The sequence below is a fragment of the Bacteroidetes bacterium GWF2_43_63 genome (assembly GCA_001769275.1).
Taxonomy (GTDB): domain Bacteria; phylum Bacteroidota; class Bacteroidia; order Bacteroidales; family DTU049; genus GWF2-43-63.
The window spans coordinates 57672-104583 of sequence record MEOQ01000020.1 but is presented as its reverse complement, the minus strand read 5'-3'; the positions used below and the strand labels follow the sequence as shown (position 1 = coordinate 104583).

Sequence of the window (46912 nt, the reverse complement as noted above, 5' to 3'; positions counted from 1 at the left end):
GAAAAAAAATTCAAAGCTGCTATGATTAAGGGTCTAGAGAAAAAAGCTAAAAACATTGGTTATCAGCTTATTCCGGTAGGTGTTCATTAGCAGTTTCGCTACAGAAGCTATTTTTGGCGAATTAGCTTCGAAGTATCGAAGGAGACAGCGAAAATCAACAAAAAAAAGGTCTGGCGTATAGTATGAGATCCCGGCTTCCACTGGCAGAGCTTGTGGACACGCGGCGACCGGGAATTATGTACGACTTCTTTTGTTGATTTTCAGAGTTTTAAGCATGAGTGTCATTAGCAGTGTTTTTCGAAGCGAAGCGAAGAAAAGTATCGAAGAGTCGACAGCAGGATAAACCCCGTCAAAGGGCCTGAATCACAAATCAAAAATCTCATATCGTATATCTTATATCTCTCAAGGCTGTTTCGCCAACTGCATGTAATATGCCGAACTGTCTTTCTTCCCAAGCCCGCTATAGGAGGTGCCCAGATTATTCAGGATTTGTTTGTTTTCCGGACTTTTTGCGTGGGCTTTTAAAAGAAACTGAACTGAGCGATCAAACCGTTTCATGATGCCATACAAGACGCCGAGATTTTCAAGAACCGAAGCATTGTTTGGGTCAATGGAAAATGATTTCAGTAAATATTTTTCAGAGGTTGCAAAATCATTGCGGACTCTGCCAAACAGCTCTCCGCCTTTGTTCCAGGCCGGGGCATACATGCTGTCAACGGAAAGCGCGGAGTCAATGCTTTGAAAACTTTCATTCACCATCCCGAGTTGATCGTATACAATTGCGATCTGGAGCCAGTTTCTGGCTGAGTCTGGTTCAAATGGTATCAGAAATCGAAATGCTTCAATGGCTACGGTAAAATCATTGTTTTTGATTGCTCCGAGCCCGACAAGATAAATATTGTTGAAGATGGTCTTTTTTGTATTGTCGAGCTTAACGCATGTTTGATAATCGGTGAGTGAGGCTTTGAAATTGCCAGTGATGAAATTTGCTTTGCCGCGTAAATCATACACGCCGAAATAGGCCGGATGAATTTTCCCAGCACGGTTGAGGTAAGTCAACGCCTCTGTTGCCAATGCTTGTCGCTTCGGCATATTTTTTTCAACATCGGCTTCCTGCAGCAACACTTCGGCTGCAGATACGTTTACTTTCGCGCTTTTCGACGACGTTTTTACATCCGTAAGAAAAAGCGTCTTGTTGTTTTTCCAAACCAAACTGCGCGAAATTGTTTTAACCGAATATAATCCAATGACTACCCAAAATGCGATGCAGAGCCATTTTACACGCGGATAAAATTTGCCAAAGTAATATCCCGCAATGATGGCTATCCCAAGCAGCGGAACAAACATAAAACGTTCGTTCATGAAAGTACCGATGTTGAAAAGCAGATTGGATGCGATGGAGAAAGTTGCCCAGAAAATCAGAATTCCCAGAGAAACCGGTGATTTCTTTTTTAATCCGCGCAGGAAAACAACAATTGAAAAAATCACAATCGCAATAGTGAGCCAAACAATCGGATCGCTGAAATCTGTGATGGCTATTTGCTTTGGATAGTAGTCATGCGTTAGCGGATGCGGGAAAATAATCAGCTTGATGTAAATGAGCCAGGTGAATATTACCGTAGCTATTTCCTGTGATTTTGTGGAATAAATAAATGGATTGTTCAGTAGTTCAGGTGCTATATCTGTTTCAAGAATGCCGCCGACCACTTGTGTCCGGATGAACATAAATAGCGCTGCAGGAACCAGGAGCACACTCATTGTAGTGAAATAATCTTTCTTTTTTGCGTCGCTGAAAAACCACAATATAAAAGGAAACACTGCAATCCAGGTTATAGCATTTTCTTTCGAAAGAAGTGCAATAAAATATAGAATGAATGCTGCAATCAGGCGCCAAATCTTTGGTTTAGACACGTAATCGAATAATAAAATCATTGTTGCGATGGCGCAGAGCATGGTGACTATTTCATCGCAACCCTTAATGTTTGCTACTGCTTCAGTATGCAGAGGATGGGCGGCAAATAAAAGTGTAGTTACAAATGGAACTGATAGAAATTTTTGATTAATTCCGGGCGGAGCAGGGAACAGCCGCCGCAGAAATGAAAATAGTACAAGGAGCAAAGTGATATAAACAATAACATTAAAAAGGTGGCCAACAAAAGGACTGAAGCCAAATAATTCAACTTCAACTGCAAACAGAAAATGCGTAAATGGACGGTATCGTCCGCCCGCAACCTGGCCTTTGCCGCCAAAGAAACCTTCGAAGGCATCGGTAGTAAAAATATCCGGAATCCCTTCAAATCCTTTCTGAGTGTATTTGTTTCCGGTGATCATCAGCGTGTCGTCGAGCGCATAATCGAAGGTGAGCGTCCAGCCATACAATAACAGCCCAAGCAGTGCGACAAAAAGCATTTGCTTGTTTAAAACACTTTTGCTGTCAGAGAGAGCTGATGGCGCGGACTTCGATGTAGTTTGTTTTTGCTTTGCCATTTATTCAAAGTCTTCGTATAACAGATATTTTTTTCTGATTTGCTTGTATTTTTCAAGATCGGATTGCCACGATTTTCGGATATCCATTGAGTTCTTTCCTTCCGAAATCTGCTTTCTGAGCTGACTTCCACCAGCCAGCCGGTCAAAAGTTCTGTTGGTAAAGAAACCTCCGGATTGCGGATTGTTGTCCAGCTCGCAGTATAATTCAATGATCCATTCAAGAACAATGGTCCCGCGGTACTTTAAATATTCTGCTGCAAATGATTTCAGGTCATAGCCATAACAGATTTTCCCATCGAGCGGCGGTTTTTCCGACATGCCTGAGATTGGCCTTGGTACAAACGAAAACGATGTGTCTTTTATCAGCGGATGGCCGATTATTTCGAATGCACGCATGGTGCCGCGCCCCACACTGATAATGGTCCCTTCGAATAATCCAAGCGAAGGATATAAATAGACTGATTCCATGGAAACCAGATTGGGAGAAGGCATAACTGGTAGCTGATATAATTTTTTATGATTCCAGTTTTCACATGGAATGATTGTAAGGTCGCAGTGGAGGCTGTTTTTGAGCCAACCCTCCCCATTGATCATAAGCGCAAGTTCACCAATGGTAAGCCCATGAACAATTGGAATGGTGTGCATACCGACGAAACTGCGGAATTCGGGATCGAGCACGGGGCCTTCGATGTAATGACCATTTGGATTGGGTCTGTCAAAAACAACCAAAGGAATATTGTTTTCAGCACAGGCTTCCATGATATAATGCATCGTTGAAATATAGGTGTAGAAACGGACGCCTACATCCTGTATATCGAAAATAATAACATCAACATTTTCAAGCTCTTTTTTTGTTGGTTTGAATGAGCTTCCGAAAAGAGAAACGACATTAATTCCGGTGAGGCTGTCGCGGTAACTATGCACATGAGCGCCGTCGGCCATATTGCCTCTGAACCCATGTTCAGGCGCGAAAATAGTGGTGATATTTACACCGAGTGACGAAAGAGAATCAGCTTCATGTCGTGAATCGATCATCGATGTGTGATTTACAACCATGGCCACCCGTTTGTTTTTCAGCAGATGTAAATAATCGCTTGTCCTTTCTGCACCATTGATAACGGTTGAATCAGTGACTGTTTCAAATGCGTTATCAGTCTGCTGAGCAAACAGTGAGTAGAACGAAACCAGGCATAAAAACAGGAAAATTAATCTGAACATAGGAGAACGAAATTAAAAAAAAAGAATGAATCGTTGAAAAATTTTCAACAATATGTAGGAGCAATGAAATATATTATATTTTTGTGGTGTTACAATTAATTAAATTGTATCATTTAATCAATCGTTATTGGAGCACTATGAAGGTTTTTAAAATAAAAATTACCGAGTCACTTTCAAGAATAGTTGAAATTGAGGCCGGTACATCGACAGATGCAGTCGAAAAAGTGAAGGGACTATATAAAAATGCTGTAATTACGCTCGATTCGTCGGATTACACTGAAGTGAATATTTGTGAGGTGGAGGATGCAGAGCTGATTGAAAAAATGTCAGGCAAAAACGTGAAATCACTGAACTGATCATAAGAAAAACTTCTTCCGGGCAAATTTCGTTGCAGGGTTTTTAGTACATTTGCAGAAACAGAACTGCTTGAATTATTCAGGTTTTATTGCACGTCGTCTGACGGCTGGAAGATCGAAAAGTGTTACCGGACCCGTAATCCGCGTATCTGTTTTTAGTATTGCGCTAAGTATTGCCGTCATGCTTATTGCTTTTGCGATCGTTCGCGGGTTTCAGCACGAGGTGCGCGAAAAAATAATCGGCTTTGGCGCTCATATTCAAATACGGCCTTTTGATACCAATGAGTCTTTGGAACAGTCGCCGGTCTCAACCGGACGCGAAGATATTGATGTCTTGAATTCATTGGATGGAGTCAAAACTGTTTTTCCCTTTGTTGAAAAAGGCGGTCTCATAAAGACTGACAGCAACCTGCATGGCGTGGTGATGAAAGGAGTGAATGCGGATTTTGACTTTACTTTTCTTCAGAAAAACATAGTTGAGGGTCGGCTGCCCGACTTTTCCGACTCGCTTTCGAATGATGTGCTCATATCGCAGAAAGTCGCATCAATGCTCGATTTGCATACTGGTAGCCCGCTGCGCGTTTATTTTATTTTGCAGAATGAAGTTCAGCCGCGTGGTAGAAAATTTAATGTGTGCGGGATTTTCAATACCGGCATGGCCGAGTTCGATAAAATTTACTCGGTCTGTGATATGCGTCATCTGCAGAAACTCAATGGCTGGGGCGATTCGCTGGTGAGCGGATATGAAATCCTTCTCGATAATTTCGATGACCTTCCGCAGGTGATGACCGACGTGAATAATACAATTTATTACGACCTCGATGCTTCGGATATTATTTCGCGACAGGCACAGTTCTTCGACTGGCTTGCATTGCTCGACTCCAACGTTCTCATTATTCTTATTCTGATGACCATTGTTGCAATCATAAATATCATTTCCATAATCCTGATTCTCATCCTGGAACGAATTCCGTTTATTGGTCTCTTTAAGGCTTTGGGAGCTGGAAACAGATTGATTCGCGATGTGTTTATGAAAATTTCAGTGCGGCTTCTGTTGCGTGGAATCCTTATCGGAAATGCATTTGGCCTTGGTTTAATTACACTGCAGCATTTCACTCATGTTTTCCCGCTTAATCAGGAAATGTATTATCTTGATCATATTCCTGTTCTGATGCAGTTCGATTATATCCTGGGTGTAAATATTGGAGTATTTGCCATTTCATTGCTGGCTGTCTCGCTGCCTGCGCTAATCATCCGTCGCATCAATCCTTCCGCTGCATTGCAGCATAAATAACGATTGAAGTTCATGCATCTTTTTGTTACCATCCCTGCTATCAATGAACTGGAGTTTATTCCTGGAGTCCTTGCTGATCTTGCAAAACAGGAACTTTCTCATTTCACCTTGATGGTTTGCGTCAATCAGCCCGATGTGTGGTGGAATGATGAATCGAAACGTGATATTTGTAAAAACAATGTGGCTACGCTGGATTATGTGAAGTCGTTTTGTGAAATGCACAATATTTCCTTGATTCTGCAGGATAAATGCACTCCCGGAAACGGATGGGAAGAGCGGCAGGGCGGAGTTGGCTGGGCCCGTAAAACACTGATGGATGCCGTGGCTGAAATGGCAGATGATGAAGATGTGATTGTTTCGCTCGATGCCGATACACGCGTCGAAGCCAATTACCTGGCGGAAATAGCAAAGCAATTTACAATTTTCGAGAAAGCTTCGGCGATGGCATTGCCTTATTTTCACAGGCTTCAGGGCGATGATGATCATGAAAAATCAATGCTTCGATACGAGATTTATCTGCGTAGCTATGCAATAAATTTACTTCGTATTGATCATCCATTTGCCTACACTCCCATCGGTAGCGCAATGGCCGCGCGCGTTTCAGCGTATCGCAAAATACGCGGACTTACTGCGACTTCTTCAGGCGAAGATTTTTATTTCATGATGAAACTTCGTAAAGTCGGCATTATTATTCCGTTTTGCAACACCAAGGTATATCCTTCTGCCCGAAAGTCGCATAGGGTGATTTTTGGAACAGGTCCTACGGTGGCTCTGGGAGCGCCCGGACAAATAGAACGCTATCCTGTTTATCATCCTTCATTATTCAACGAAATCGATGATGCCTGTCGCGCATTTGGCGAAATATTTATTACGGAAAATCCTGCAGCTGTTGAACGTGCTCTGAAAGTCTTTCCCGATCTGGAACATGAAAAACTTTTAAAGAATCATCCGCAACTGATTCGCTTTATTCATGCGTGTTTCATGAAGGCCGACGCCTTTGCCATTTACAAATATGTGCGCTCGCATCAGCCTTCCGGAGTGAGCGATGTGGAGAGTATTTCGGAGTTGATGAATATACTTCAGCTATCATTGGATTTTCTATCCTTCGACGGACCTTCTGATACTGTTCACATTTCGACTCCGCTCAATGTGACAAATGGCGGGGCTCAGGATAACAATTCCGGCCGTATGCATCATAACGAATTGCATGATCTGAGCGTTGATGAATTAAAATCCCTACGCACGCTTCTGATGGAAACTGAAGAAAAAATGTTGAAGAAAAAATATAATGACTACTTTGCATTGCAAAACGACTTAAAACACCCCATATGGAAATTCATGAGCTGATGGTAATTCTCGGTCCTACCGCAACCGGCAAAACTGCGCTTGCAGTGAAGGCTGCAAGAACTATGAATGCGGAAATTGTAAGCGCTGATAGTCGCCAGATTTATCGCGGACTTGACATCGGAACCGGCAAAGACTTATCGGAATACAGCGAGGGTGGTACTGCAATCCCTTATCACCTGATCGACTTTCTGAATCCCGGAGAATCATACAATACATTTCAGTTTAAAGCAGATGCAACTGGAGTAATCTCTGAAATTGAAAGTCGCGGTAAACTACCATTGGTTTGCGGAGGAACAGGTTTGTACATTGAGTCGTTATTGCTCGATTATCATTTTAGCACAGCCACCCGTCAGGAAGATTTTCGCCGCGAAGCTGAGCATATGGAGAACAGCGTCCTTGCGCGGCAGATCGAAGTTTTGGGAGGAGAACTGTCGAAAGAAGACAAAGGGAATCGGCATCGCCTGGTGCGAAAGCTTGAAGTGATGCTGTTTTCGGAAGAGAAGAAAGAAATTCGCGAGTCTTTGAAAATTGAAAAGCTGCATGTATTTGGAATTGATTTACCGCGCGAAATCATTCGCAAACGAATAACAGATCGACTGATTTTTCGTCTTGAAAATGGCATGGTCGAAGAAGTAAAAGCATTACTTGATGCCGGTGTGTCACCAAAATGGCTTGATGCACTTGGTCTTGAATACCGCTTTGTGAGCCGTTATCTGAAAAAACAGATGTCGTATCAGGAAATGTTTATGCAACTCGAAACCGCCATTCATCAGTTTGCAAAACGTCAGAGCACCTGGTTCCGGCGCATGGAAAAAAGAGGAATTAAAATAAACTGGATCGATGGTCAGGCTGATGATTCAGAAAAAATGGAATTCATTATGGAAACCGTTGATTTCAATTTGTAATTCAGTTTTTGATTCATTCCACAACAAATTTCAATTCTATGAAAACAGTTATTGTCTTCTTATTGTTTTGTCTTGTTGGTCTCATTATCAACGCACAGCCATCTTTATCATGGCAAAAAACATACGGTGGAAGCGATCATGAATACGCAATAAATTCCATTCCGTTGAGTGATGGTGGTTTTGTTTTTGTCGGACATTCCGACTCTGGTGATGGTGACCTGCCCGATAATGGCGGCATGACTGACTTGTGGGTGGCTCGCGCCAATGCTGCAGGAACTCTTGTCTGGTCTTATTCTTACGGCGGCACACTCGATGATGAAGGCGCTGATGTGGTGCAGGCGGCTGACGGAACTTTTTTCGTGGCCGGCTGGTCCGATTCGAATGATGGTGATGTAAGCGGCAATCACGATGAATACAGTTCCGATTTTTGGATTCTTCACCTGAATTCGTCCGGACTTATCATGAATAAGAAGTGTTTTGGCGGTACCTACGACGATGATGCAGCAGCCATCGACATTACTCCGGATGGTCACATTCTTGTCGCTGGAATCACGTATTCGTACGATGGCGATGTTGTAGGAAACCATGGTTCATACGAAACAGATGTGTGGGTAATCAAGCTGGACACTGCATTGAATCTGCTTTCACAAAAATGTGTTGGTGGATCTGATACTGAAGAAGGAATAAATTTAGTTGCAACAAACGACAATGGCTGTGTGGTTGTTGGTCGCTCATTTTCATCTGATGGTGATGTTACCGGATACCATGCAGGATCGGATATGCTTGTTGCCAAGCTAACTTCAACACTTACGATCGAGTGGGCAAAGTGTTTTGGTGGCAGTGAAACCGAAGAAGGAAATGCCGTTGTTCAGCTCAGCGATGGTAGTTACACCGTTCTCGGATACACATCGACACACAACAATGGCGATGTTACCGGGCATTACGGTTCTTCAGGCATGGATGATTTCTGGCTTCTGAAGCTGACTTCAACGGGTGTGATGGAATGGGCAAAATGCTATGGTGGCAGTGGCGATGATCAGGCCAACGGACTCACGAAAACAGCGGACGGCGGATATGTGATGTGTGGTTTGACCAATAGCTCAGATGAACAGGTGAGCGGCTTTCACACCGGATTTTTTGCTCCCGATGTCTGGGTTGCAAAAGTTTTCTCCGACGGATCTTTTATGTGGCAGCGATGCTGCGGCGGAACAGATCAGGACGAAAGTTTCAATGTATATGAAGAAAGCGCAAACGTGTATGTCGTTACAGGTTTTACATACTCCTCCAACTATGATGTCACTATAAATCATGGCAGCGCTGATGGCTGGATTCTAAAAATCACAGCGGTACTTGGAGAAGATGAATTATCTGCCGGCGAACTAAAAGTTTTTCCAAATCCGGCCAGAGATTATATCAGCTTTGAATCTGGATTCAAAGGCACAATCAGCATCACAGATATGCAAGGACGAATTGTTTTTCAAACCAAGGATATTGAATCCGGCATTATTGTTCTTCCAACTCTGTCACCGGGTGTATATGAATTCCGGCTCTCAGCGCAGGATTGCGTTAAATACAATACGATTCTGATTTATTGATTTTCTTCGAAATATTACCTGAGGCGGAGGCGCATCTTAACGAGCTTTGCATCTTCTTTTGACGCCTTTGGCAACTCAACCTTAACCTCAATCTTGACCTCAATCTTGACCTTGTCCTAACTCCAACCGACCTGTCACCCTGAGCGGAGTCGAAGGGCACCTCTCACTACTGAAAAAATCCTTCCTGCCACAAAGCCGCCATGTCCATGGTGATGGCTACGCTGTAGTGAAGAAAAACACCGAGCGCGATACTGCGGCTTTTTAAGCTCATCATGCCGAGCGCAAGTCCTGCAAAAATGGCTGCAAATGTTTCTCCCATAGGTTTTCCAAAGTGAATCATGCAGTAGGGGACCGTCATTATTATTATTGAATAAACACCGACATATTTTTTCAAACCATGAACTAAAAATCCGCGGAAGAAAAACTCAAGCGCAAAAAACTGACAGAAATAAATCATTTGCCAGATCCAGAAATTTGGCCACAATGATTCTTCGGGTTGGGGTGTATAAAAGGGATAGCGGGCCTGAAAGCTGGGATTTCTGCTGGCAAAATAAACAAGTGGAAGCATGATGCCAAGCATGACCAGATAGATCCATGAATCTTTCAGAAAGGTTCCCCATTGCAAACCATAGTCGCGGAGCCGCTCGCGGAAGCCAAACTTAATGACAAGTGCTGGCACAATAAAATAGCAAACAAAAATGATGGCAGCCCAGTATGCCAGATTGTACAAGCGGTAGTTTTCAGAGTGTTCAAGGTTTTTTTCAAGAAACGCAGCAAAGCTGTCCAATCCAATCCCTCGCGATATCTGCTGCAATAAATAATGCCCCGGACTTTTTCCGATGTATTCAATTACGATGAGCGAGCAGCATGCAACAACCAAAACAACAAATGGGCGCAGACTGGCTTTGCTTCCTGTCTCACGTTCAGACTGAACATTTGCAATGGTTGTTTGTATGGTTTTGAAAAATTTCCGCACGCAGGTTTAAATTGAAGAATGCAAAAATACAATTAATGCATTATCAATGCTTGTTTTGGCGAATAATAGTTATGGCGTTAAAATCAATTCTGAATAAACACTTCCAGAATCTCTGCGCCGATTTTTGTCGAAATCAGTAATTCATCCATTGCTGCGGGAACAAGAATGCATTCTCCTGTGCGAAGGGGCTCTTCTTTGTCGTCCCATTCATAAACGGCATCGCCGCTGACAACGAGAAGGATGACAAAAGAGTCGAGTGTGATATATTCGCGACGCACTTTCTGTGCGGGCTTCAGCGTAATCCGGTTGGTTGTAAACTGTGCGCAATTCACAAGTGTGTCAATGGTATTTCCCAGGCGAACAGGTTCAGTTTTTCCGGTAGAAACATCGTCATAATCCAATGCGTCAAGTCCTTTTTCAATATGCAATTCGCGTGGATTACCGTCTTTGTCAATACGGTCCCAGTCATACAGCCTGTATGTAAAGTCGCTTGTCTGCTGGATTTCAGCGAGCGTGAGTCCCGGCCCGACCGCATGAATTTTCCCGGCTGGAGTAAAATAAACGTCTTTGGGTGCGGGTTTCACCATGTTTACCATCTGTGATAGCGTGCCGTTTTCAATGGCTTTTCTGATTTGATTTTTATCTGATTTTGTTTTGAATCCATTAATCAAACCCGCATCTTCACTGGCATTGAGAATATACCACATTTCTGTTTTTCCAAATGGTACCTGATGCAGTTTCATGGCCAGCTCATTGTCGGGGTGCACTTGTACGGAGAGCCATTCGGTGGTGTCAAGAAACTTTATCAGTATTGGAAAGACTTCGCCGTATTCATTGAAAATCGTCTCCCCGACAAGGTCTTCCATATAAACTTCCACCAACTCATTCAACTCATTTCCTTCCAGAAATCCGTTGGAAACAATACTCTGTTTGCCTTCGACACCAGACAAAAGCCAGGCCTCGCCGCATTTTTCGGCAGGTGCATCTTTGAGAAAATCAATTTTTGAAAGATTATTGCCACCCCATGGTTTTGTGAAAAACTGAGGAGTAAATTTGAGCGGATACAATTCGTTCATAAATGAATAAATTATTTTTCAGGGAAGCTGTCGTCAGGATCCCTTGCTGATTTCAGGAGAAAATTGAATTAAAAAATATTTGGAAAAACAATGCCGAGTTTGTTGAGCGTTTTTTCCAGAAATACCTTGGCATTGGCATTATCGCCTTCTTCGGGAGCCCATTCTGCGAAAATTTTGTCGTCTTTTGGATCATAAGGCCCATCCTTTACTTCCAGGGCAACAGAGCTAACTTTTAGGGCAATAACCGTGTGGTAAACAGCCGGGTCAATCTCCACGGCAAAGTTACCGGTATTGTGGCTGAGGACAAACGAATCTGTCACATTGCCTGCATCGTCGAATTCCATGACAAGAAACTCTCCACGGACTACGGCAAAAAGCTCGCGTTTGTGAGGCATTTCATGCTTGTGAGGACGAATGTAGGTGCCCGGTTCCATGGCATTAAGGAAACGCTGCATTACATCATCTTCGGTTTTGTGAATATTCAGATTCATGCGTCTGCGGTCCGAAGCTTTCGCTTTTTGTGACAGATCATTGATCGTTGTTGTATCTATTTTGTACATAGTTTTATTTTTGGACGGATAAAGGTACAAAAATAATTGTAATTATGTACAGAACAGCTAATTTTGTGCAATCGACACTGAAATGATGGACGAAATTGAATTCCAGTTGCTGAAACGTATTGCTGGTGGCGAAAACCAGATTCTTGACTTTAAGTTCGCTGTGAACGACAGTCGCAAGATCGCCCGAAGCATCTCGGCATTTGCCAATACCAATGGCGGGTCATTGCTGATTGGAGTAAAAGACAATGGCAAGCTGGCCGGCATCCGAAGCGACGAAGAGATTTATATGGCCGAAGCGGCCGCGAATATGTTCTGCTCACCTGAAGTCTCTTTTAGCAGCATTCTTTATAAAATTCAAAACAAGGAAATTCTGGAGATCGAAATTCCGGCGCTGCCTGATGTACTCACGCTGGCACCCGATGAAAATGAAAAGCTGGTAGCTTACCTGAGATTCCGCGACGCAAACTATGTTGCCGGTAGTATTTATGAACGGGTCTGGAACAGGCGGCATCATGGTGAGGGCACCCATTTGAGGGTTGATGAATATCACAAAGCCGTCCTGGAGTTGATGGAAATCAAAGGAGTCGTTTCGCTGGATCAGGTTGTCCGCGATCTGGGATTGAAGCGTGGATTTGCTGCATCAGCCATTGAGCGCCTCATACTCCTTGATGCAGCCGATTTTAAGCTTACCGAAAACGGAATGTTTTATTGTCTGAAAGAGATTGAATGACTTTGGGCTGCGTTTTTTGACGCGTTGCTGAACCAACTGAATAGGTGCTTCGCTTTTTTTTTGCTCCCAGGACTCCGCCCGGGCTGATATCTGTCGCGCCTTCACGTAAAACGTGACAAGTCCGCGCTATTTGTGCTTCGCAGCTTTTTTCATGCCTTCAGCGCCTCGACCTTAACCTCGACCTTAACCTCAACCTTGACCTTAACCTTGACCTTAACCTTGACCTTAACCTCTGCCTTGACCTCAATCTCGACCTCGATCTCACTGACTACTCTAAATACGCCATTCACCGGTCACAGCCCGTAACTCACCGCTTTCCGTTCATCACTCATTGCTAATTTTGTATCTTTGCACCATGCTTACAACGATTCTTCTCGTCATATTAGGATTGTATCTTTTTTCCCAGGTTATGGTGCGCTGGGTCATGCCATGGTTGCTGCACCGATACATCAGACGCATGCAGGAGCGCATGAATCCTGACTCGGGGCAAGAAACAACACGAAAAGAAGGAACGGATGTTCACATCCCGAGAAAACAGAAATCCAAGTCCAATCGCACTTACAGTAATGCGGAATATGTCGATTACGAAGACGTGGACGACGGGAAATAAACGCAATACTTTTTTGTTTGATAAAAAGCTTGTATTACTAATACATAAAAGTATGTATTGCAAAAACAAATAATTATGGATTTTATTTTTCATACAATTTGTTTGAAACAATTTGTATGAAACAAAATGTATAACACAATTTGCGTGATACAATTTGCGTCATTTAATAATTCTCATATCTTTTGGAAAAGCTGCTTTCGATGGCTCTCAGCCGAACGTCAGTCCTGAATCAGCTCCACAAACTTCTCATACACCAGCCGCTTCACTTTTTCCATATCCTGCGGGGCGCCGAGTTCTTTTTCCATCGAGGTCACATCTTTGTCGGTGAATCCGCATGGATTGATGTGCTTGAAATACGACAGGTCTGAATTGATATTCAGCGCAAATCCGTGCATGGTCACAAAGCGTGAAACGCGCACTCCGATGGCGCAGATTTTACGCGCTTTGCCTGGAGTAAGCGAATCGATCCACACGCCGGTAGCGCCTTCGAGACGTTCAGTCCGGATGCCATATTCAGCCAGCGCGAGAATAATGGCTTCTTCCATTAAATAAATATAGCGTCTGACTGAAAGATTCAGCTTGTCGAGATCGATTATTGGGTAGCCAACCATCTGGCCGGGTCCGTGATAGGTAATGTCGCCGCCACGATTGGTGTGAATGAACTGCGCATGGTTCGCCTGAAGCTGAATGTAGTTGAGTAGCAGATTTTGTTCGTCGCCGCTTTTGCCAAGGGTGTACACATGCGGATGCTCAACGGCCAGAAACCAGCCGGCAAAAGGGTTTGATGAATAATCCGGATTTTTTCGCATGTCAATCAGTTCGTCCATGCGGGCTTGCTGAAAATCCCATGCGGCCTGATATTCCATGTGGCCGATATCGTTGTAGTCGATTTGCATAAAATAAAAAAAGCTGCATGTGCAACTTCATTGAGCCACTAATGGGACTCGAACCCACGACCTGCTCATTACGAATGAGCTGCTCTACCAACTGAGCTAAAGTGGCGAGAAAGTCGGGATGACTGGACTCGAACCAGCGGCCTCTTCGTCCCGAACGAAGCACGCTACCAACTGCGCTACATCCCGATAGGAGTGCAAAGGTACAACTTATTTTGAATAATGAACACGGAATAATGAACCAGGAAGTAAGAAATTAATTGCAAGGATGTTTAGAAGTTCAACCTCTCAGCGTCGCATAGCGACCTGAGTGCGTTGAACCGGATGGCAGAAATAGCACCGTGTTTGGAGTTTATCACAGTGAAGGCGGGTCTTTGTGCGATTATCTCCAAGCCCAAATAGTCCCATTGAAAACGGACAAATGAATCAAAATTTATCAACCAGACTTCACTCAATAAAAAATTTATCAGAACATTTGTTAACTTTGCCGGAAATACTAAATTTTCATAAATGAAGTTGTTATTCCTGACAAAGTCGGCCATTTTGCTTGCAACAGTTTGTTTTACCCAGATTGCAGCAGCACAGAGTTTTAATCCGGAAACGAAGAAACTTCCGGAAGGTTTGAAATATCGGATTTATTTCGGGTCTCAAATTTCGTTTGTTGATATTGATGGGGATGGTGATCTGGATAAATTTGGGGAGGGTGAAGTGTTTGCCACGGTTGGAAAATTGTCTTTACAGCTTAACAGTGGGACAGCAAGTCAACCTTTATTTGATAAATCGGTTATCGATCCCTATGAATTGGGAAAATGCATAAACCCAACTTTTGCAGACATTGACGGTGATGATGATTTTGATATTATTGTATTTAATTTTATTGGGATTGATAAAAAACAGTGTCAGATTTCCATAAATTCCGGAAGTACTTCTGTGCCAAAATTCGAAGCTTTTAAACCGTTTGAGTGTGGTATAGATGACAATTTGATTTCTGCTTTTTTTGTTGATATTGATGGTGATGGTGATTTGGATATGTTTGGTCCAGTGAAAGTTTACGATGGGGAAAAATATAAGGGTAACAGAATCGCTTTTCAGGAAAACATTGGAACGCCTCAGGAACCGGAATTTGCCCGTGCTGAATTTGCCGTTTTTGGTCTGGCAGACTTAATTTATAGTGGTGTTGATGCACAAACTCAGTATTTTACTTTCGCTGACATTGATAACGATGGCGATTTTGATGTATGCTATCGGGGGCTTTATACAAATTCAGAAGGCAAAAATGATCGTGGATACGTATTTCAGTACAATACAGGTGATAAATCTACCCCTTCATTTTCCAAGCCAGTAGTCAGTACTGTTGGTAATGATAATTTTTTTAATACTCCTTTGACCTTTGTTGATCTTGATGGTGATGGTGACATGGATGTGATTGGTTATAATGATAATAAATATTGTTGGTGGGAAAATTGGACAATTAAATAACATTCTCTGCGATTTATTTTTTTTATTTCGTGTATCCGATGCTTTTGAGCTCATAAAAAATTGATTGACATTAGTATTTTGCGATGCTCGTACAGGGTGTTTTTATCTTTACAGTCGTTACGCGTGGAATTTATCCTGATGAAAGCGGGAATCGTTACTAGGCTAAGGTTAAGATCGAGATTAAGCAGCTTTCAGCTGAAAGTGCTGATGTGCAGAGTCGGTGCATTGAGAAGGAGCCTGGAAGTTCAACCTCTCTGCGTCGTGAAGCGACCTGTTGCGATAGCTATCGCAAGCGTTGAACTTAATTGCTCACATGTCGTTGAGCCCTGTGCCCATCACTGGCGCGGATTTGTAATCCGTGACGGGGCAACAAATCCTCAAAACCAACATCCCCCGGTTGAAAATCCCATTAAAAAGATGCGTACATATTAAATAAGATTTCTTACTTTTATCCGGATTTTCGGTATGGAAAAAGTTGAACTCGAAATAAGCGGCATTAGTTACAGCTATTCGCAGAGTGGTGCTTACACACTTATTCTGTCCGAATCGGGCGGTCAGCGCAAGCTACCGATCATTATCGGTCAGTTCGAAGCGCAAAGCATTGCTATTGAAATGGAGAAGATGAAACCGACCCGGCCGCTCACACATGACCTTTTTCGTAGCCTGGCGCTTTCATTCAACATAAAGCTCAACGAGGTTTTTATTCATCGGTTTGAAGAAGGTGTTTTTCACAGCATGCTTGTTTTCGAAAAGGAGAATCAGATCCATACGCTCGATTCCCGCACAAGCGATGCTGTAGCACTTGCAATCCGCTTCAATTGTCCGATTTACACCAGTGAAGATATTTTGAACGAAGTGGGTGTTATCTTCGATGAGCAAGAACCTGAGACCATCGAAGAAGAATCAGACGAAAAGGAAACTCCTGTGAATTCCGCTTCTGGCCTCGCTTCGCTGACACTCGATGAACTTGAAGCCATGCTGACCGAAGCCATCGAGAATGAAGACTATGAGCTGGCATCGCAGATTCGCGATGAAATTAACCGTAGAAAATAATCACAAAATATTTCTGTTATGGGACTGAAACTAAGACTTACAGTCATGAATTTTCTCCAGTTTTATATCTGGGGATCCTGGCTGATTACCATCGGCAACTTTTGGTTTGGAAACAAACAATGGTCTGGAGCTGAATTCGGAATTATTTTTTCAACCATGGGAATCGCCTCCCTGTTTATGCCTGCACTCATGGGGATTGTGGCCGACCGCTGGATGAATGCTGAAAAACTCTATGGAATTCTTCATCTTTTGAGTGGAGCTGCGTTATTCTATCTGCCGCAAATCCAGACTCCGGCTGGGTTTTTCTGGGGTATTCTGGTGGCAATGATTTTTTATATGCCAACCATTGCTTTAACTAATTCGGTTTCATATACCGCGCTTAAAAACAGCGGACTCGATGTTGTAAAAGCCTTTCCCCCCATTCGTGTTTTTGGCACCATTGGCTTCATTGCTGCTATGTGGGTTGTCAATCTGACCGGAAACAAGGCTTCGGAAAATCAGTTTTATATTGCCGGAGCCATTTCTGTTTTACTTGGATTATATTCGTTCACATTGCCGAAATGCCCGCCATTGGGGAAAAAGGTGGAAAACAGAACATTCATTCAGATGCTTGGACTCGATGCATTTGAATTGTTCAAATCAACCAAAATGGCGCTGTTCTTTATTTTTTCAATGTTCCTTGGCGCTGCTCTGCAGTTGACAAATGCTTACGGTGATTTGTTCCTGGGCGAGTTTGAGAAAATTCCTGAATATGCAGATTCATTTGTCGTGCGATATTCAACAATTATCATGTCCATCTCTCAGATGTCCGAAACCCTGTTCATTCTTGCCATTCCGTTCTTTATGAAAAGATTCGGAATCAAGAAAGTGATGCTCATAAGTATGATTGCATGGGTGCTTCGTTTTGCTTTATTCGGATTGGGTAATCCGCTCGATGGTCTATGGATGATCATTCTGAGCTGCATTATTTACGGAATGGCTTTCGATTTCTTCAATATTTCAGGATCCCTGTTTGTTGAAACCACCACCAAACCTTCGATTCGTTCAAGCGCTCAAGGATTGTTTATGATGATGACTAATGGATTTGGCGCTATCATGGGAAGTACTATAAGCGGATATGTCATTCAGCAATACTATACCGATGCAAATGGGGTGCGCGACTGGAGAAACATTTGGCTTCTCTTTGCTGCCTATGCACTCGTTGTTGCTGTTTTGTTTGCGATTTTCTTCAGGCACAAGCACAATCCGGATGATCCGAATCTGCAGAATGTATCTCATTAATTTAGTACCGGAGATATACTTATGAATACTAAAACAACACGACAGGGAATGACAACGACCATTCCGGTTGTGTTGTTTTTTTTAATGTTCGTTGTTTTTTCAACAATATGCAACGCGCAGGTCGGTTCAAAATTTTCCGGTGTGGCTTCTTATTATGGTATTCCTTTTCATGGTCGTGCCACCGCCAGTGGAGAAATTTTTTCAATGGATTCGATGACGGCTGCACACAAACAGCTCGCATTCGGAACGCTGGTGAAAGTAACCAACAGAAGCAATGGAAAATCATGTATTGTGAAAATCAATGACCGTGGGCCTTTCATTGCCGGCCGCATGATCGATCTGAGCAAAGCCGCTGCCGACACACTTGGTTTTATTGCGCAGGGACTTGTCACCGTTGATTGCGAAATTATCGGTGTGGCATCAATCAATAGGCCATTGCTTGCATCAACAAAGGTAAAGCAGAAAGAAATCCCTGTTGTGAAAGGAGTCAAAGAAACTAAAAATGATTTAAAAACCGAAACAAAAACAATTGATAAACCTGCGAAATATATTCCGCGTGAAGCTGTGAAATACGTGGCCACAAGCCCGGATTCATCAACCTTCTACTCAGTTCAGCTTGGAAGTTTTGGCATGCAGCAAAATGCAGATATACTGTTGAAAAAAGTAGATGGAAAATTTCCAGAAGCCCGTATCATGCAGGCCGAAGTGTATGGAAAAATCTGGTTCCGTGTGCTTTGTGGAAAATGTGCTTCGATTGAAGAAGCATCAAAACTGAAAAACTCGTTAAGCGCAGCCTACCCTCAAAGTTTTTTGGTTAAATTTGGGCACCCGGAACATCAAACTGAAAAGACGGAGTAATGAAACAATACCACGATTTAATGCGGCATGTGCTCGAAAACGGCGTGAAGAAAACCGATCGCACTGGAACTGGCACTGTGAGCGTGTTTGGATATCAGATGCGGTTCAATCTTCAGGAAGGTTTTCCGCTACTGACCACAAAAAAACTGCATACAAAAAGTATTTTGCACGAACTGCTTTGGTTTCTAAAAGGCGATACCAATACAAAGTATTTGAAAGAAAACGGAGTTTCCATCTGGGATGAATGGGCCGATGAAAGCGGAAATCTTGGGCCGGTCTATGGCTCGCAATGGCGCAGTTGGAAAGGAAGCGAAGGGCAAACCATCGATCAGATTTCGGAATTGATTGAACAGATAAAGAAGACGCCCGATTCGCGCAGACTTATTGTCAGCGCATGGAATGTGGCCGATGTTCCGAAAATGAAATTGCCGCCCTGTCATTTACTTTTTCAGTTTTATGTAGCCAATGGAAAGTTGTCGTGCCAGCTGTATCAGCGCAGCGCCGATATTTTTCTGGGCGTCCCTTTTAATATTGCTTCGTATGCATTTTTGCTGCATATGGTTGCGCAGGCCACTGATTTGCAGGCTGGCGATTTTGTTCACACATTCGGCGATGCGCATTTGTATCTGAATCATATCGAACAGGCACAATTGCAGTTAAGCCGCGATTGCAGGCCGCTTCCGAAACTCGAAATCAATCCGGAAGTAAAAAATATTTTTGATTTTAAATTCGAAGATTTTTCCATTACCGGCTACGACCCGCATCCACACATCAAGGCGGTAGTAGCAGTTTAAATAAACCTTATGGCACAAGTTATTCCAAACCTCAGCATGATTGTCGCTGTTGATTCCAAAAACGGCATTGGCATTCGTAATACACTTCCCTGGCATTTGTCAGACGATTTGAAAAGATTCAAGGAAATCACAACCGATCATACCGTTATCATGGGCCGCAACACCTGGTTTTCGCTTCCCAAGCGGCCTTTGCCCAATCGTCGCAACGTAGTGCTTTCACCAGATCCGCTCGGAGAGACGGGTGCAGAGGAAGTTAGATCAATGGATGAAGTATTTGATTTATGCAAAGGCGATACTGAAAATTTCGTGATGGGTGGAGCAAGCATGTATGAACAGCTGTTGCCACACACCTCAAAGCTTTATCTCACCTGCGTTGACGGAGAATATGAAGCCGATACTTTTTTCCCCGAGCTCAATGAAAAAGAGTGGGAACTCGTCGATGAATCGGATATTATGGTTGATTCGAAAAGCGGAATTGAATATCAGTATTTAGTTTTTGTGCGGATTTAAAGTTGTGCGAAGTTTATAAACTTCGCACAACTTTATAAACTTCGCACAGCTTCGTCATTAAACTTTGCCCTGCTTTGTCAGGTCTAAAACAAAAATTCAATTATGAAAAGAAGCTTCCTTTTTTTGCTAGCACTTGCTCTTTGCTCAGTGTCTTTTTTATCATCATGTAATAAAGATGAGGATGATGATCAGGACAAAAATAATTACCAGTCTGCCATCGATAATGCCACAGCCGAAAACATGTTTAGCGATGTGTTCAAGCAGGCTACTGACGGAATGATTGCTGCGCAGGATTCTGCGGGAGGCTCTAAGAATTGCATGGAATCAATGGCATCCTGTGCCACATTGACGATTACACCTTTTGACCTCACTACTTTCCCGAAAACAGTGACCGTAGATTTCGGCACAACCAATTGTCTGGGAACGGATGGCCGCTATAGGCGCGGAATTGTTACGATGACCACAACTGGCTGGTATCGCGATAGTGCAACCGTAATTACCGTGACGCCACAAAACTATTATGTAAATGATAATCTGGTGCAGGGAACAAAAACCATAACAAACATGGGACATAACCTTGCCGGAAATCTTGTCTACGCTCTGTTTGTAGATGGAACAGTTTCAAACACCACAGGCACCATTGAATGGACATCAACAAGGCAGCACGAATGGATTGAAGGTGAAGCCACTGTTTTAAATCCATGGGACGATGTATACATGATCACCGGAACAGCTTCCGGAGTAAATATTCAGGACGAAGAATTTGATGTCGTTATCAATACCGCTTTACGCGTACAAGTCGGCTGCCGCTGGATTACAGCCGGATCGCTGACGCTGACAAGCGGAACATTCACCATGCTCGTAAACTACGGCGATGGCGCTTGTGATGCCGCAGCAACTGTAACGATCAACGGAGCTGTTTATAATATTACGATGTCGTAAAAACTACTCCACCAAACTTTTTCACCCTGATAAACTTCATCAAAGTTTAAAACTTTGATGAAGTTAGGGGTGAAAAAGTTAGGGGTGGAGTAGTTTGGGGTGGAGTAGTTTGGGGTGAAAAAATTATATTTCAACAGCCCTCGCTTCAAATTTCTCAGTATCGATGTAGATAATATGCGATGATTCAACGCTCATGCCTGCCTCCGTTAGCAGTTGCGAATAGTGCATCACCTGTTCTTTGTGTTCTTTTTTTTCGCGGCCGGTTTTAAAATCGATTACGCTCCATTTATTATTGCTGCCGCATATCATGCGATCGGGACGCCAAACCAAACCATCTTTGTCAGCAATTTCTCTTTCGCTCATAACGTAGTTGGCGCCTGGAAACGCAAATGGGAATTGCCGTACAATTGTACTGACAAGCTGAATGTATTTTTCTTTCTGTTCGTTTTCTATCCAGCCATTACCGGTATAGCTTTCAATCACTGGAATAATGTCTGATTCTTCAGAAATTCCGGAAAGCAATTCATGAATAATTTTTCCCTTCATAGCCGATTCGCGCAGTTCAGCACTGTCGAAGCCGGTTTTGCTTTTGCGCAACGAGTCCAGTGGTTTGTTTGGATTTACACGGAATTTCTCTACTTTAAAACTCTTATCCTCTTTATTTTTTCGTTCTCTTACCTCTGAAAAATTTCCCATGGTCCAGCTTGTATAATGCTCACGCGCTTTTTCGGAAAAAGGAATTTTTTCAGATCGGATAAAATCACGCAGGGCCTTTGCAGAGTCAGTTTGCAGCGGAGTTTCGGCCGGCGCTTCCGGTTCTTTCTTTTTGGACTTGCTGTTTTCTTTTGGTGGTTTTTCTGGCGACAGAAATGAAAATATAAACAACTTTTCTTCTGCGCGGGTCGTTCCGACATACATCAGATTTATTGTATCCATCGTGCTTTTGGCCCGTTCAAGCTGATATTGTTCGCGTAGGTCATTACCCGGAGGTTCATTGGTATAGTTCACTACAGAGTAGGGTACGCCCCATTTTTCTTCGTCTACCGGATGCCAGAAAAGATTTCTTTTAATGCTTGTTGTTTCATCAATATTGAAGTAGGGCATTATTACAACCGGGAACTGGAGCCCTTTGGAACTGTGAATTGACATGATATTTACAGCATCTCCCGCATCAGGAACGATGACGCTGGTTGTTTGTCCTTTTGCAATCCACCATTTCCAAAGTACTTCGGAATTGTAGCCAATCTTATCCTGTTCTTTCATGATCGATTCGCGAAGAAACAATAGGAAGAAACCTCCTTTGTCACAAATTTCCAATGAGTGAATAATAATGTCAAGCTGATCTACAGGCGGCAGAAACACAAGTGATTCCGGATCCAATGATTCAAACATTTGTGCTAGAAAATCCAACAGCATTTTTCCGCGAACGCCTTTTTTCTGCATGAGAAAATCAGTAATTTCTGGCGAGGTACTAAAGTCGGTATCGGTGTATTGTCGCAGCAGGAGCCATGTTTGAGTGGCATTGAGGTCATCGGTGGGGCAATGAGTCAGCCTGTACATACACATAGCCAACCGGCAATGCGGAGATGTGCGAAACTGCAACGTTTCGCGCGATATCACAGGGATCGACTCTTTAAGCCCCATCAGATACGCGCTGATAGCAACACCGATATCGTTCTGGCGGCTTAAAATTGCAATATCGCTGAGCTTGTAATTTAGTCTTTGACAGTTTCTGATCGTCTCAACAATATCTTCGAGCCATTGATCTTTATTGTCCTTAAGCTTTCCGTCGTAGATGCGGCATTCAACATATCCGGAAGTAGAAGCGCTTGGTTTTTGTTCGATTTGATCGTAAACCCCGGCGTAGATATTAAGTTTTTTGTTTACGGATTCACTCATCTCTTCATCGCTCAGCGAGCTGATAAAGCGCGTTTTGATGTAATCGAAGAAGCATGAATTGAAATTGACAATATTTTTGTCGGAGCGGTAATTGAATTCCATGTCTTCTTTTCTGAAAGAACTTTTAATAATTCCTTCCGCATCAAAAGTATCTTCGCTTCCTTCGAAAATATCGGGTAGGCCAAGCATGATTTCCACTTTTCCATTGCGCCAGCGATAAATGCTTTGCTTCGGATCGCCCACAACCCACGATGTGTTTCCACGCGCAAGTGATTCATGAATCAGTGGCAGCAAATTGAGCCACTGCATCAGACTTGTATCCTGAAACTCATCAATCATGATGGTTTTATAGCGGCTGCCGGCGCGCAGGTATATGAAAGGCACAGGTTCCTTGCTCAGTACTTCGCGTATAATCCGGTTAAAGTCCGAAACCGGCAATACATTTTTTTCAATTTTATATTCTTCGCGAAACTTCCAGATCTCGCTCAGCAAGGCAACTACAGGAAAGCGTTTGGCCATCATACGGCCGTAGTAATAGTCAGGTATTAATTCAAATATTTCGAATAATAATTTTTGGATTTCACGCTCGGCTTCTGGTCTCGGACTTACTAAAAACTGACCGCTCTCGAGTATTTTCATCATTGAAGCTGAAAGCTTGTTTGTCTTGAAACTGAGAGATAAATTATTTATGTAACTGTAAATTGATTTCGAATTTCCTTTTTTAATAAAGTCTTCTTCATTTAGATTTTCTTTTACAAGAATTTTATTTAATTCGTGCAGATTTTTGCGAATACTTGCAGCAATACTTTTGTTTTTGGCAAGCAGCGTGTCAAAGGCCTTAATCATTTTACTGGAGCCAGTTTCGAGGGCACTGTCCACCGTCCGGACCGAAGCTTCCTGCGTGAGATGTCTTACAAGCGGCAGCAATTCTTCAGCTAAGCGCAGTGGACTGTTGGCCTCGTCCATTTGCATGCGGATAATTTCCTTCAGTACCCGGGTGATATTGTCATCAAGATTGGCATTGTCGATTATTGTAGAAATGATCAGTTCATTCAATTCATCATCGCCCACTGTCACTTCGTAATTGGCTGGCAATTGGAGTTCGCGTGCAAAGGTGCGAATGATGCGCTGCATAAAGCTGTCGATGGTGCTGATGGCTATATCTGAATAATGATGGAGCACGTATTTCAGCGCGGTGTCGGCCATCTGGCTTAATTGACCCGTCGTTTTTTGAGGAAACGCCTGCAGCAATGCCGGCAACATGCGACTTTTCTCAGGGTCCCGGGCAATTTCGGCCAGTGAGCTGATCATGCGATCCTTCATTTCTCCGGCTGCTTTGTTGGTGAAGGTAATTGAAAGAATGCGTGATGCTTCGGACGGATTGGGAAGAATTAGCCTGAGCATTTCCAGTGTAATCCGCTGGGTTTTTCCAGAGCCTGCCGACGCATTGAGTAATGTAAACGATGACATGATTTGCCTGATGATTTAATTGCTAATGTAGTAATTTATAAATATACGTGTTCAACTATTCATTCTTACTTTTGTCTAAAAATTGTTCAATAATTTGGAAGATTGCTTTTATGAATCGTTTGCTGTTTGTTTTGATTTTTGTCTGGGGGGCAATATGCCTTCCTGCTCAGCCCTCAGGCAGTGTGACTCTGTTGCGATAGGAGTCAGACATAATATTAGTAGGCCGGTCTAGGTTATTATTCTTAATTTTGCAGCAAGCGTAAAAACACAGCGGTTTTACATGAGCCAGGGCATATCAAAGTCGTTTATAAAATCTTCGTTCATCTATTCTTTCATAGGTGCACTTCCATTGGCATCCAGCGTAGTGCTATTGCCTTTCTATGGAAACTCCAATCTGCTGACTACCGAAGATTTTGGCTTGCTTGCTATCTATATCGCTTTGAGCGAGCTGGTCAGAGTCCTGTTTATTTATTCAGCCGACAATTATCTGGGGATTAACTACATCCACAACTCAGATTCCCCTGCGCAAAGTCGTAGATTTATTGGGACTGCTGCGCTGTTTTTATTAATATTCGGGGCGGCGATGACGCTGATTTTTTCGACCGTTGGAGATTTTCTGTTTACTTTTATTTTTCCCGGAAAGGATGTAAACTTCTTCCCATTTGGATTTCTATCAATTTTGACGGGATTGTTTACTGGTATTTTCAAGGCTTACACGGCGCTAATGATTTACCGACAGAAACCAAACCCCTATTTCTGGAGCAATATGCTGCATTTTGTGCTGGTGATTGCTTTCTCTGTAAGCGGATTGTATTTGTTCCCTATGTCCCTTGATGGACCCATCTGGGGGCGTTTCATTTCGGCCTCATCAACATTCATTTGGGCATTGATTTATTTTGGGCGCGAAAGTAGGTTTGAATTTTCAAAAAGCATACTCAAGGATTTATTGATCTATTGCACGCCGCTGTTTATTTTCTATTTGCTTTCGTGGGTTATTGCCAACATCGACCGTTACTTCATTCTCGGAATTCTGAGTGAGAGCGAAGTTGCTGTTTTCGATTTTGCCGTCAAAATTACGCTGATAATTGAATTATTGCAGGTTGGCTTGTCTGCCGCAATCAATCCGAAAGTTTTTCAAATTTGGAAGAAGCATGGTGATAAGCCTGAAGGCAATGTTGAGATTAATAAATACTTCAATGGGTTCACAGTAATCAATCAGATCAGCATGCCGTTGCTGTATGTTTGCGTGGTGTTTTTTGTCCCGTTAATTATTTCGAATAAAGACCTGTATCAATCGTTCGATTTGTTACCGATTCTTATGGCTGGCATGGTTTCGCGCGTTTGGTTTTTGTATCTGACTACACCGGTTTATTATTTCAAAAAAACAAAAATTCTTCCGCTGGCTTTTTCAATTGTAGCGTTGTTTCAGGTGGTTGTTACTTTCAGTTTAATTAAATTGTCGGGTATCGAGGGCGCTGTTTGGGCCAATTTCATGACTAAAATTCTGCAGGTAGTGCTGCTTTATTTCTTTGTCAGAAGATTTTATTCGTTCTCCGTAAATCCCAAAAAATTCATTCTGTATCCGGTCATTTATATTCTTATGCTGCTGGTTACAAAAATAGCTTTCAGCGATGTCAATATGTATCTGATGTCAACTTTACACCTGATCATTCTGGCTGTTATTGGCTTCATTTTATTCAGAGAAGAGCTGGTCCCGTTTCTCAGATCCCTGCTGCCGGGACGGGCGAAGCAGCAGTAAAAAACACTAGATGTGAAATACGAAATATGTAGTGCTGTGTGGCTCACGTGAAACAGCTTGTCTCGTTTCACTTGATGGCAATGTCGCTAATGAGGGATAAGAGCGGCTAAATGAAAATCTGTAACGATTTACTCTTTCAGCGTGATAGATTCTACGTCTAAAACGCATAACGAAAAAACATGAAATCGATTTTTAATTGCAACAAAAAAACTCCCGCATGTTGGGCACAATGCGGGAGCTGAAGGGTTTATACACAACATGTATTTTTTATCCTAGATAGCCTTTAAGGTTTCGGCTCCGGCTGCCATGTTTCAGGCGGCGAATGGCTTTTTCCTTAATTTGACGTACGCGCTCGCGGGTGAGTCCGAACTTGTCTCCGATTTCATCCAGCGTAAGCTGGGCAGCGCCATTCAACCCGAAATAGAATTTCAAAACGTCGCGCTCGCGGGGTGTCAAAGTGGCAATGGCACGTTCAATTTCAATATTGAGTGATTCGAATTGCAGTCCTTTGTCAGGACGTTCACTTTCCTCGTTGGCATACAAGTCATAGAGGTTGGTATCTTCGTCGGTCACAATAGGTGCATCCATGGAGACATGGCGGCCGGTGTGGCGCAGACTGTCTTTCACTTCGGTGTCGGGCATATCGAGCAGAGCCGCAATTTCGTGCGCATCGGGTTCGCGCTCAAATTCCTGTTCCAGCTGAGCGAATGCCTTATTGATTTTGTTGATGGTGCCAATTTTATTCAGAGGCAGACGAACAATACGCGACTGTTCGGCCAGAGCCTGAAGAATCGACTGGCGAATCCACCATACTGCGTAAGAGATGAATTTGAATCCGCGGGTTTCGTCGAAACGTTGGGCAGCTTTAATCAAACCAAGATTGCCTTCATTAATAAGGTCGGGAAGACTGAGGCCCTGGTTTTGATATTGCTTGGCAACAGAAACAACGAAACGGAGATTGGCTTTGGTCAATTTCTCCAAAGCAGCCATATCTCCCTGCTTGATACGCTGAGCCAACACGACTTCTTCATTGGCAGTGATCAGCTCTTCGCGGCCGATTTCCTGTAAATACTTGTCCAATGAAGCAGTTTCGCGATTGGTGACCTGCTTGCTGATTTTTAGTTGCCTCATATAATTCTCTCAGGGTTGGGTTAGCATTTATACGATGCCCCCAACTGAATGTTACACAAAACAGATGAAATTATTTTTCTTCTTTAGGTAACAGCACTTTACGCGAAAGACGGAGTTTGCCGGTTTTTTCATCGGTGCCAATCAGTTTAACCTGAATTTTTTCACCGACTTTCAGTACCGTGTTGACATCCTGAATTCGTTCCCAGGAAATCTCAGATACGTGCAACAAAGCTTCCTTGCCGGGAAGAATTTCTACGAATGCGCCGTAAGCCTGAATGGCTTTAACGGTACCTTCATATACTTCGCCAACTTCAGGAACAGCCACAATTGATTTTACCCAATTATGCGCGGCTTCCATGCTGTCTTTGTCAATCGAGAATATTTCAACAACGCCAAAATCGCCAACTTCTTCTATAAGAATTGTAGCTCCGGTCTGACGCTGAATTTCCTGAATAATTTTTCCACCAGGTCCGATAACGGCGCCGATGAACTCACGTGGGATGCTGAATTTAACGAAACGAGGAACGTTTGGTTTGTATTCTGCGCGTGGTTCAGCAATGGTTTCAGTAATGATTTTGAGAATGTGCTCACGACCGCGTTTAGCCTGGGCTAAAGCTTCTGCAAGAATATCGTAGGAAAGGCCATCCACTTTAATGTCCATCTGACAGGCAGTGATGCCGTCGAGGGTTCCGGTGACTTTGAAATCCATGTCGCCGAGATGATCTTCGTCGCCGAGGATATCGCTGAGAACACAGTATTTTTTGCTTTCAGAGTCGGTAATCAAACCCATCGCAATTCCTGAAACAGGTTTGCGTAGTTTTACGCCTGCATCCATCAGGGCCATGGTTCCTGCACAAACAGTTGCCATCGATGAGCTTCCGTTTGATTCGAGAATATCACTGACAATCCGGATGGTATATGGATTTGAATCATCCTTTGGGATCATGTTTTTCAGCGCACGGAGAGCCAGATTGCCATGTCCTATTTCGCGACGGCTGGTGCCGCGCATCATTTTTGCTTCGCCGGTAGAAAAGGGTGGAAAATTGTAATGAAGCAAAAGTTTGTTAGTTCCTTCGAAAATAGCTCCGTCAATAATCTGATCGTCGAGTTTGGTGCCGAGGGTAACGGTGGTCAAACTTTGTGTTTCTCCGCGGGTGAAAACTGCACTTCCGTGAGGTGACGGCAGATAATCTACTTCGCACCAGATCGGGCGGATTTCGTCCATTTTACGGCCATCGAGACGAACGCGTTCGGTCAAATACATGTCGCGGACAGCTTTTTTCATCACGTCGTGATAATAGCGGCCCACAAGCGATTTTTTACTATCAAGTTCCTCTGCGGGAATGGTGGCCAGAAATTCATCTTCGATGGCATCGAAATCATCCTGACGCTGATGTTTGTCTGGAGTGCAGCGCTTGGCCACATCATAGGCACGCTGATAGCAGAAGTCGTAAACCGATTTGCGGAGATCTTCATCGTTCACTTCGTGGCAATATTCGCGTTTCGGGTTTGCTTTTTCAACTTTGGCAGCAAGCTGCAGCTGAGCTTCAATTTGTTTTTTAATTGCGGAATGAGCAAACTTGAGCGCTTCCATCATAACATCTTCGCTCACTTCCTTCATTTCGCCTTCCACCATATTGATGTCTTTGGCATTGGCAGCCACCATAAGCTCCAGATCTGCATTTTCAAGATCTTTGACAGATGGATTGATTACAAATTCGCCATTGATGCGGGCTACACGTGCTTCGGAAATAGGGCCATTGAAAGGAATATTCGAAACGGCAAGGGCTGAAGATGCAGCAAGAGCCGCATATGCATCGGGGAGGGTATCGGTATCGCCAGAGATCAGATAAATTAAAACCTGAGTTTCGGCGTGATAGTTATCGGGGAATAAAGGACGCAGCGCGCGGTCCACAATGCGGGCAATAAGAATTTCGTATTCTGAAGGGCGGGCTTCACGTTTGAAAAAACCACCGGGAAAACGACCGGTTGAAGCATATTTTTCCTGATATTCAACTGTAAGTGGCATGAAGTCAACGTTTTCTTTGGCTTCTTTGTTTGAAACGACAGTGGCAAGGAGTACGGTGTTGCCCATGCGGACAAGTACAGATCCATTGGCCTGGCGGGCCAGCTTACCGGTCTCGATAGTTCCGGTTCGCCCGTCGGGAAGTTCAAATGTTTGTGTGATAGCGTTCATCTTTTTTGTATGTTTTTTAAATAAAGAAAGGCAATACCCAGATTGCCCTTCCGTTGTAAAATGTCAATATTTTTACTTTCTGATCTCCAATTGCTGGATCAAAGTACGATACTTTTCAATATCCTTAATTTTGATGTAGGTAAGGAGCTTTTTACGCTTTCCTACAAGAGTCAGAAGGCTGCGCTCAGTCACAAAGTCCTTTTTATTGCTTTTCAGGTGACCGGTCAAATGCTTGATTCTTTCAGTGAAAATAGCAACCTGTACTTCCGGTGCGCCGGTGTTGGTTACTGCTTTACCGTATTTTTCCGCGAGTTGTTTTTTGGTTTCGATTGATAAATTCATGGTTCTCTTTTTTATCGGGCTGCAAAGGTACAATAATTATTTATTAATCAAAACTTTTAGGAGAAAAAATCTTTTCCGGGTGCACAGCGCATAACAAACAACGCTTTAAAACGTGGAAATTTGGCTCAACTCTTACCACTTACTCCTTACTACTTACTCCTTACTCCAAATTTAGGGTGCTGTGCACGATTAACCCGAGGCCTTGCCATCACGTGAAACGTGATAAATCGGCTAATGTAAATTGCGCTGGAATTTACTCCTCCGCTTCCAGCGGAGTAAACTCCGGAGGCGGAGGCGCATCCGATAGAGCTTCGCAGCTTTTTACGTTGACGCGTGACTTGACCTTGACCTCGACCTCAAATTGTCCCATTCTCAATCATCACCACAATGGTTTCAATATCATGATCGATTCCGATCGGGTCGTAGGTGACTTTTAAATTGTATCCGAATATTTTTCCGAAGGTTTGCCAGAATGTGGCCGTGATGCCTCCCCGGAAGTCTTTTATAAGATTGTATGTTGTAAAGCTGGTCTCACGATAAATAAGCTTCATCAGGATTTTGCCCTGAGTGAACGTAAGTTTCACCAGCTGATCTTCGAGCTGGGCTCTCATTTCGCTTTCTATCCGGTCAAGTTCTCTTTCTCGTTCCCGGTCGTTGCCAATACCGTTCAGATACTTGTTATATTCATTCACCTTGTTTCCAATAAGCTTTGCATATGGATAAACACGCTTAATGTGCTTCACCATTCTGGTGAATTCAATAACCTGAACTTTTGATTTAAAAACAATGGGACCGTAAATTCGGACTGTTGGTATCCAAAAAAGAGGGACTGTGTCGCCTTCAATAATGACGGCCTTGGTTACAATTCCGTCCTCTACACCGCTGCCGTCTGTAGTAGGCTGGGCTTGTGCGAGCATGCCCGAAGCAAAAACGACGATCAGAAGTATAAGCAGCTTTTTCATGTGAATGTTTCGGTCGGTGTTACAATTCTGCGGCCAGATTACGAGGCTACTTTGAGTTGGATTTCCGGATGGTTCTTCAGCTTGTTTTTAACGAAAGATGCCGTAATTTTAATTTTTTCTTCTTTGCCGCTCTCCGAGAGGTCGAACATGAGATCAGTCATTATTTTCTCCATGATGGAGCGAAGTCCGCGTGCCCCGAGCTTACTTTTAATGGCCATATGGGCTATTTCTTTCAAGCCATCAGGCGCGAATTCAAGGCTAATGTTGTCCATCGCGAAAAGGGCTTTGTACTGCTTAACCAGCGAGTTTTTCGGCTTGGTCAGAATTTCGAGCATGGCTTCTTCACTCAGCGGATGCAAGTGAGCCAGAACCGGCAACCGGCCTACAAGTTCGGGGATTAAACCAAATTTGCGAAGGTCTTCGGATGCAATATATTGGAGCAAATTTTCTTTGTCAATTTCCTTTTGCTCGCCTGTTTTCTTATATCCAATCACGGATGTTTTGAGACGGTTGGCAATTAATTTTTCAATGCCGTCGAATGCTCCACCACAAATGAACAAAATGTTCTGGGTGTTTACCTGAATATATTTCTGATCGGGGTGCTTGCGTCCGCCCTGAGGAGGAACATTAACAACAGCGCCTTCAAGCATTTTGAGAAGTGCCTGCTGAACTCCTTCACCGCTCACATCACGTGTGATGCTGGGGTTGTCTGATTTGCGGGAAATCTTGTCAATTTCATCAATGAAAATAATCCCGCGTTCAGCAGCTTTTACATCATAGTCGGCCACCTGAAGCAGGCGTGCCAGTATGCTTTCGACATCTTCGCCCACGTAGCCGGCTTCGGTCAATGCTGTTGCATCGGCAATGGCGAAAGGCACATCGAGAAAGCGGGCAATGGTTTTTGCAAGTAAAGTTTTTCCGGTTCCGGTTTCACCAACAAGTACGATGTTGCTTTTTTCAATTTCAACATCATTATCAATGTCTTTCGCCTTGATTCGTTTGAAATGGTTGTAAACAGCAACCGACAGAAGTTTTTTTGACTCATCCTGGCCAATGACGTATTGGTTGAGGAATTCAAATATTTCGCGTGGTTTGCGCAATGTAAAACCGGCTCCGCCAGATGGCTTGGTATTCTTAAGAGCCAGTTCTTCATTAATAATCAATTGAGCCTGGTCGACACATGCATCGCAAATGTTACCGGTTACACCGGTGATCAGCAGTTTAACTTCCTGCTGGCCGCGGCCGCAAAAGGAGCAATGGTCGGTTGGTTTTGACATGTAAATTATTTTTTATCGCGACGAAGAACTTCGTCAATCATTCCGTATTCTTTTGCTTCTTCTGCGATCATCCAATGGTCGCGGTCACCGTCTTTCCAGACCTGTTCAATAGTCTGTCCGCTGTGATTGGCAATAATCTGATAAAGCTCCTCTTTCAACTTCCTGATTTCAGTAACAATAATTTCCATGTCCGATGCTTGACCTTCGGCTCCGCCCATTGGCTGATGAATCATTACGCGGCTATGAGGAAGTGCGGTACGTTTACCGGCCGATCCTGCGCAAAGCAGCACTGCGCCCATCGAAGCAGCCATGCCGGTACAGATGGTTGCGATATCCGGTGCAATGTATTGCATGGTGTCGTAGATGCCCAATCCGGCATAAACAGAGCCGCCCGGCGTATTGAGATAAATAGAAATGTCTTTGGTTGCATCAACGGATTCGAGGAACAGAAGCTGTGCCTGAATGATGTTTGCTACATAATCGTCAATCGGCACGCCAAGAAAAATTATGCGGTCCATCATCAGACGAGAGAATACGTCCATGGTGGCAATGTTCAGCTGACGTTCCTCAATAATGGTAGGCGAAATATAATTGGAAGTGACTTTCGTGTACTTATCAAACACATTGCTGTTGATGCCCCGGTGACCGATGGCGTATTTTCTGAATTCGTCGTTTATGTTCATAATCTTAGTTTTTTTCGTTCACCAAATTAAGAAAATCTTTCCAATTCATCGCTTTGGTTTCAACGGTGCAATTTTCTTCGAAAAGCTTGATCAATCGCTCATCGGTCATATTGTCAACCAAATTGCTGAAGCGTTCTTTTTCCTTCGAAACGATATCATACACCTGGTCAATTTTGGCTTTTACTTCCGGATCGTTATCGTCCATGTCGGCAAGTCCGAGCAGTTCTTTGAGGTGCATGCGAATATCTTCGCGGGTAATCAGCAGATTGTATTTTTTTATCAGTCTGTTTTCGATGAGCTGCCATTTCATTTCTTCAATATAGAAAGGAAGTCCCTTTTCCAGGTCTTCTTCGGTGAGTTCCTTTTCGGAGCGGGTGCGAATGAATTTTTTCAAAAATTCCTCAGGGAGGGTGAAGTTGAATTTGTTTTTCAATTCTTTTTGAACATCGAAGAAGAATTGTTTGCGGGCTTCTTTTTCATAGGTCCCGCTCACGTCCTGGCGAATGATTTCGCGCAGCTGTTCTTCGTTTTCGATATTTCGTTCTGGGAAAACCTGTGCGTAAAGCTGCTCATTAAGTTCGGCAGGGGTAATTGACAGAACACTTTGCAAAGTAACGCGATATGTTCCTTTCATGCTGCGGGCATCATCAATGCTGATGTTGAAGACTTCAGTTCGTTCATCAGCATTTGGAAAATCTTTTTCAACATCGAAATCAAAGGATTCTTCGACTTTTTTGCCGATTAAAACCTTTTGTGCATGTTCCGGCATTGTGCTGATACGCAGGTGTATGAATTTATCCAGACCACCTTCTTTTTTCTCGCCGTTTTCGATTTCAATCAACTGTGCAGAAACAAAGCTATTGTTATCGACCGCCTCGGCTTTTTCGAATTTGCCATAGCGCTCGCGAATCTCGCCCAGGTATTTTTCAACATCGGCTTCATCGTGACTAATTTCATATTTGGTGAAGGTCAGCGATTTGTCGGCGGCAGGGTCAATTTCGGGCTCCAGCGCCACGTCGAAACGGAAGGTAAAGGTGTTGCCTTCATTCCATTCGGTCAGGCGGGCTTCTTCTTCGTCCATCATTGGCGAAAGAATAAAACTGATCTTGTTGTCGTCTAAATACTTGTAAACGGCTTCGGAAGCGACATGCAGAACTTCATCAGCAAGTACGGAATTGCCATACATTTTTTTGATAACACCAAAAGGTACTTTACCGGGGCGGAAACCAGGCATGCTGGCCTTACGGCGGTGTTCGCGCAACTTCTCCTCAACTTTTGGCTGATAATCAGCGGGTTCGATATGGGTTTTTAATGAAGCAGTGAGATCAGCGTTTTTTTCAAATTCGAAATTCATACAAGGCTTTTTTGAACTTTTGACAAATGATAATTATTGTGCGGATGAAGGGACTCGAACCCCCACGCCTTACGGCACTAGATCCTAAGTCTAGCGCGGCTACCAATTACGCCACATCCGCATATTTGGGAGGGCAAAGTTACAATTATTATTGGAATCACAAATGACTACGGTATGTTTATTATCAGTCCATTAATGCCGGATGTCTATTTTAGAGGGTCAGTAATACTAAATAAAAGCCAGAGACGGCCATTTAAAAAACTGAATAAAAAAAAGAAGCTCCGATACCCCGAAGCTTCTGTGTATAAATTTGTGTATTGGAATAAATTATTCTTTGAAAAACCTGGCTACTTCGCGTGAGCCAGATTGAACGAGATAGAGTCCGGAATTAAATGTACTAATATCAATGCGGAGTGTTTCATTGCCGGGACTTTCCAGTTCAATCAATGAGCGGCCGGTAATATCATAAATGTGCACTGGGCCGGCTTCGTCTATGATTACATGTAATACATTGGTGGCCGGATTCGGGTAAATGTTCAGTTGTTCTGTAGCCTGATCGGCAATGCCTGACGGATCGGTGATGGCGAAATTATCGATATCGACAAAGTACGATCCGGTGCCGCCGTAGGCTTTGAAACGTACCTGAGTCATTCCAGTTGCAAAAAATCCAATAGGGAAAGAAAGGGATTCAAAGTCTGTCGAAGCGACATGATTGATGGGCGTAATGGCATAAACCAGTGTCCAGAGGCTGCTTGCCGGATTTGTCATTTCAATTTTCACAGAATCAATTTCGCTGGCAGGTGTAGCTGTTGATGGATATCCGGCTACATTGACAATACGATAATCGAATGAGAGGACCGATTGTGCGGTAAGCCCACAGAATTTGGGACTTTGCGCCCAGAGGTATGTTTCAGCCGGAGTCAACTCAGCGGCGACACCCTGGTCAGTTTCGCCATGGCCCGTCAGGTTCTCAAAATCGCCGGTCCATAGGTTTGGAAGGCCAACTCCACCATCGAATGATGTAAGATAAGGAATAGTATAATTTGTATTGACAGTGGTGCTGCCCGGATTTTGACTGTAGATATGTGTAGTTGTGTTAAAAGCCCAGGCTTTATAGGCATATTGGGCGCCTGAAAGCAGGTTGCTATGCGTGTGATTTCCTGCAGGTCCTGCATAAAAAATTTCCGTTCCGTCGCTCAGGGTGTCACCCGTGGTGTAGATAACTCCGCAAGCAGGAGTTGACATATTTCCTGTATGATTGTAAGCGATGAGAATATTTTCTTCAGCCGGGACAAAAACAATTGAAGTAAGATCAATGCTGTTGCAGGAATCCAGTATTGCACCGATTACCGGCTGATCAGGTGCAATAAATTTCAATCCGATTGCGGGCAGATAGTCGGTTAACTGGCAAAGCTGCGATGTTGGAAAACTGTTGTCCTGACCCCAGCTCATGGTAACATATTCGGTGGATGAATCAACCACTTTGCAGCGAAATTTTGGAGCTACAGCCGGGCCTGTACCACCCCAGGCTGCAGAAATGTATATTCCCAAATGACTACTGTTGTCATAGTCAAAAGGAGTTTGCAGATTGATGATTTTTTCGCCGACGGCATCGAAGGCAACTTTTCCGCTGAAAACAATGGTAGATCCCGCACTGACATTTGCATACGTGTCGTATCCGCCAAACATTGCATTTGTCAGATGTTTATAGGCAATGGTTATGGTTACACTGTCGGGGCAAGCGGTTTCAACAAAGAAGGTGAGTGCGCGGACCCGGGCGCTAAGCCCAATCTGGGTTTTGTTGTAAATGGAGGCATTGTAGGTATATCCATCGCTGCCATCGAAAGGATAATCCCGTGTAGAGTATGTGCCTTGCGCGGGATAAATTATGTTCGGGCTTATTTGCCCCCTGGATGTTGTAATCAGGCAAATCGACAGAAAAAATACAAGTAATGCTTTTGTTTTCATCAGTTTTGTGTTTTTGTTTGTCGCAAAATTATGGCGATCTGCATTTGCATCTCATCCGGTATTCTCCGGATTTTATTCTTTCATAATCCGGAAAATTCCTGATGAATTTGGACCTGAATTCAGGTTTCCTTTGTAACAAAAAAATCATGAAAACTATTTTGTTTTTTGCGGTGATTGCTGTTTTATCACTGAGTGGAAACTCGCAAACCGCTATTGATGAGGGGTGGGTCGAAATTGGCAATGCAGCGTACAATTCGAAAATCTATGATGTAACTTTTACCGATGCAAACAATGGCTTTGCGGTCGGTTCGGGCGGCACTTTTCTGAAAACAACCGATGGCGGAGCCACCTGGAATGCTATGTATATTGGTGTGAAATACTCATTGTATGAAATAGCTTTCAGCAGCAGCAACGTGGGCTACATTCGCGGCGGGCATAAAGACGGCGGCGGATATTTCGGGAAAATTCTGAAAACCACCGATGGCGGTGCGACGTGGGCGGAGGTTTTATACAATCCATCCACTTATTTTGAAACCATGAGCGTGCGCTCCGATTCAGTGGTTTTTGTGGGTGATTACGAGGCAACCCAACACACCGTGAATGGTGGTGCAAGCTGGATCACAACTTCGCTGACAGGCCTCTATACTATTATTAAACTTGGGTTTAATGACGCAGGAAGGGGTTTTATGATTCCAGGTGATGGAGATTTTTATATGTCGGATGACCTGGGACTGTCATGGGACTCTGTATTTCGTTTCACTGGCGACGGACCCCTTGACTTCAGCTTCCCGGATGCGGTCAATGGATTTTTATTGTCATATAATGGAAAACTTGCATTGAGTCATGATTCCGGGTTGACCTGGAGTTTGTATAAGATTTTTACAGAGCCAATGAAAGACCTTGAATTTTTCGATGACTCAACAGGGTTCTTCCTTGATTATTATGGAAACAATATATTCAAAACAGCAGATACTGGTTCAACATTGCAGCTGTCGTACAATAATCCTCAAGCAGATTTGAATGGCCTGCACAAAATGAGCGACGGCAGCCTGCTTGCTACAGGCCCCGGTGGTTTGATTATCCGCACTACAGATGGCATTTCCTGGGATACTTTGCATATTGGAGAAATGAATACAAATCTGTCCGATGTTGTTTTTATAAACGATCAGACCGGCTTTGCTGCAGGAACAAATGGTTATTTCCGCCAAACAACAGACGGTGGCTTTACATGGGCTACTTCACAAATCAGCGCAGCAATTGATCTTGGCGGAATCTGCGTAGCCACAACAGACCGGATAATTGCCGCTGGCAGTGATTCTTCCTATTTTGTGTCCACTGACACCTGCCAAACCTGGACGCAGTTTAATTACGGAATTGATATGGGAGTAGCCCGAGGTATTGAGCGTGCATCGGCAACCCAACTGTTTGCTTATGGCACCGAAGGAATGTTTATTACCAATGACGTAGGTCTTACATGGTCCGAATCGGGTTCTTATTCCCAGGTTTATTCGGGTTTTGCATTGAATTCCGATACCGCTTTTTTTGGTTTTCTAAATGGTGGAATCAGATATACGTTTGATGGTGGTGTTTCATATACTGATATGATTACGGTTAATCCTGCCATTCAGGGCATTCACTTTTTCGATGCTGACACGGGATTGTTTGTAAATTCCTGGGGAAGAATATATATGACAAACGACCGTGGATTGAACTGGGGGCAAATGCTGAACTGCGGCGTAAGCCTTCAGGAACTCTACTTTGTGAATGATTCTTTGGGGTATGCCATGGGTAATATGGGTAAATTATATCGAACAACAGATCAGGGTCAGAATTGGCAACTTGTTGAAAGTGGCACATACAGGGCGCTGTACAAAATGTGGTTCACACCCGATGGCACCGGATACATTGTAGGCGACGATGGCATTATTCTGCGCAAAGCTGCAACGCCTGTTTTCGACATCAGCTTTGTTGTAACAAACGATAGCGGCGATACACTGACCAATGCCGCCATGAATTTTAATTCTGTTTCGTATCCGGCCGGAATCAATGAAGTTTATGGATTAAACAGTGGAACATACAATTATATTTTCAGCTTACCGGGACATATGAGCGATACCGGCTCTGTTGTCATTTCGAGTGATACCACAACTCTTGTTGAACTGAAAAAATTCCACATGGTAACTTTTCAGCTGAAAAATGTTTTTGATAATCCGGTGTCTTCAGCAGGCGTTTTGTTTAATGGTGATTCACTTGTGTCGAATGCCGCTGGTGAAGCGGTTTTCAGCAATGTGCTCAAATCGCCGTCACTTACGATACAGGTGAATGAAAGCCATTATCTGCCATTCTCTTCGGCCACAGGTATTGCAAATGATACAACCATTTCAATTATTTTGCAGGCCGATATTGCTGCTCCTGTTCCAAATACTGTTACGGTCATTGACGATTATTCCTTTACTGCAAGCTGGACAGCTGGCACCAATGCCACCCAATATGCCTTGTTTGTTTCGGATGATAATTTTGCTTCATTGTTGCCGGGATTTGACAGTGTAATTGTAACAGGACTTAATTATTCCGTCAGTGGATTGACACCTGGTCAACTCTATTATTTCAGACTACGGTCATTAAATAATTATGGTTTTTCCGATTATTCTGCAACCGGGCAGGCCGAAACCACAACGGCCATTTCAGAGATGACCGATTACAGTGTAGGCGTATTTCCAAATCCGGCAACCAACAGCATTATTGTAAACCCGCATGGAATGACGTTCCCTCAGCAAGTGTACATCTTTAATACTTGCGGGAATCTGGTTTTGTCGGTTGAAATCAGTGGTCCTGAAAGTATTGATATATCGGACCTGCAGCCGGGAATATACTTTTTGCGAATGTCAGAATTTGTTCATCAGATCATGAAACTCTAATTAGGTTTTGCATGAAAGACAGACTGGGTGCAGAAAAAGTTGATCAAAAATTGCGTAAGGTGCAACGGTTGATCAGGCGGAATAAAATTCAGGAAGCATGGAACAGTCTCGATTCATTTGATGAAGCAATGCTTGAAAAATGCAATGAGCACGAAAAGCGGTTGATTGCCGAAGCTCGTCAGATAATGTTGCATATCATGGTAAATGAACTTAAAGAAAAATAACCAACTATGAAAAAATTATTTCTTATCATAATGCTGATTGTTCCTTTGCTGGCATCGGCTCAATGGAACTGGCTAAACCCACAACCACAGGGTGATCCGATAAACGATATTGCATTTGTTTCAACCAGCAATGGCTTTGCTATCACCGGTGGAGGAGCACTGATGAAAACAATTGATGCCGGTGCAACATGGACGATGGAAGGGACTATTGCCTCAGACTATCTAACCGATTTGCATTTTACTGATGCCACACATGGTTTTGCATGCGGTTCTCAGGGAACATTTGTGCGTACCTCCGATGGTGGTTCAACATGGAATGTGATCAACACCACATTCAACGGTGATGACTTTTCCGGCCTCTGGTTTTTGAATAATACAACCGGGTTTATCATTGCTGATTACGGAGTGATGATTAAAACCACCGATGGCGGCGACAACTGGACCGCAGTCAGTACCGGCTCAAGCGAAACATTTACCGATATATATTTTCCAACAGCCACTACCGGTTATGTTTCTACTGAAGATGGTTATTTTATGAAAACAACTGATGGCGGCGCCACCTGGACAGAGCATGACACCTATCTGGCCGAAGACTTTCAATGCGTTTGGTTTACCGATGAGAATACAGGATGGATGGCCGGTGACTGGGGTGCCATTTACAAAACAACCAATGGCGGAACTAGCTGGGCAAGCCAATCGGTAGGAACGCATGATTATTTTAATGATATCTGTTTCATTGATGCATCAACCGGATATTTGTGCGCCGACGGAACCATTTTCAAAACCACCAATGGTGGTACAAACTGGATTCAGTGCCATAATCCGAATGCCGATTATATCTATGCCATTTATGCAGATGCCGCAGGAAATGTGTTTGCGGGAAATGAACGTGGCCGCCTGTATCGTTCTGTTGATGCCGGAAGCAACTGGGTTGATCTGACAACCGACCGGATGACTCAGGCCGTTCGATTGAATGCCATTGCTTTTTTCAACGATCAGACCGGGGTTGTTGCGGGCTCGAACGGCGTTATTTTCCGGACAGAAGACGAAGGCCTTTCGTGGGACAGTGTTGCTGCCGGAACGACGCAGGAGATTTTTGACATTGAATTGGTCAGCAGCACCGAAGCATTGGCCTGCGCTGGTGCAGGAAGAATACTGCATACCACCGATGCCGGTGAAACATGGTCGACTCTGGTTTCCGGAACAACCAATATTTTGTACAGCATAAAAAAAATAAACGCTTCTTTTGCTGTAGCATGTGGATGGGCAGGGACAGTTCTTACAAGCGCCGATGGAGGAACAACGTGGACCAGCATCAGTACAGGATTTACAACGGGGTTGTACGACATTGATTTTTACAACAGCAGTATGGGTCTATGTGTTGGTCAGAGCGGAAAAATTTATCGCAGTACCGATGGCGGACAAACCTGGACCAGTATTGCGTCCGGTACCAGCATGTATCTGAAAGCAGTTTGTTTCATTGATAGCTTGCATGTAGTTGTGGGAACGAATAACGAAGGTTTTCTGTATTCATCCGATGGAGGCCTTTCCTGGTCAGAATCAGTAACCAACATGACATTGGGGATATCCCGGTTGTATTGTCCTTCGGCAGATACAGTGTTTGCCTGCGGAATGGAGGGATTGATTGCTTATTCGACTGATTATGGACAAAACTGGAATCAGATGGAGCATCACACCTGGTGGCTGCTTGGAGATCTGACGAAAACGACCTCGGGCAAAATGTATGCGGTTGGTTACAACAGCGCGATTCTTTATCGTGGCGAGTTGCAAAGTGTTGGATTTGAAAGCCGGGAATCAGAACCTGAAAACACATTGATCATTTATCCGAATCCGGCCGATGATTTTATTCGTATTGATGAAGACAGAAGCCATTGGTATAATATTTTTGATCAGTCAGGACGATTGGTTCAGTCGGGATATAAATCTCATGAAACAATTGAAATCAGTTCACTGGCACCGGGAAATTATTTTATTCAATGTTCAGACGCTGATGCCGTCAAAACCGGACAGTTCATCAAAAAATAGTTGATTTTGATAATTTTGGACCGGAGTCTTTTGTTTAGGCAGAAGATTCCGGTTTTATATTCCGGGCTGTTAAATTTGGATGTTGGTTTAACAATTATGTTATATTTGCCAGATAGTTGCCCTTATATATGACAAAGCTGATAAACAGGATTGTTTTTGCAGTATGGTTGACAATCATATTTTCGTTTGCCGGAACTGGACAGAATGATGCTGCGCTTGATTCATTGCTTGAACAGGCCGCCGAAGAGCGCCGCAATGGGGCTTATGACAAAGCTCTGAATCTTGATTTCACAGTTCTTGCCTTAGCAAAAAAGATGGGTAATGAAGCAATGCTTGCTGCAGCCAATAATGGAATAGCAACAGATTATATGCGCATTGGCGATCTGAAAAAATCCCGATCCTATTATGAACAAGCGTTGGTAATATACAGACAGTTGCGCGACACTATCAATATTGGCGATCAGTATTACAAATTGGGGTCGCTCGATGTGGATGAGGGGAAAATGGATTTTGCCCGCGAGAAGTATAGTCTGTCCGTGGCTGTTTTCAGGAAAAATAATTATTACCCCGGCCTTGCCGATGTGTACAATGGCTTTGCAGCGATGTTTTATGTTGAGCAAAATCTTGATTCGGTGGCATTTTATGCCGAGCAGTCGTTGAAATATTACAGGCTGGCCGGAAATACCGATGCCGAATCTTTCATGTACATCAATCTGGGAGCTCTTTTCAATGCTCAGAAAAATCATAGTAAAGCCATTCAATATGTCAGCCGCGGAATTGAACTTGCCGACAGCAGCGGGCTGATCAATCAGCTCAGGCAGGGGTACAAAAACCTTGGTGAAACCTATGCCATGATGGGTGACTGGAAACAGGCCTATGAAAATCAATTGTTGTATATCCGATACAATGATTCTATTTTTAATCAGCAAAAAAACGAATCCATGGTAAAGTATGAAGCTCTTTACCAGACTTCGGAAAAAGAACGTAAAATACAGGAGCAAAAAACCGATTTGCTGCAAAAGGAAAGCCGCATAAAATCAATACGCAATACCAGAAATATCCTTATTTTCCTGTTTGTTTTTGCGGTTGTGATAGCATTGTTTTTTGTGTACAGAATTAGTACACGTAAAAAAATTAATCGCCTGCTGGATGAGAAAAACAAGCAACTTGAAGAAGTCAATGCTTTCAAAGACCGCTTATTTGCTATTATTTCGCACGATCTGCGTTCGCCTGTCACTTCTTTCAGTCGAATTACTTCTGCGCTGAATACGGCTGTTGATAAGCTTCCGCCGCAGGAAATCAAGAAATATCTGAACGATATTGAAATCTCAGCAACCGAGTTGCAAAACATGTTGCGCGGGTTGTTGCACTGGTCTCTTACACAACAAAGTGGTGCAAAAGTAGTAACAGCTCCGGTACTTCTGTCGGATTGCATTCATGAAGCTGTTGCTGACTGTCATGGCGCAATGAATGAAAAGCAGATATTACTGAAAACGGATATCCCTGAAAAAATAAATGTGATGACCGATCGGGGATTGCTGCATATTGCATTTCGCAATGTTTTATCGAACGCAGTAAAATTCTCCAATGCCGGCAATGAAATATCTGTCTGCGTTACTACCGAAAATAGCAGTTGTTTTGTTGATATACGCGATCAGGGTCCTGGGATTAAGGATGAAGTCGCCGCTCGCTTATTCGGGGAAATGGCTCCCGATGCGCCTTCGCGTGGAGGCGGATTTGGTTTGTTTATTTCCGCTGAATTGCTGAAAAAAATGAACAGCAATATTCATCTGGCTTCTACATCGTCAGAAGGGAGTGTTTTCAGAATTATTTTACCTTTAGCCCATAGCTCTTGATATGAAAATACGAGTTGCCATTGCTGATGACCATACCATTGTAAGAGATGGTATCCGGCTTATGTGTCTTGCAGATGACGAACTGGAGCTTGTTTTTGAATCGGCTACCATCGATGGATTTATTAAATTGATGGAGAAAAATCCGTTTGACGTGGCTGTAATTGATATTCAGTTCCCGGATGGTTCGGGCATTGATCTGGCCGATCAAATCCTTCGCAAGCTTCCCGATGCGCGTCTTCTGGTTTTTTCAGGAATGATGGATGAAGACACCGTTTTGAAAGCGATTACAAAAGGAGTTTACGGCTATGTTTCAAAAGATGCTTCCATGGCCGAATTGCGCAATGCCATTGCTTCTGTTGCTTCTTTTGAGCAGTTTTTCAGTATGAGTATAGGACAAATCCTGTACAAAAGCTATGTTAAAAAGCAGCAGCAGGGTGCTCAATCAGACAGCATTAATGCGGTTTTGAGCGATCGCGAAACCGAAGTACTTAAGGGATTTGCCGAAGGAAATAGTTATAAGCAAATTGCCGACAAACTTTTTATCAGCCCGAGAACTGTCGAAACGCATAAAGAAAACATCATGAAAAAACTGGATCTGCATTCACTTGCCGACATGATTCGATATGCAATCAAAGAAGAAATAATAAGTTTGTGAACAGTCTGAACTTTATTTCTTAAAACTCCATTCTTTTTTTCCTGAAATATTTACGAATTGCGGATTATTTGTTTTCATTTTCGAGAAAACAATTTTTGTTGGCAATGATTCCTGATATTTTTCAAAATAATACTTGCTCAGCATTGGAGCCAGCATCAAATCTACAGGAGGCAGATCAGGTGTGCCCGGTGGCATTTTGCGCTCGTTCCATGCAAGCATGCGAAATTGATTCCAGCCGATGAAATTCTCGTGGCGGAAAACCAATTTATCATTGAACATTTCACCAGCAGTGATGGTCTGAAGCGAATTTCTGTCGGCAAACCTTTCCAGTCTTGTTTTCAGATATTGCGACAACGTGAATGTATCCGAAGGCAGCATGAGGTAAACCGACTTGTCCTGTTTAATGCCTACAATAAATTCCTTACCGTCTTTAATAAAAAACGCTTCTTTTTCTTTTTCTATTTGCGACTTGAAATTCCACTCAAACAATGTGGCAATAATTGCGAGAAAAAGTATAGCGTAAAGAATTTTGATTTTTCGGTGGTAAAACAACATATAACCCAACGCAATTATTACAACAAGTATCAATGCCGGCCATGCGGAAATATAGATGTTGCTTACAACCGATCCCGGCCATGATTCTATGGTGGTTACGATAAAATTCATTGCCTTGGTAAGCCATACTGTTGCAAATGAAACGGCAATATTAACAAAGGGAATCCACGACAGCAATACGGCGGCCATTCCTGCGTACAGAACGAGACTTGAGAGTGGTACAACCAAAAGATTTGATATCAGAAAATACACAGGAAATTGTCCGAAATAATATAGAATAAATGGCAGTGTGATTAGTTGGGCTGCCAGTGAAACACAGGCCAGCTGCCATATTTTGTCGAGCCATTTGTTGCGGATATGCCACAGATTGTACAGTGGTCGCTGAAAAAGCAGTATGCCTAATACTGCCACAAACGAAAGCTGGAAGCCGATTTCGCCCAGACTGCCCGGATTGAAAGCGAGCAAAATAAATGCGGCCGCCGCCAAACTATTGTATGGACTTATGGAGCGTTGCATGGCAGTACCCACTACGACAAAGGTGATCATGACTGCAGAGCGTAGCACCGACGCCGACAATCCTGTCAGAAATGCATAGAACCAAATGAGTGAAAGGACTAGCAAAACATTCAGCCATTTTTTCTTTTTGAACCATCCAAAAAGGCCTATGAATGCGGTAATCATGATGTAGATGACTCCGACATGTAAACCCGAAACAGACATGATATGAATCACGCCTGCTTTGGAATAGGCATTCATCATATCGGCGCTGATATCGGCTCTGTATCCGGTGAGCATGGCTGATACCACACCAAATTCATCATTATCGCCGAGTTGTTTCTGTAGAATCCTGACCATTTTATCACGCACTCCCAGTGCAAAAGTCATGACCGCGTTTCCCTGTTTATTTTCAAGGACGGTGTAATGATCGTCTCGCACATAAGTCTGATGAAAAATGTTTTTATCGGCCAGGTATTTTTTATAATTGAAATCCGAATTGAAGAGAGGGTTCTGCACTTCGTTGAGATAGCATTTAACAGCAATGACATCGCCATATTCCAGCGTAGCAACCGTGTCTGGATTTGAAATATACAGCAGTATTTTTCCACTGCATCTCGACCAGCCAGAGTCGGTTTTTACAGCAAGGGTCGATGCCGTAGTTTTCATGTTGCTGTTCTTCTGCTCAACAGTATTATCAATTTTTATTATAAGTTCGGCTTGTTGATTTGCCGGCAGATCGCCGATGAAATCGGTTTTGTTTTGGAAGTCGCCGTAATGGGCAGTCAGCCATCCGAATGAGAGAACGCAGTAAATTATTATGATGCTCTGAATAAATCTTATTTTATAAGTGTTGAGCGATTTGAAAACAAACATCCAGGCTGCTAAAGCAATCAGCAAGGCCAGCAATGACGGCATTATCCACGAAGGGTCAGCAAAAGCCCAGCCGCTGCGATAGACGAGCAGGCCGGCAATAAATGGAATTAATATCCTGACAAAGGGTGCTTTTGACCAGGAATTCATGATTGTATTTTTATTCAGAGGTTGAAAGAGATTCGATGGTAGTAATTTCGGTACCAAGGTAATAAAACTTCAGAATATCGGTATATGAAAAACCTTGTCTTGCCATGTTGATGGCGCCTTCCTGACTCAGCCCAACGCCATGTCCGAAGCCGCGACCGGTGAATACAACATTGCTCCCGTCTTCTTTAATGCTGAAAAATGTCGAGCGTAGTTTCAAATCTTCACGAACTTTCCTGAGTCCGATATTACCTGTCAGATACACTTGTCGATTGGCTTGCGTGAAACTTGTTACTTTGGCTGCCGAAGACGGATCGCTGATGGGATAATTGAAATTTCGTTTCAGGTAATCGAGCCATTCGCTGCGGGGCATTGATTTCTGCCAGCTGTAGCTGGTTTGTGAAACACTGTACGGATCATTAACCGATCGGAGATACGGAAGCGGTCTTCCCCACACGTCTTCGGAGTTGCAGGTTTGGCCACCTGAATTGGAATGAAATACTGCAATGATGAGTTGTTTTGAGGTCGAATCAATAATTATTTCGCCTGCCGTTTGCGAAGTTGCAATCATAATCTCCGTATTGGCACAGCGCCCTTTGTAAACCTGACAGCATGTCTGATCGCACATCTGATAATCTTCCGCCGCATGTTTCTCAATATTTTTAAGTGTATACGTGCGCGCCGCTACTGCCTGTACTTTGTAAAATTCATTGTTCTTTGCGATGCCGGCTTCGGACTGGACAACACCTGCAACATAATGCTCAAGCTTGACTTCGTTGAGCAACCATAACGACTTGTCAATCCTGAGCGAAACAATGAGGTCGTCGTCGTAGAGCCGGGTTGACTTACCCGTTGTCAGTTGAAAAATATTCAGAAAACCGACACTTCGCAATATCAATTGTTTTCCACAAAAGATAGTGTCGGTTTTAGTAAAAATAACAAGGTCGTAATTGAACGGAGCAATATGGAGCGAATCTCCTTTGTTGAATAATTTCACTGTGTTTCCAGCGGTATCCTGCAATTGGTAGGTTCCGGAAAAAACAATTAAATCAAGAGAATGAACACTTTTATCAGAATGAATGCGCACCTTAATATCCTGTTGTGCCTGTGTTAATGAGGCATTCAGAATTGCGATGA

General features: G+C 43.3%; 37 protein-coding genes and 3 tRNA genes (1 of these 40 running past the window's edge). 20 read left to right on the top strand and 20 right to left on the bottom strand.

Annotated elements, in window-relative coordinates; all coding sequences use genetic code 11:
- Positions 1–402: 402 nt before the first annotated feature.
- Positions 403–2487, bottom strand: coding sequence for a hypothetical protein (locus A2W93_13915; GenBank protein ID OFY55083.1), 2085 nt, complete (start codon positions 2485–2487; stop codon positions 403–405).
- Positions 2488–3705 carry a hypothetical protein gene (locus A2W93_13910; protein ID OFY55082.1) on the bottom strand — a complete coding sequence of 406 codons (1218 nt, stop codon included), beginning with the start codon at positions 3703–3705 and terminating at the stop codon, positions 2488–2490.
- Between the two features lie 137 nt (positions 3706–3842).
- Between A2W93_13910 and A2W93_13905 the strand changes: the two genes are divergently transcribed.
- From A2W93_13905 to A2W93_13885, 5 genes are all read left to right on the top strand, one after another.
- A complete protein-coding gene (locus A2W93_13905; protein ID OFY55081.1) occupies positions 3843–4061 on the top strand; it encodes a hypothetical protein in 219 nt (72 codons plus the stop codon).
- Between the two features lie 70 nt (positions 4062–4131).
- Entirely contained in the window at positions 4132–5355 is a 1224-nt protein-coding gene (locus A2W93_13900; protein OFY55080.1) for a hypothetical protein, read from the top strand.
- Between the two features lie 12 nt (positions 5356–5367).
- On the top strand, positions 5368–6702 hold the full coding sequence (locus A2W93_13895; protein ID OFY55079.1) for a hypothetical protein: 1335 nt from the start codon (positions 5368–5370) through the stop codon (positions 6700–6702).
- Positions 6684–7607 carry a tRNA (adenosine(37)-N6)-dimethylallyltransferase MiaA gene (locus A2W93_13890; protein ID OFY55078.1) on the top strand — a complete coding sequence of 308 codons (924 nt, stop codon included), beginning with the start codon at positions 6684–6686 and terminating at the stop codon, positions 7605–7607. Before A2W93_13895 ends, A2W93_13890 begins: the two co-directional genes overlap by 19 nt.
- Before the next feature lie 8 nt (positions 7608–7615).
- Positions 7616–9202 carry a hypothetical protein gene (locus tag A2W93_13885; GenBank protein ID OFY55077.1) on the top strand — a complete coding sequence of 529 codons (1587 nt, stop codon included), beginning with the start codon at positions 7616–7618 and terminating at the stop codon, positions 9200–9202.
- A gap of 166 nt (positions 9203–9368) precedes the next feature.
- Here the strand turns inward: A2W93_13885 and A2W93_13880 are convergent, their stop codons facing one another.
- The 3 genes from A2W93_13880 to A2W93_13870 form a co-directional block, all read right to left on the bottom strand.
- Entirely contained in the window at positions 9369–10178 is an 810-nt protein-coding gene (locus A2W93_13880; protein ID OFY55076.1) for a hypothetical protein, read from the bottom strand.
- Between the two features lie 83 nt (positions 10179–10261).
- The gene (locus A2W93_13875; GenBank protein OFY55075.1) at positions 10262–11254 is read right to left on the bottom strand and encodes a hypothetical protein; all 993 of its coding nucleotides are present in this window, start codon (positions 11252–11254) and stop codon (positions 10262–10264) included.
- A gap of 68 nt (positions 11255–11322) precedes the next feature.
- Positions 11323–11814: a hypothetical protein gene (locus tag A2W93_13870; protein ID OFY55074.1), complete on the bottom strand. Its 492-nt coding sequence runs from the start codon at positions 11812–11814 to the stop codon at positions 11323–11325.
- An 82-nt stretch (positions 11815–11896) separates the two neighbouring features.
- Between A2W93_13870 and A2W93_13865 the strand changes: the two genes are divergently transcribed.
- Entirely contained in the window at positions 11897–12544 is a 648-nt protein-coding gene (locus tag A2W93_13865) for a hypothetical protein (GenBank protein ID OFY55073.1), read from the top strand.
- Between the two features lie 355 nt (positions 12545–12899).
- Positions 12900–13154, top strand: coding sequence for a hypothetical protein (locus tag A2W93_13860; protein ID OFY55072.1), 255 nt, complete (start codon positions 12900–12902; stop codon positions 13152–13154).
- 218 nt (positions 13155–13372) lie between these two features.
- Here the strand turns inward: A2W93_13860 and A2W93_13855 are convergent, their stop codons facing one another.
- From A2W93_13855 to A2W93_13845, 3 genes are all read right to left on the bottom strand, one after another.
- The gene (locus A2W93_13855; protein ID OFY55071.1) at positions 13373–14050 is read right to left on the bottom strand and encodes a lipoyl(octanoyl) transferase; all 678 of its coding nucleotides are present in this window, start codon (positions 14048–14050) and stop codon (positions 13373–13375) included.
- 30 nt (positions 14051–14080) lie between these two features.
- A tRNA-Thr gene (locus tag A2W93_13850) sits at positions 14081–14156 on the bottom strand.
- Between the two features lie 7 nt (positions 14157–14163).
- A tRNA-Pro gene (locus tag A2W93_13845) sits at positions 14164–14236 on the bottom strand.
- 321 nt (positions 14237–14557) lie between these two features.
- Here A2W93_13845 and A2W93_13840 point away from each other — a divergent pair.
- The 7 genes from A2W93_13840 (at position 14558) to A2W93_13810 (ending at position 20964) form a co-directional block, all read left to right on the top strand.
- Entirely contained in the window at positions 14558–15526 is a 969-nt protein-coding gene (locus A2W93_13840; GenBank protein OFY55070.1) for a hypothetical protein, read from the top strand.
- 465 nt (positions 15527–15991) lie between these two features.
- A complete protein-coding gene (locus A2W93_13835; protein OFY55069.1) occupies positions 15992–16579 on the top strand; it encodes a hypothetical protein in 588 nt (195 codons plus the stop codon).
- Between the two features lie 18 nt (positions 16580–16597).
- Positions 16598–17860 carry a nucleoside permease gene (locus A2W93_13830; GenBank protein ID OFY55068.1) on the top strand — a complete coding sequence of 421 codons (1263 nt, stop codon included), beginning with the start codon at positions 16598–16600 and terminating at the stop codon, positions 17858–17860.
- A gap of 21 nt (positions 17861–17881) precedes the next feature.
- A complete protein-coding gene (locus A2W93_13825; GenBank protein ID OFY55067.1) occupies positions 17882–18718 on the top strand; it encodes a hypothetical protein in 837 nt (278 codons plus the stop codon).
- Entirely contained in the window at positions 18718–19512 is a 795-nt protein-coding gene (locus A2W93_13820; protein ID OFY55066.1) for a thymidylate synthase, read from the top strand. The genes A2W93_13825 and A2W93_13820 overlap by 1 nt, the downstream gene beginning before the upstream one ends.
- 9 nt (positions 19513–19521) lie before the next feature.
- A complete protein-coding gene (locus A2W93_13815) occupies positions 19522–20022 on the top strand; it encodes a hypothetical protein (GenBank protein OFY55065.1) in 501 nt (166 codons plus the stop codon).
- Between the two features lie 102 nt (positions 20023–20124).
- Positions 20125–20964 (top strand): hypothetical protein, encoded by an 840-nt coding sequence (locus tag A2W93_13810; GenBank protein ID OFY55064.1) that lies wholly within the window; start codon positions 20125–20127, stop codon positions 20962–20964.
- A gap of 123 nt (positions 20965–21087) precedes the next feature.
- On the opposite strand, the gene A2W93_13805 is transcribed toward A2W93_13810, so the two are convergent.
- On the bottom strand, positions 21088–24333 hold the full coding sequence (locus tag A2W93_13805; GenBank protein OFY55063.1) for a hypothetical protein: 3246 nt from the start codon (positions 24331–24333) through the stop codon (positions 21088–21090).
- Between the two features lie 280 nt (positions 24334–24613).
- Here A2W93_13805 and A2W93_13800 point away from each other — a divergent pair, with 280 nt between their 5' ends.
- Positions 24614–26092 (top strand): hypothetical protein, encoded by a 1479-nt coding sequence (locus A2W93_13800; GenBank protein ID OFY55062.1) that lies wholly within the window; start codon positions 24614–24616, stop codon positions 26090–26092.
- Between the two features lie 267 nt (positions 26093–26359).
- On the opposite strand, the gene A2W93_13795 is transcribed toward A2W93_13800, so the two are convergent.
- The 9 genes from A2W93_13795 to A2W93_13755 form a co-directional block, all read right to left on the bottom strand.
- A complete protein-coding gene (locus A2W93_13795) occupies positions 26360–27223 on the bottom strand; it encodes an RNA polymerase subunit sigma (protein OFY55061.1) in 864 nt (287 codons plus the stop codon).
- A 70-nt stretch (positions 27224–27293) separates the two neighbouring features.
- Entirely contained in the window at positions 27294–29420 is a 2127-nt protein-coding gene (locus A2W93_13790; GenBank protein OFY55060.1) for a polyribonucleotide nucleotidyltransferase, read from the bottom strand.
- Positions 29421–29492: 72 nt separating this feature from the next.
- Positions 29493–29762, bottom strand: coding sequence for a 30S ribosomal protein S15 (locus tag A2W93_13785; protein ID OFY55059.1), 270 nt, complete (start codon positions 29760–29762; stop codon positions 29493–29495).
- Positions 29763–30118: 356 nt separating this feature from the next.
- On the bottom strand, positions 30119–30724 hold the full coding sequence (locus tag A2W93_13780) for a hypothetical protein (GenBank protein OFY55058.1): 606 nt from the start codon (positions 30722–30724) through the stop codon (positions 30119–30121).
- Between the two features lie 38 nt (positions 30725–30762).
- Positions 30763–32001: an ATP-dependent protease ATP-binding subunit ClpX gene (locus A2W93_13775; protein ID OFY55057.1), complete on the bottom strand. Its 1239-nt coding sequence runs from the start codon at positions 31999–32001 to the stop codon at positions 30763–30765.
- Between the two features lie 5 nt (positions 32002–32006).
- Positions 32007–32684 carry an ATP-dependent Clp protease proteolytic subunit gene (locus tag A2W93_13770; protein OFY55056.1) on the bottom strand — a complete coding sequence of 226 codons (678 nt, stop codon included), beginning with the start codon at positions 32682–32684 and terminating at the stop codon, positions 32007–32009.
- A gap of 4 nt (positions 32685–32688) precedes the next feature.
- The gene (locus A2W93_13765) at positions 32689–34038 is read right to left on the bottom strand and encodes a trigger factor (GenBank protein ID OFY55055.1); all 1350 of its coding nucleotides are present in this window, start codon (positions 34036–34038) and stop codon (positions 32689–32691) included.
- A 36-nt stretch (positions 34039–34074) separates the two neighbouring features.
- A tRNA-Leu gene (locus A2W93_13760) sits at positions 34075–34159 on the bottom strand.
- A 206-nt stretch (positions 34160–34365) separates the two neighbouring features.
- On the bottom strand, positions 34366–36006 hold the full coding sequence (locus A2W93_13755; protein ID OFY55054.1) for a hypothetical protein: 1641 nt from the start codon (positions 36004–36006) through the stop codon (positions 34366–34368).
- A 146-nt stretch (positions 36007–36152) separates the two neighbouring features.
- On the opposite strand from A2W93_13755, the gene A2W93_13750 reads away from it, so the two are divergent.
- From A2W93_13750 to A2W93_13730, 5 genes are all read left to right on the top strand, one after another.
- Positions 36153–38924, top strand: a complete 2772-nt coding sequence (locus tag A2W93_13750) for a hypothetical protein (GenBank protein OFY55053.1) — start codon at positions 36153–36155, stop codon at positions 38922–38924.
- Between the two features lie 11 nt (positions 38925–38935).
- Positions 38936–39148, top strand: coding sequence for a hypothetical protein (locus tag A2W93_13745; protein OFY55052.1), 213 nt, complete (start codon positions 38936–38938; stop codon positions 39146–39148).
- Positions 39149–39178: 30 nt separating this feature from the next.
- Complete coding sequence (locus tag A2W93_13740) at positions 39179–41194, top strand: hypothetical protein (GenBank protein ID OFY55051.1); 2016 nt, start codon at positions 39179–39181, stop codon at positions 41192–41194.
- A 128-nt stretch (positions 41195–41322) separates the two neighbouring features.
- On the top strand, positions 41323–43050 hold the full coding sequence (locus tag A2W93_13735; GenBank protein OFY55050.1) for a hypothetical protein: 1728 nt from the start codon (positions 41323–41325) through the stop codon (positions 43048–43050).
- 1 nt (position 43051) lies between these two features.
- Complete coding sequence (locus A2W93_13730) at positions 43052–43705, top strand: hypothetical protein (protein ID OFY55049.1); 654 nt, start codon at positions 43052–43054, stop codon at positions 43703–43705.
- A gap of 12 nt (positions 43706–43717) precedes the next feature.
- Here the strand turns inward: A2W93_13730 and A2W93_13725 are convergent, their stop codons facing one another.
- Positions 43718–45778, bottom strand: coding sequence for a hypothetical protein (locus A2W93_13725; GenBank protein OFY55048.1), 2061 nt, complete (start codon positions 45776–45778; stop codon positions 43718–43720).
- Positions 45779–45788: 10 nt separating this feature from the next.
- A protein-coding gene (locus A2W93_13720) for a hypothetical protein (GenBank protein ID OFY55047.1) crosses the window boundary here: on the bottom strand, positions 45789–46912 show its 3' portion. It continues 28 nt past the right edge of the window; the window shows 1124 of its 1152 coding nt (coding positions 29–1152); its start codon lies beyond the right edge, outside the window; the stop codon is at positions 45789–45791.

Bases quoted from the DNA above. Each gene is read 5' to 3' on its own strand.
- A2W93_13800 (OFY55062.1), top strand. From the start codon at position 24,614: ATGAGCCAGGGCATATCAAAGTCGTTTATAAAATCTTCGTTCATCTAT.
- A2W93_13895 (OFY55079.1), top strand. From the start codon at position 5,368: ATGCATCTTTTTGTTACCATCCCTGCTATCAATGAACTGGAGTTTATT.
- A2W93_13840 (OFY55070.1), top strand. From the start codon at position 14,558: ATGAAGTTGTTATTCCTGACAAAGTCGGCCATTTTGCTTGCAACAGTT.
- A2W93_13780 (OFY55058.1), bottom strand. From the start codon at position 30,724: ATGAAAAAGCTGCTTATACTTCTGATCGTCGTTTTTGCTTCGGGCATG.
- A2W93_13890 (OFY55078.1), top strand. From the start codon at position 6,684: ATGGAAATTCATGAGCTGATGGTAATTCTCGGTCCTACCGCAACCGGC.
- A2W93_13830 (OFY55068.1), top strand. From the start codon at position 16,598: ATGGGACTGAAACTAAGACTTACAGTCATGAATTTTCTCCAGTTTTAT.
- A2W93_13865 (OFY55073.1), top strand. From the start codon at position 11,897: ATGATGGACGAAATTGAATTCCAGTTGCTGAAACGTATTGCTGGTGGC.
- A2W93_13785 (OFY55059.1), bottom strand. From the start codon at position 29,762: ATGAATTTATCAATCGAAACCAAAAAACAACTCGCGGAAAAATACGGT.
- A2W93_13855 (OFY55071.1), bottom strand. From the start codon at position 14,050: ATGCAAATCGACTACAACGATATCGGCCACATGGAATATCAGGCCGCA.
- A2W93_13770 (OFY55056.1), bottom strand. From the start codon at position 32,684: ATGAACATAAACGACGAATTCAGAAAATACGCCATCGGTCACCGGGGC.
- A2W93_13745 (OFY55052.1), top strand. From the start codon at position 38,936: ATGAAAGACAGACTGGGTGCAGAAAAAGTTGATCAAAAATTGCGTAAG.
- A2W93_13910 (OFY55082.1), bottom strand. From the start codon at position 3,705: ATGTTCAGATTAATTTTCCTGTTTTTATGCCTGGTTTCGTTCTACTCA.
- A2W93_13870 (OFY55074.1), bottom strand. From the start codon at position 11,814: ATGTACAAAATAGATACAACAACGATCAATGATCTGTCACAAAAAGCG.
- A2W93_13835 (OFY55069.1), top strand. From the start codon at position 15,992: ATGGAAAAAGTTGAACTCGAAATAAGCGGCATTAGTTACAGCTATTCG.
- A2W93_13825 (OFY55067.1), top strand. From the start codon at position 17,882: ATGAATACTAAAACAACACGACAGGGAATGACAACGACCATTCCGGTT.
- A2W93_13775 (OFY55057.1), bottom strand. From the start codon at position 32,001: ATGTCAAAACCAACCGACCATTGCTCCTTTTGCGGCCGCGGCCAGCAG.
- A2W93_13905 (OFY55081.1), top strand. From the start codon at position 3,843: ATGAAGGTTTTTAAAATAAAAATTACCGAGTCACTTTCAAGAATAGTT.
- A2W93_13750 (OFY55053.1), top strand. From the start codon at position 36,153: ATGAAAACTATTTTGTTTTTTGCGGTGATTGCTGTTTTATCACTGAGT.
- A2W93_13725 (OFY55048.1), bottom strand. From the start codon at position 45,778: ATGAATTCCTGGTCAAAAGCACCCTTTGTCAGGATATTAATTCCATTT.
- A2W93_13765 (OFY55055.1), bottom strand. From the start codon at position 34,038: ATGAATTTCGAATTTGAAAAAAACGCTGATCTCACTGCTTCATTAAAA.
- A2W93_13875 (OFY55075.1), bottom strand. From the start codon at position 11,254: ATGAACGAATTGTATCCGCTCAAATTTACTCCTCAGTTTTTCACAAAA.
- A2W93_13860 (OFY55072.1), top strand. From the start codon at position 12,900: ATGCTTACAACGATTCTTCTCGTCATATTAGGATTGTATCTTTTTTCC.
- A2W93_13730 (OFY55049.1), top strand. From the start codon at position 43,052: ATGAAAATACGAGTTGCCATTGCTGATGACCATACCATTGTAAGAGAT.
- A2W93_13805 (OFY55063.1), bottom strand. From the start codon at position 24,333: ATGTCATCGTTTACATTACTCAATGCGTCGGCAGGCTCTGGAAAAACC.
- A2W93_13790 (OFY55060.1), bottom strand. From the start codon at position 29,420: ATGAACGCTATCACACAAACATTTGAACTTCCCGACGGGCGAACCGGA.
- A2W93_13740 (OFY55051.1), top strand. From the start codon at position 39,179: ATGCTGATTGTTCCTTTGCTGGCATCGGCTCAATGGAACTGGCTAAAC.
- A2W93_13915 (OFY55083.1), bottom strand. From the start codon at position 2,487: ATGGCAAAGCAAAAACAAACTACATCGAAGTCCGCGCCATCAGCTCTC.
- A2W93_13735 (OFY55050.1), top strand. From the start codon at position 41,323: ATGACAAAGCTGATAAACAGGATTGTTTTTGCAGTATGGTTGACAATC.
- A2W93_13815 (OFY55065.1), top strand. From the start codon at position 19,522: ATGGCACAAGTTATTCCAAACCTCAGCATGATTGTCGCTGTTGATTCC.
- A2W93_13755 (OFY55054.1), bottom strand. From the start codon at position 36,006: ATGAAAACAAAAGCATTACTTGTATTTTTTCTGTCGATTTGCCTGATT.
- A2W93_13820 (OFY55066.1), top strand. From the start codon at position 18,718: ATGAAACAATACCACGATTTAATGCGGCATGTGCTCGAAAACGGCGTG.
- A2W93_13810 (OFY55064.1), top strand. From the start codon at position 20,125: ATGAAAAGAAGCTTCCTTTTTTTGCTAGCACTTGCTCTTTGCTCAGTG.
- A2W93_13795 (OFY55061.1), bottom strand. From the start codon at position 27,223: ATGAGGCAACTAAAAATCAGCAAGCAGGTCACCAATCGCGAAACTGCT.